At 68.1% G+C, this 57,211-nt stretch carries 50 protein-coding genes, 1 pseudogene and 1 riboswitch (1 of these 52 cut by a window edge); of the genes and pseudogenes, 17 read left to right on the forward strand and 34 right to left on the reverse strand.

The features are described 5' to 3' along the window. The 7 genes from H8R02_RS24520 to H8R02_RS24550 all read right to left on the reverse strand — a co-directional run. A partial coding sequence (locus tag H8R02_RS24520; protein WP_187084144.1) for a response regulator occupies positions 1–749 on the reverse strand: 749 nt, incomplete at its 3' end. After that, on the reverse strand, positions 746–2,254 hold the full coding sequence (locus tag H8R02_RS24525) for a sensor histidine kinase (RefSeq protein ID WP_187084145.1): 1,509 nt from the start codon (positions 2,252–2,254) through the stop codon (positions 746–748). The genes H8R02_RS24525 and H8R02_RS24520, both read right to left, overlap by 4 nt. Before the next feature lie 3 nt (positions 2,255–2,257). Next, positions 2,258–3,532, reverse strand: coding sequence for a sensor histidine kinase (locus tag H8R02_RS24530; RefSeq protein ID WP_187084146.1), 1,275 nt, complete (start codon positions 3,530–3,532; stop codon positions 2,258–2,260). After that, positions 3,529–4,854: a PAS domain-containing protein gene (locus H8R02_RS24535; RefSeq protein WP_222622627.1), complete on the reverse strand. Its 1,326-nt coding sequence runs from the start codon at positions 4,852–4,854 to the stop codon at positions 3,529–3,531. Before H8R02_RS24535 ends, H8R02_RS24530 begins: the two co-directional genes overlap by 4 nt. Before the next feature lie 91 nt (positions 4,855–4,945). After that, the gene (locus H8R02_RS24540) at positions 4,946–6,970 is read right to left on the reverse strand and encodes a PAS domain-containing hybrid sensor histidine kinase/response regulator (RefSeq protein ID WP_187084147.1); all 2,025 of its coding nucleotides are present in this window, start codon (positions 6,968–6,970) and stop codon (positions 4,946–4,948) included. After that, positions 6,967–8,082: a response regulator gene (locus tag H8R02_RS24545; protein WP_187084148.1), complete on the reverse strand. Its 1,116-nt coding sequence runs from the start codon at positions 8,080–8,082 to the stop codon at positions 6,967–6,969. The genes H8R02_RS24540 and H8R02_RS24545 overlap by 4 nt, the downstream gene beginning before the upstream one ends. 121 nt (positions 8,083–8,203) lie before the next feature. Then, on the reverse strand, positions 8,204–8,848 hold the full coding sequence (locus H8R02_RS24550; protein ID WP_187084149.1) for a response regulator: 645 nt from the start codon (positions 8,846–8,848) through the stop codon (positions 8,204–8,206). 324 nt (positions 8,849–9,172) lie between these two features. Between H8R02_RS24550 and H8R02_RS24555 the strand changes: the two genes are divergently transcribed. Genes H8R02_RS24555 through H8R02_RS24585 form a run of 7 tightly spaced genes read left to right on the forward strand, consistent with a single transcriptional unit; the run spans position 9,173 to position 19,980 of the window. Continuing rightward, complete coding sequence (locus tag H8R02_RS24555; protein ID WP_187084150.1) at positions 9,173–9,706, forward strand: spore coat protein U domain-containing protein; 534 nt, start codon at positions 9,173–9,175, stop codon at positions 9,704–9,706. Further along, positions 9,706–10,476, forward strand: coding sequence for a fimbrial biogenesis chaperone (locus tag H8R02_RS24560; RefSeq protein WP_187084151.1), 771 nt, complete (start codon positions 9,706–9,708; stop codon positions 10,474–10,476). Before H8R02_RS24555 ends, H8R02_RS24560 begins: the two co-directional genes overlap by 1 nt. A 10-nt stretch (positions 10,477–10,486) precedes the next feature. Next, the gene (locus H8R02_RS24565) at positions 10,487–13,267 is read left to right on the forward strand and encodes a fimbria/pilus outer membrane usher protein (protein WP_187084152.1); all 2,781 of its coding nucleotides are present in this window, start codon (positions 10,487–10,489) and stop codon (positions 13,265–13,267) included. Then, positions 13,264–13,770, forward strand: a complete 507-nt coding sequence (locus H8R02_RS24570; RefSeq protein ID WP_187084153.1) for a Csu type fimbrial protein — start codon at positions 13,264–13,266, stop codon at positions 13,768–13,770. The genes H8R02_RS24565 and H8R02_RS24570 overlap by 4 nt, the downstream gene beginning before the upstream one ends. Next, positions 13,767–15,557, forward strand: coding sequence for an HD domain-containing phosphohydrolase (locus tag H8R02_RS24575; protein WP_187084154.1), 1,791 nt, complete (start codon positions 13,767–13,769; stop codon positions 15,555–15,557). The genes H8R02_RS24570 and H8R02_RS24575 overlap by 4 nt, the downstream gene beginning before the upstream one ends. 6 nt (positions 15,558–15,563) lie before the next feature. Beyond that, entirely contained in the window at positions 15,564–17,624 is a 2,061-nt protein-coding gene (locus H8R02_RS24580) for a sensor domain-containing diguanylate cyclase (RefSeq protein WP_187084155.1), read from the forward strand. Positions 17,625–17,634: 10 nt separating this feature from the next. Continuing rightward, a complete protein-coding gene (locus H8R02_RS24585) occupies positions 17,635–19,980 on the forward strand; it encodes a GspE/PulE family protein (RefSeq protein WP_187084156.1) in 2,346 nt (781 codons plus the stop codon). A gap of 15 nt (positions 19,981–19,995) precedes the next feature. On the opposite strand, the gene H8R02_RS24590 is transcribed toward H8R02_RS24585, so the two are convergent. The 12 genes from H8R02_RS24590 to oxc form a co-directional block, all read right to left on the reverse strand. Further along, positions 19,996–20,532 carry a hypothetical protein gene (locus H8R02_RS24590; RefSeq protein WP_187084157.1) on the reverse strand — a complete coding sequence of 179 codons (537 nt, stop codon included), beginning with the start codon at positions 20,530–20,532 and terminating at the stop codon, positions 19,996–19,998. 166 nt (positions 20,533–20,698) lie between these two features. After that, complete coding sequence (locus H8R02_RS30550) at positions 20,699–22,825, reverse strand: PAS domain S-box protein (protein ID WP_255429541.1); 2,127 nt, start codon at positions 22,823–22,825, stop codon at positions 20,699–20,701. A 92-nt stretch (positions 22,826–22,917) separates the two neighbouring features. Continuing rightward, positions 22,918–23,580, reverse strand: a complete 663-nt coding sequence (locus H8R02_RS24600) for a response regulator transcription factor (RefSeq protein ID WP_187084158.1) — start codon at positions 23,578–23,580, stop codon at positions 22,918–22,920. 45 nt (positions 23,581–23,625) lie between these two features. Then, on the reverse strand, positions 23,626–24,015 hold the full coding sequence (locus H8R02_RS24605; RefSeq protein WP_187084159.1) for a response regulator: 390 nt from the start codon (positions 24,013–24,015) through the stop codon (positions 23,626–23,628). 88 nt (positions 24,016–24,103) lie between these two features. Next, positions 24,104–25,360: a type II toxin-antitoxin system HipA family toxin gene (locus tag H8R02_RS24610; RefSeq protein WP_187084160.1), complete on the reverse strand. Its 1,257-nt coding sequence runs from the start codon at positions 25,358–25,360 to the stop codon at positions 24,104–24,106. Further along, positions 25,357–25,674: a helix-turn-helix domain-containing protein gene (locus H8R02_RS24615; protein ID WP_187084161.1), complete on the reverse strand. Its 318-nt coding sequence runs from the start codon at positions 25,672–25,674 to the stop codon at positions 25,357–25,359. Before H8R02_RS24615 ends, H8R02_RS24610 begins: the two co-directional genes overlap by 4 nt. A gap of 113 nt (positions 25,675–25,787) precedes the next feature. Beyond that, complete coding sequence (locus H8R02_RS24620; protein ID WP_187084162.1) at positions 25,788–26,780, reverse strand: hypothetical protein; 993 nt, start codon at positions 26,778–26,780, stop codon at positions 25,788–25,790. A gap of 183 nt (positions 26,781–26,963) precedes the next feature. Then, entirely contained in the window at positions 26,964–29,792 is a 2,829-nt protein-coding gene (gene fdhF / locus H8R02_RS24625; RefSeq protein ID WP_187084163.1) for a formate dehydrogenase subunit alpha, read from the reverse strand. Beyond that, positions 29,789–31,489, reverse strand: coding sequence for an NADH-ubiquinone oxidoreductase-F iron-sulfur binding region domain-containing protein (locus H8R02_RS24630; RefSeq protein WP_187084164.1), 1,701 nt, complete (start codon positions 31,487–31,489; stop codon positions 29,789–29,791). Before H8R02_RS24630 ends, fdhF begins: the two co-directional genes overlap by 4 nt. 7 nt (positions 31,490–31,496) lie before the next feature. Then, positions 31,497–33,638, reverse strand: coding sequence for an acetate--CoA ligase family protein (locus tag H8R02_RS24635; protein WP_187084165.1), 2,142 nt, complete (start codon positions 33,636–33,638; stop codon positions 31,497–31,499). A 10-nt stretch (positions 33,639–33,648) separates the two neighbouring features. Then, positions 33,649–34,896 carry a formyl-CoA transferase gene (gene frc / locus H8R02_RS24640; RefSeq protein ID WP_187084166.1) on the reverse strand — a complete coding sequence of 416 codons (1,248 nt, stop codon included), beginning with the start codon at positions 34,894–34,896 and terminating at the stop codon, positions 33,649–33,651. A gap of 18 nt (positions 34,897–34,914) precedes the next feature. Continuing rightward, complete coding sequence (gene oxc, locus H8R02_RS24645) at positions 34,915–36,642, reverse strand: oxalyl-CoA decarboxylase (RefSeq protein WP_187084167.1); 1,728 nt, start codon at positions 36,640–36,642, stop codon at positions 34,915–34,917. 94 nt (positions 36,643–36,736) lie between these two features. On the opposite strand from oxc, the gene H8R02_RS24650 reads away from it, so the two are divergent. Further along, a complete protein-coding gene (locus tag H8R02_RS24650) occupies positions 36,737–37,345 on the forward strand; it encodes a Crp/Fnr family transcriptional regulator (protein ID WP_187084168.1) in 609 nt (202 codons plus the stop codon). Here H8R02_RS24650 and H8R02_RS24655 read toward each other — a convergent pair. From H8R02_RS24655 to H8R02_RS24675, 5 genes are all read right to left on the reverse strand, one after another. Continuing rightward, entirely contained in the window at positions 37,342–38,175 is an 834-nt protein-coding gene (locus H8R02_RS24655) for a cytidylate kinase family protein (RefSeq protein WP_187084169.1), read from the reverse strand. The two genes, H8R02_RS24650 and H8R02_RS24655, sit on opposite strands and share 4 nt — an antisense overlap. Position 38,176: 1 nt before the next feature. After that, positions 38,177–39,706, reverse strand: coding sequence for a tripartite tricarboxylate transporter permease (locus H8R02_RS24660; protein ID WP_187084170.1), 1,530 nt, complete (start codon positions 39,704–39,706; stop codon positions 38,177–38,179). 5 nt (positions 39,707–39,711) lie between these two features. Next, positions 39,712–40,224 carry a tripartite tricarboxylate transporter TctB family protein gene (locus tag H8R02_RS24665; protein ID WP_187084171.1) on the reverse strand — a complete coding sequence of 171 codons (513 nt, stop codon included), beginning with the start codon at positions 40,222–40,224 and terminating at the stop codon, positions 39,712–39,714. 4 nt (positions 40,225–40,228) lie between these two features. After that, on the reverse strand, positions 40,229–41,242 hold the full coding sequence (locus tag H8R02_RS24670) for a Bug family tripartite tricarboxylate transporter substrate binding protein (protein ID WP_187084172.1): 1,014 nt from the start codon (positions 41,240–41,242) through the stop codon (positions 40,229–40,231). A 99-nt stretch (positions 41,243–41,341) separates the two neighbouring features. Beyond that, positions 41,342–41,551, reverse strand: a complete 210-nt coding sequence (locus tag H8R02_RS24675; protein WP_187084173.1) for a hypothetical protein — start codon at positions 41,549–41,551, stop codon at positions 41,342–41,344. A gap of 99 nt (positions 41,552–41,650) precedes the next feature. Here H8R02_RS24675 and H8R02_RS24680 point away from each other — a divergent pair, with 99 nt between their 5' ends. Continuing rightward, a complete protein-coding gene (locus H8R02_RS24680) occupies positions 41,651–42,604 on the forward strand; it encodes a LysR family transcriptional regulator (RefSeq protein ID WP_187084174.1) in 954 nt (317 codons plus the stop codon). 87 nt (positions 42,605–42,691) lie between these two features. Here the strand turns inward: H8R02_RS24680 and H8R02_RS24685 are convergent, their stop codons facing one another. After that, positions 42,692–43,441: a DUF4184 family protein gene (locus H8R02_RS24685; RefSeq protein ID WP_187084175.1), complete on the reverse strand. Its 750-nt coding sequence runs from the start codon at positions 43,439–43,441 to the stop codon at positions 42,692–42,694. 18 nt (positions 43,442–43,459) lie between these two features. Further along, entirely contained in the window at positions 43,460–44,038 is a 579-nt protein-coding gene (locus tag H8R02_RS24690) for a hypothetical protein (protein ID WP_187084176.1), read from the reverse strand. A gap of 136 nt (positions 44,039–44,174) precedes the next feature. Between H8R02_RS24690 and H8R02_RS24695 the strand changes: the two are divergent. Further along, a pseudogene (locus H8R02_RS24695) lies at positions 44,175–44,354 on the forward strand (type II toxin-antitoxin system RelE/ParE family toxin); the annotation flags it as partial. A gap of 12 nt (positions 44,355–44,366) precedes the next feature. Then, the gene (locus H8R02_RS24700; RefSeq protein WP_187084178.1) at positions 44,367–44,687 is read left to right on the forward strand and encodes a HigA family addiction module antitoxin; all 321 of its coding nucleotides are present in this window, start codon (positions 44,367–44,369) and stop codon (positions 44,685–44,687) included. Here the strand turns inward: H8R02_RS24700 and H8R02_RS24705 are convergent. Next, positions 44,677–47,136 (reverse strand): hypothetical protein, encoded by a 2,460-nt coding sequence (locus H8R02_RS24705; RefSeq protein WP_187084179.1) that lies wholly within the window; start codon positions 47,134–47,136, stop codon positions 44,677–44,679. The genes H8R02_RS24700 and H8R02_RS24705 overlap by 11 nt on opposite strands. 7 nt (positions 47,137–47,143) lie before the next feature. Then, positions 47,144–48,241 carry a hypothetical protein gene (locus H8R02_RS24710; RefSeq protein WP_187084180.1) on the reverse strand — a complete coding sequence of 366 codons (1,098 nt, stop codon included), beginning with the start codon at positions 48,239–48,241 and terminating at the stop codon, positions 47,144–47,146. A gap of 186 nt (positions 48,242–48,427) precedes the next feature. On the opposite strand from H8R02_RS24710, the gene H8R02_RS24715 reads away from it, so the two are divergent. After that, entirely contained in the window at positions 48,428–48,703 is a 276-nt protein-coding gene (locus tag H8R02_RS24715; protein ID WP_187084279.1) for a type II toxin-antitoxin system RelE/ParE family toxin, read from the forward strand. 12 nt (positions 48,704–48,715) lie between these two features. Then, positions 48,716–49,027 carry a HigA family addiction module antitoxin gene (locus H8R02_RS24720; protein ID WP_187084181.1) on the forward strand — a complete coding sequence of 104 codons (312 nt, stop codon included), beginning with the start codon at positions 48,716–48,718 and terminating at the stop codon, positions 49,025–49,027. Positions 49,028–49,178: 151 nt separating this feature from the next. On the opposite strand, the gene H8R02_RS24725 is transcribed toward H8R02_RS24720, so the two are convergent. The 6 genes from H8R02_RS24725 to zapB form a co-directional block, all read right to left on the reverse strand. Continuing rightward, positions 49,179–49,550 carry a hypothetical protein gene (locus H8R02_RS24725; RefSeq protein WP_187084182.1) on the reverse strand — a complete coding sequence of 124 codons (372 nt, stop codon included), beginning with the start codon at positions 49,548–49,550 and terminating at the stop codon, positions 49,179–49,181. 117 nt (positions 49,551–49,667) lie between these two features. Further along, positions 49,668–50,594 (reverse strand): methionyl-tRNA formyltransferase, encoded by a 927-nt coding sequence (locus H8R02_RS24730; protein WP_187084183.1) that lies wholly within the window; start codon positions 50,592–50,594, stop codon positions 49,668–49,670. Further along, positions 50,591–51,394: a sulfite exporter TauE/SafE family protein gene (locus H8R02_RS24735; protein ID WP_187084184.1), complete on the reverse strand. Its 804-nt coding sequence runs from the start codon at positions 51,392–51,394 to the stop codon at positions 50,591–50,593. Before H8R02_RS24735 ends, H8R02_RS24730 begins: the two co-directional genes overlap by 4 nt. A gap of 36 nt (positions 51,395–51,430) precedes the next feature. Further along, entirely contained in the window at positions 51,431–52,465 is a 1,035-nt protein-coding gene (locus tag H8R02_RS24740; RefSeq protein ID WP_187084185.1) for an alpha/beta fold hydrolase, read from the reverse strand. 354 nt (positions 52,466–52,819) lie between these two features. Further along, the gene (locus H8R02_RS24745; RefSeq protein ID WP_187084186.1) at positions 52,820–53,158 is read right to left on the reverse strand and encodes a cell division protein ZapA; all 339 of its coding nucleotides are present in this window, start codon (positions 53,156–53,158) and stop codon (positions 52,820–52,822) included. 9 nt (positions 53,159–53,167) lie between these two features. Beyond that, positions 53,168–53,374 (reverse strand): cell division protein ZapB, encoded by a 207-nt coding sequence (zapB, locus tag H8R02_RS24750; protein ID WP_187084187.1) that lies wholly within the window; start codon positions 53,372–53,374, stop codon positions 53,168–53,170. 24 nt (positions 53,375–53,398) lie between these two features. Further along, positions 53,399–53,639, forward strand: a riboswitch (cobalamin riboswitch). A 77-nt stretch (positions 53,640–53,716) separates the two neighbouring features. On the opposite strand from zapB, the gene H8R02_RS24755 reads away from it, so the two are divergent. From H8R02_RS24755 to H8R02_RS24770, 4 genes are all read left to right on the forward strand, one after another. Further along, a complete protein-coding gene (locus tag H8R02_RS24755; RefSeq protein ID WP_187084188.1) occupies positions 53,717–55,528 on the forward strand; it encodes a TonB-dependent receptor domain-containing protein in 1,812 nt (603 codons plus the stop codon). Positions 55,529–55,618: 90 nt separating this feature from the next. Next, positions 55,619–56,431, forward strand: a complete 813-nt coding sequence (locus H8R02_RS24760) for a cobalamin-binding protein (RefSeq protein WP_187084189.1) — start codon at positions 55,619–55,621, stop codon at positions 56,429–56,431. Beyond that, entirely contained in the window at positions 56,424–56,990 is a 567-nt protein-coding gene (locus H8R02_RS24765; RefSeq protein ID WP_187084190.1) for a bifunctional adenosylcobinamide kinase/adenosylcobinamide-phosphate guanylyltransferase, read from the forward strand. The genes H8R02_RS24760 and H8R02_RS24765 overlap by 8 nt, the downstream gene beginning before the upstream one ends. Positions 56,991–57,013: 23 nt before the next feature. Then, positions 57,014–57,211, forward strand: the beginning of a protein-coding gene (locus tag H8R02_RS24770) for an ABC transporter substrate-binding protein (protein WP_187084280.1). It continues 585 nt past the right edge of the window; the window shows 198 of its 783 coding nt (coding positions 1–198); its start codon is at positions 57,014–57,016; its stop codon lies off the right edge, out of view.

Below are 57,211 nucleotides of genomic sequence, written 5' to 3' on the forward strand. Positions count from 1 at the left end.
CTCGCGCCTGGAGCCGCGTCATCTGGAGAATCTGGACCGATGGCTCCACCTACAACCCGGCCTTGCACACCTCGGCCATGATCCAAAACATTGAAGAGGGTTGACACCGGATGTCTCATGCGGTGCGCCTCGCGCATGATGGAGGCGGAGCACTGGGGTGCGCGTGGGCACTCGCCGCGGGCCGCGCCAAGCCCGGCCGCATACCCTTCGATGGCGCGCAGCGGGCTGCGCAGGTGGTGCGCCATCGCCTGCGCCACGGCTTCGAGCCCCGCCAGCGCCTCGTCCAGGTCGGCGGTGCGCTGGGCGACACGCGACTCCAGCTGCGCATTGAGGCGGGCCACTTCGGCACGCGCCTGCGCCAGCTCGCGGTCCATGCGGTGCCGCTGCAGCGCGATCTCGATGTTGACGCGCAGCTCCTGGGCGTCGAAGGGCTTGAGCATGTACCCATAGGGGGAAGCGTCCTTCGCGCGCGCGAGCGTCGCCTCGTCCGAGTACGCGCTCACGATGATCACGGGCAGCGCATGCTCGTCGCGCAGCACGCGCGCAAGCGCGATGCCGTCCATGTCGCCGTGCATGGCGATGTCGGAGATCACCAGGTCGGGGCGGCAGCTGCGGACCTCGGCGAGCGCCTCGGTGGCGTCGGCCGCGATGCCCGTGACGCGGTAGCCGAGGGCGATGAGCCGTGCCTCCAGGTCGGCGGCGACCGGCGCGATGTCTTCGACGACCAGCACGCAAGCCGCCATGCTCATGCCGCCGGCAGCGTGAAAAAGAAGGTGGCTCCCCGGCCCGGCTCGCTTTCCGCCCACAAGGTGCCGCCATGCTGCAGCACGATGCGCCGCGCGATCGCCAGCTCCAGGCCGGCGGCGGGCGGCTGGTCGCCGCCGTAGCCGCGCTGGAAGGGGTCGAACAGCCGCCGCGTCACGTCGAAGCCCCTGCCGTTGTCGCGCACGTAGAAGGTGTGCAGCGGGTCCGCGGTGGTCGCGCCCAGCTCGACCGCGGGGCGGTCGGCTTCGCAGGCGAGATTCGACGCATTGCGCACCAACGTGGCAAGCAGCCGCCGCAAGAGCGCTTCGTCGCCGCGCACGGCCGGCAGCGCCCCGACGCGGATGCTCCCGCCGGGAAGTGTGGCCCGGGCGGCTTCGAGCACACCCGCCGCCAGCGCGCGCATGTCCACCGGCGCGTCCGCCAGCGGGCGTTCGCGCGCCTCGCGCAGGAGGGTGAGGTACTCCTCCATCATGTCCGTCATCTGCTCCGCGTTCTGGCGCAGCCGTTGCAGGAAGTGCCTGCCGGCGGCGTCGAGTGCCGTGCCGTAGCGTTGCGACAAGGCCTCCGAGAAGCCGTTGATGGCACTCAGTGGCGCGCGCAGGTCGTGGCTCACGGCACCGGCAACGACCTCCAGCCGCAGGCGCTCGTCGATTTCGCGTTCGGCCTGCTGCGACAGGCAGGCAACCTGCGTCTCCAGGGCGCGCGCGCGTGCGAGCGCCTGGCCGCGTCGGCTCGCATCCACCAGCACGACGACGGCGGCCGTGACGGCGCCGTCTTCGTCGACCACGCACGACGCGCTTTCGTCAACAAGGATGCGCTCGCCGTTCCTGCGCACCAGCTCGGTGTCGTCGCCGACGCGCGTCGCGCTGCCGCTTCGCAGGGCACGCGTGGCAGGGTCTTCCACCGGCTCGCCGCCGCCATTGCGCGCGAGCCGGATCACCTCCGAACACGGGCGGCCCACCGCCTCCTGCTGCGTCCAGCCCGTGAGCGCCTGCGCCGCCTGGTTCATGAGGACGATGGCGCCCGCGCCGTCGGTGGCGACCAGCGCGTCGCCGAGGCAACCCATTGCCGCCCCGAGCCACGACGCGGCCAGCTGCGAGCGCCGCTGCAGGCGTACGCGCGCGCCGGCCGTGACGATGGCCGCGCGCACCTGGTCGTCCTGGAAGGGCTTGACGACGTAGCCCGCCGGGCCGGCCTGCGTCGCCCGGGCGAGCGTGGCCGAGTCCGAGTGCGCGGTGAGGAAGATCACCGGGATGCCGCACCGGTCCGCGATCGCTTCGGCGGCCTCGATGCCGTCGGCGTGACCGTGCAGCATGATGTCCATCAGCACCACGTCCGGCCGCGCCGAGCTGGCAAGCGCGATCGCTTCCTGCGCGTCGTCGGTGCTGCCCACGACCTCGAAGCCCATTCGTTCCAGCCGGTCCTTCAGGTCCTCGGCCACCACCAGCTCGTCCTCGACGACGAGCACCTTCTGCCTGCGCATGTCCATGGTTCACTCCTCCTTGAAGCGCATCTCGAAATAGGTCAGGCCCGGGCGGGACTGCACGTCCACCGCCGCGCGCAGCTGCCGCGCGAACATCCGCACCAGCCGCAGCCCGAGCGTGGCGACGGTGCCGAAGTCGAAGCCCGGTGCAAAGCCGACGCCGTCGTCCTGCACGCGCAGCAGGTACGCGCCCGGCGACTCGCAGCGCAGCGCGACGCGCAGCGTGCCGCTGCGCCCCTGCGGGAACGCGTACTTCAGGGCGTTCGTCACCAGCTCGTTGAGCTGCAGGCCCACCGGCACGGCGGTGTCGATGCTGACCGAGACCTGTTCGAGGTCCAGCTCGAGCGCCACGTGCGGGTTGCCGGTGTAGGTGCGCATGAGGATGTCGCCGAGGCCGCGGATGTAGTCGGTCAGGTCGATCCTCGCGAGCGTCTCGGACTGGTACAGCTTCTCGTGGATCAGCGCCATGGAGCGGATGCGGCCCTGGCTTTCCTGGAAGTGCTCCAGCAGCACCTCGTCGCGGATGTAGCCGGACTGCAGCGACAGCATGCTGGCGATGATCTGCAGGTTGTTCTTGACGCGGTGGTGGATCTCCTGCAGCAGCGCCTCCTTCTCGCGCAGCGAGCTGCGCATCTGCTGCTCGATCTCCTTGGCGCGGGTGATGTCGCGCACGGCGGCCGAAACGAGCAGCCCCTCCTCGGCCTCCATGGGGCTGAGCAGCACGTCGGCCGGGAACTCGCCGCCGTCGCGGCGGCGGCCCTGAACCTGCAGGCTCGTGCCCATCGCCGGGTAGGTCCCGGCCATGCCGCGCTCGGCGGCGACGAGCTGGGGGAGCAGCTGGTTGATCGACTCGCCGAGCAAGGCCTCGCGTTCATGGCCGAACATCTTTTCGGCCTGTGCGTTGACCAGCACCATGCGGCCGCGCGCGTCCGCGATCACGATCGCGTCGGGCGCCGTCTCCAGCAGGCCGCGGAAGCGCTTTTCGAGCCGCCCACGCTCCTGCATCTCGCCGGCCAGGTCGTCCAGGATGTTCAGCACGGCGCTTTGCACCTCCTGCAGGCGCCGCTTTTCCTCCGACGCGTCGTCCAGGATGTTGAGGACGGCTTTCTGCGTGACCTCCAGGCGCGCGCGCTCGCCGGCGGCGTCTTCCAGGATGTTGACGACCGCGCGCTGGGTCTGGCGCAGCCGCTCGCGCTCCGAGTCGGCGTCCTCCAGGATGTTGAGCACGGCGCGCACGTAGTCGGCCGGCGCGAAGTCCGGCGTGCCGCCGTGCACACCGTTCACGCGCCCGCCCCGTCGCGGGCCGTTCGTGCCGTGCCCAGCTCCTTCTTCAGGTCGCCGATCTCCTTCTTCAGCTCGATCATCTTCAGCTCGCGGCCGACGGTGAGGCGCTGGAAGCGCTCCAGTTCGGCCAGGCGCTCCAGCTCCTTGGTGCGCTGCTCGGCGACCTCGGCCTCGGCGAGCCGCTGCGCCGTCACGTCGCGGGCTGCGGCGAACACGCCCAGCACGTTGCCGCGCGTGTCCTTGTAGACCGACGCGTTGTAGAGCACGTCGGTGAGCTTGCCGTCGCGGTGGCGGATGGTCAGCGGGTAGTCCGAGACCGAACCGTTCTCGAACACCTGCTTGTAGCCTTCGCGAGCCTGCTCGGGTTCGGTGAAGTAATCGGAGAAGTCGGTGCCGATCAGCTTGCCGCGCGGCACGCCCGTGATGTCCGCGGACGCGGCGTTCACGTCGGTGATCTTGCCTTCGGCGCTGATCGTCACCAGCGGGTCGAGCGACGCCTCGATCAGGCTGCGCGCGTACTGCGACGCCTGCTTCTGCGCGGTGACGTCGCGCGCGGCGGCGAACACGCCGAGCACGCGCCCCTTGGCGTCCTTGTACACCGACGCGTTGTAGAGCACGTCGGTCAGGCGTCCGTCCTTGTGCCGGATGGTCAGCGGGTAGTCCGTGACCGAGCCCTTGGAGAACACCTGCTGGTAGCCCTCGCGCGCCTTGTCGGGCTCGGTGAAGTAGTCGGAGAAGTCGGTGCCGATCAGGTCCTCTCGCAGCACGCCCGTGACGTTGATCGAACCCTCGTTCACGTCGGTGATCTTGCCCTCGGGGCTGATGGTCACCAGCGGGTCGAGCGAGGCCTCGATCAGGCTGCGCGCGTAGAACTGCGTGGACTTCAGCTCCTCGGTCAGGCGGATCTCGTCGGAGATGTCCTTGGAGATGAGCAGGAAGCCCTCGGGCCGCCCGGCCGCGTCGCGGCGGGGCGTGAGGACCACGCGCGCCGTGAAGTGCTCACCGTTGCGGCGCACACGCGCCACGGTGCCTTCCCACTTGCCGGCCGCGAGCGCCTCCCGGCGCATCTGGGCCGGGTAGCCTGCGGCAATATCCTGCGGCTCGTGGAGCATGTCGCAGTGCGCGCGCGCCACGACGTCTTCCGGGGCGTACCCGTACAGCCGCTGGGCGCCCGCGTTCCACAAGAGGATGTTGCCGTCCAGGTCGGTCGCCACCATCGAATACTCGGTGGAGGACTCCAGGATGTTGTGCAGCAGCGCAGGCTGCTCGGTGTAGTTGCCATGCTGCGCTTGCGGCGTGGCTGGGGAGGGAACATTCGACAAGGCAACTCCAGGGCGTCCCACATCGGGGGAACGAAGGATAGGGATGCGCGGCGAATCCGCACTTGACAAGGCTCAACGCATGCGCACGCCCCTACGCATCGAGCGACGGCAGCGCTTCCTCCCGCTGCCGCCGGGTGCGCGCGGTCTCCAGCGCTTCGCGCGCAACCCGCACCAATTCGTGCGGCTCGAAAGGCTTGCCCACGAAGCCGTCCATGCCGGCCTCGGTGCACTCGCGTCGTTCCTCCTCCAGCACGTTGGCGGTCATGGCCACGACGGGCAAGTGCCGTGCGCCGGGGGCCGAGCGGATGCGCCGGGTCGTTTCGATGCCGTCCATCACGGGCATCTGCACGTCCATGAGGACGAGGTCGTAGGGGTCCTGCGCGATCATGTCGAGGGCCTGTCCACCATGCGTGGCGGTGTCCACGGACATGCCCGCGTCGGCCAGGATCTCGGCTGCGATGAGCCGGTTGATCTCGTTGTCGTCCACCACCAGCACGCGCGTGGCCTGGCGCACCGCAGGGGCGGCTTGAGCGGCCGCGCCGGAAGTGGGAATCTCCCGGGCCGGGCCCAGGCGCGCGGTGAACCAGAACGTGCTGCCCTTGCCGTGCACGCTGGATGCTCCGGCGTCGCCATGCATTGCCTGCGCGAGCTTGCGCGTGATGGCCAGGCCCAGGCCCGCGCCGCCATAAGCGCGGGTGGTGGTGCCGTCCGCCTGCGAGAAGCTCGTGAACAGCCCGTCCATGTGTTCGGGGCGGATGCCGATGCCGGTGTCGATCACCTCGAAAAGAACCAGGTAGCCGGTGCCGGCTTGTTCGCGCAGGCTCACGCGCACCAGTACCTGGCCGTGGTGCGTGAATTTCAGCGCGTTGCCCACGAGGTTCAGAAGCGCCTGCCGCAGGCGCTGCACATCGCCCGTCATCGCGGCCGGCACGTCCGCGGCGACGTCGACCACGAATCGCAGCCCTTTCGACTCGGCGGCCGGGGCGGTCATCGCGCGCACTTCGCCGAGCAGGTCCCGCAGCCGGAACGGCTGGGGGTCGATCGGCATCATGCCCGCCTCCGCCCGCGAGAAGTCGAGGATGTCGTTCACCACGCCCAGCAGGTGCCGCCCCGCCGCCTGGATCTTGCCGACGAAGTCCGACTGGCCGGCGTCCAGCGGTGTCCGCTGCAGCAGGTGCGCCAGGCCGATCACCGCGTTGAGCGGCGTGCGGATCTCGTGGCTCATGTTCGCCATGAACTGCGACTTCGCGTCGACGGTTTCCTGCGCTTCGCGCAGCGCACGCTCCTTCTCCTTCGTCTGGCGCGTGACGTCGCGCGCGATCCCCACGATGCCGATGGTGCCGCCGTCCTTCACGGCGACCGGCGTGACGACGGTGTGCAGCAGAACCTCGGTGCCATCGGCCTTGCGGACCCACAGCTGCGACTCCTGCGGCGCACCGGTGTCGAGGCATCGTCGGTCGCGTTCGTCCACGACGAGTGCCACCTCGGGCGCATGAAAGTCCGCAGCCACGAGGCCCACCATCGCCTGCGCGGTGCGTCCGAACGTCGCCGCGAAGGCCGGGTTGCACAGCACGACACGGCCCTTGCGGTCCTTGAAGAAGACGAGGTCGGACGCGCTGTTGATCAGTGCTTCGAGCGCGGCGCCCCGGCGGTCGCGTTCGGCTTCCGCGGTGTGCTGCGCTGTCATGTCGCGCAGGTTGACGACGAACACGCGCCGGCCGCCCTGGCGCGTGAGGAAGACCGTGAACTCCACGTCGACCGGCCGCGCCGCACCGGTGCCGATGCGGCTCTCGAAGCAGGCCGCATTGCCTTCCTCGAGCAGCCGCGCCTGCAGTTCGGCGTGCAGCTGCGACGAGCATGCGCCATCGATGTCGTCCATGGTCATCCGCAGCAGCTCGTCCCGCGGGCGGCCCAAAAACGAGCAGGCCGCCCGGTTGGCGTAACGGATGGCGCAGCTTTCGCCATCCACCCACAGCATGGGCGGGGCGTTGTCGATCACGCGCTGGGCGAATTCCAGTGCTTGCGTCGGGCCGCATTGCGCAGCCGCCGCACCCACTGCCAGGGGGCAGCCGCAGGGGTTCTCCGCGGCCTCGTTGTTGGTCTGTGACATGTTCATGGTTGCGCGTGGAGGTTGGGGTTGGCTGGGATGTGCAGGCGCACCGACGTGCCGGTGCCGGGGCGGCTGGCGATCTCGAGGTCGGCGCGCAGGAGCGCCGCGCGCTCGCGCAAGCCGACCAGGCCGAGCGACTCGCGGCGGCGTGGCGCGCCGGGGTCGAACCCGCACCCATCGTCGTTGACGGTGATCGCCAGCTCGCCGCCGGCGGCCACCGCATGGACGTGCGCATGGCCCGCCCGCGAATGCCGTTGCACGTTCGCGAGCGACTCCTGCACGATGCGGAACACGGTGCTGGCCTGCGGTTCGCCAAGGTCGATCTCGCGCGGAGCGACGAGCGTGCAGGGGATCTGGCAGCGGCGCGTGAAGTCCTGCACGAGCCAGCGCAGCCCGGCGGCCAGGCCCAGCTCGTCGAGCACGGCGGGGCGCAGCGCGCAGGCGATCCGGCGTGTCTCGTCGATGCTGCCGTCGATGCGCGACAGCAGCGAGTCGAAGCGCGCCGAGAGCGCGTGCGGCGGCGGTGCAAGCTCGTCGCGCAGCAGCAGCACGTCGAGCTTCAGCGCGGCGAGCGGCTGCGCCAGCGCGTCGTGCAGGTCGCGCGCCACGCGGGCCCGCTCCTGCTCGCGCGCGCCGTTGGCATCGGCCGCGTAGCGCGCGAGCTCCTCCGTGCGTTCGCGCACGCGCCGCTCGAGGCAGAGGTTGAGTTCGAGCACCCTGCGGTTGGCCAGTTCCAGCTCGCGATCGGTGGCGTGGCGCGCCAGCGCCACCTCGATGGCGGTGCCCAGCTCGCGCGGGTTGAATGGCTTGAGGAGGTAACCGTAGGACTGGGCGGCCTTGGCGCGCTCCACGGTCGCGGGGTCGCTGTGCGAGCTGAGGAACAGCACCGGGATCTGCAGCTCGGCGCGCACGCGCGCGGCCGCGCCCACGCCGTCGGTCGCGCCGCGCAGTCGGATGTCCATCAGCACCAGGTCGGGCCGGTGGGTGCGCGCCGCATCGACCGCTTCGTCGCCCTCGATGACGCTGGCGCAGACGCCGTAGCCGAGCTTCGCCAGTGCGTTCTCCAGGTCGGCCGCGATGACCGCTTCGTCTTCGACGACCAGGACGCGGGCTTTCATGGCGGGAAGTATCGAAGGCGGCTTGCGCGGGCGCCATCGGAATCGGCCGAAAGCGGCATGGGCGCATGCCGCTGCCGGACACCGGCGCCGGCCGATCCGCGCTCGGGATTTTCCGGGTGCATCACACGTCCAGCGGTTCGGCCAGCCCGTGCTTCAGCGCGTACCGCACGAGGTCGGTCTGCGTGGAGACGCCGACTTTCTGCATCACGTTCGACTTGTGCGAGCTCACTGTCTTGGGCGACAGGTGCAGCTCGCGGCCCGCTTCGTTGACCGACCAGCCGGCCACGAGGAGCGTGAAGATCTGCCACTCGCGCTCGGTCAGGGATTCGTGCGGAAACTGCTCCCCGCCCATCGCGCTCAAGGCAAGCTGCTCGGCGACTTCGCTGCTGATGCTGGCGCCGCCCGCCATGACCTTGTGGATCGCCTGCACCAGCTGGTCGCCCGCGCTTTCCTTGGTGAGGTAACCACTGGCGCCGGCCTTGATCGCGCGCACGGCGTACTCGGTCTCGGCGTGCATGCTCAGGACGAGCACCTTGGCCTGCGGCTTGTCCGCGCGCACGGCCTTGATCACCTCCATGCCGCCCTTGCCCGGCATCGACAGGTCGGTCACCAGCAGGTCGAAGTCCAGGCGGCGCGCAAGTTCGACCGCCTGCACGCCGTCGCACGCTTCGCCCACGATTTCCAGGCCGGGAGCGCGGCCGATGATGCGCTGCACGCCCTCGCGAAAGATGGCGTGGTCGTCGGCGACGAGGATCCGGATCGGCATGTCTATCTCTCTGGCTGCGATGCAGCGTGCGGGATTGAAGCACGGCGGATTTGCCGCGCAGATGATCGAGCGCAAGCTTCGTCCGATCCGGCGGGTCTTTTGCTGAATCTCGCGGCAGCGCCGGCCCAGGCCGGCTCGGGAAATTCCGGGTTTTCATTGGGAAACACGCCCTGCGGCATGCGATGTGGCGAATTCGTGGCCCGACATGCGCAGCACCGCGACCTTGAGCCGTCTCAACATCGATTCCGCAGCTCGCGGCTCTACTTGACTTGCCGGATGAAGAAACCAGAGCGAACACGGCAAAACCCATGAAAGGAAATTGAAATGAGAGCGAAGACATCCAAACTTGCCGCGCTGGTCGTGGCACTTGCGGCAGCCGGCTCGGTGCTGGCGGCCAACGACGACGCGACCTTCGCCGTGACGGCGAACATCGCGAGCCAGTGCGTGGTGGGTAACACCACCGCCATGGCGTTCGGCGACCTGGCCATGCTCAACCTGGCCAGCGGCGGCCTGTCCACCGCGAAGAACAACGCCACGGCCACGTTCGACACGACCTGCACCAACGGCACCGGCGCGCCCACGCTGAAGTTCGCTTCGGCCAATGGCGGCGGCACGGCGTTCAAGATGCGCGGCGGCAGCGGCAGCGACACGATCACCTACACGCTCTACGAGGGCGCCACCGACGCGGGCACCTCCATCGCGCACGACACGTTGGCGGCCTACACCGGTTTCGCCGCGGACGGCACGGTCAAATCGCTGTCGGTCACGGGCCAGGTGGCCGCCGCCGACAAGAACGGCAAGCCGATCGGCGCGTACAGCGACACGGTCACGATCACCGTCGGCTTCACGCCCGACTGATGATGCGGCGCGCCGCAGGCCTGCTGCTCGCATTCGCCGCCACGGCGCAGGGGCAGGTGCTGATCCAGCCCGTGGTGGTGCAGTTCGCCGCCAAGCAGAAGGTGGTGGCGGTCAGCCTCGCGATGAGCGAGCGGGCCGCCGCGCCGATGCAGTTGCAGGCGCAGGTGCTGCGCTGGACCCAGGACAGCGAGGGCGGCGCCGTGACGCAGCCGGCCGACGATGTCCTCGTGTCCCCCGCCATCACCCAGCTGCACCCCGGCCAGCGCCAGGTGTTCCGGCTCGCCCTTCGCAACCCGCAGCCCGCGGGCGTGGAGAAGGCGTACCGGCTCGTGCTGGAGGATGTAGCACAGGTCCCCGCGGACGCCTCGGGCAGCCCGCAGGCCGGGCTGCACATCCGCATGCGCTACGACCTTCCCGTGCTGGTGCCGCCGCAGGGGCCGCCGCTGCAGGCGCTGCAGTGGGCGCAGTGCCCCACGCTGGGGCCGCAAGGCGCGCGCGTCGCGAGCGGGCCCGCCGCGGACGCGTATGCGCTGGCGTGCGTGCGGCTGCTCAATGCGGGCAATCGCCGCGTCCGGCTTCACGCCGTGCGCGTGACCGGCGAAGGCTGGCAGGAAGACCTGCCCCTGAAGCAGGATGCGCCCGCGATCCTGGCCGGTGCGCAGCGCGAATTCCGTTTCCAGCTGCCGCCATCGAGCGGCGGCGCCATCCGCGGCGTGCAGGCGCAGACCACCCGCGGCGAGGTGCTGCGGGCGGAACCCGCTACCTTCTGAGGCAGCGGCCATGAACCGCGTCGCAGCCTTCACCGCCGCAACCCTCGCCGTCGCCGGCCTGCCTGCGCATGCGGCCGCGCCGGCCATCCAGGTGGTGGAAATGCGCGACGGCGGTAACGCGGTGCGGGTGCGTATTCCCGGCGTCGCCGGTGTCGAGCCCGAACTGGCATGGACCGGCTCGGCCGGCGGTGTGCGCAAGCTCTCGTTGACCTGGCGCGGTGCGCGCCCGTCGCAGCCGCTGCCGCAACACCTGCAGGAAGACGGCAGCGGCCCGGTTGCCTCGGTGGGGCTGCGCAGCGAGCCGGATGAAACGCGCGTCGAACTGGTCATGCTGCGGTCCGTCGCGCCGTACCTGCGGCGCGACGGCGACGCGTGGCTGCTCAGGTTGCTGCCGGACGAGCGTGAACCCGCTCGCGAGGTGATCGTGGCAGCAGCACTGCCGGCGGCGCCGCCACCGGCATTGCCGCCGGCACCGGCACCGGCATCGATCATGGGCGCGCCCCCACTGGCCGCGCCAGCCGCACCCGCTGCGCGCGAACTGCTGCTGGTGGACCTGGCCGTGAATGGCCAGCGCCAGGCGGAGATCGTGCGCGCCGAACAACTCCCCGATGCGAAAGTGCTGCTGGCCGCCGCGGCATGGACCGACGCGCGGCTCGCGGCCGTGGGCCAGCCCGCGACCCTCAGCGACGGCACGCCGGCCTACATGCTCGACGCCGTGGCGGGGCTCACCTACCGCATCGATCGCTCCACCATGCGCCTGGAGGTCAATGCACCGGCCACCGCATTCGTGGGCTCGAAAGTAGGGCCGCAACCGACCGAGGCGCCGGCCCTGCAGCCGCCCGACCCCGGCGTGCTCCTCAACTACGACGTCTCGGTGGCGCGCGCGGGCCGCGGCAGCGGCACGTCCGCCGGCGCGCAGGTGGAGGCCGCTGTCTTCGGCAGCCTCGGCACCTTCGCGACATCGGCACTGCTCGTGCACGACGGCGCCCAGCGCTCGCTGTCGCGGCTGGACACCTACTGGCGCCTCGACATGCCCGAGCGCATGGAAACCCTCGTGGTGGGCGACACGGTTGGCACCGGCGGTGCGTGGAGCCGGCCCGTGCGCTACGCGGGCGTTCGCTGGGGCCGCGACTTCGGCATGCGGCCCGGGTTCGTGACGATGCCGCTGCCGGCGCTGTCGGGGCAGGCCGCGCTGCCGTCCACCGTGGACGTGCTGGTGAACAACGCACGCACGATCAGCCAGCAGGTGGCGCCCGGCCCGTTCGACATCACGCAGGTGCCCGTCGTCTCGGGTGCGGGCGAAGTGAACCTGGTGGTGCGCGACATGCTGGGCCGCGAGACCATGCTGCGACAGAGCTACTACGCGTCGCCGCGCCTGCTGGCGCCGGGCCTGACGGACTACTCGTTCGAAGCGGGCCTGCTGCGCACGGGCTACGGCCGCAACGACCGCTATGGCGACGCCTTCGTCGCCGGGACGCTGCGCGCGGGCCTTGTCGCCGGCTTCACCGGCGAAGTGCGGGCCGAGCTGCAGCGCGACCGGCGCGCGGCCGGCGGCGAGGTGGCCGCCGTGCTGGGCGACTGGGCCGTGGGGCGCGTGGCGGTTGCCGTCTCGGACAGCAAGATGCATGGCAACGCCGAGCGCGGCGCACTGCTGCAAGCCGGCATCGAGCGGCAGACGCCGACGGGTGGCTGGTCGGTGCAGCACCAGTCGGCCAGCCGCGGCTTCGACCCGTTCGGCGAGACCACGGGGGCGCTGCCGGCGCGACGCACGCGCAGCCAATGGTTCGCCAGCGCCGGCGGCGCACTGGGCGGCGGCTTCAGTGGCGGCGTCAGCCTGGCAAGGCAGACGCGGTGGGACGGCGAGACCGCGACGGTCGTGGGCGCGTCCTTCGGAATGGCACTTCCGCACAGCGCGACGCTGGGGCTCAGTGCCACCCGGCGCATCGGCAGCGCGCATGGCTGGAGCGTCGGCGTCAACATCACGATCCCGCTGGACGACGGAACGTATGCGTCGACCCGCGTCGACCGCGGCGCCGACGGGCGCCTGGTTGCGAATGCGGGAGCCGTGCACAACGCGCCGTCCGGCACCGGCCTCGGCTGGCGGGTGGAAGGCTCCACCCAGGCGGCGCAGCGGGCGAGGGCGGGCTTGCAGTACAACGCTGAGCATGCGGAGTTTGCGGCGGACCTCGCCGCGACCGCTTCCACGGGCCTTGCCATGCGTGCAGGCGCTCGCGGCTCCATCGGCATGCTCGGGGGCATCCCCTTCGCGTCGCGCCCCGTCGGGCAGGGCAGCTTCGCCATCGTCGAGACCAACGGCATGCAGGGCGTGCCGGTGCTGCGCAGCCACCAGGTGGTCGCCACCACCGACGCGAACGGCCGCGCGTTCATCCCCGGCCTGCTGCCGTGGCAGAAGAACGCGATCGAACTCGATGTCGATGCGGTGCCGATGGACGTCGAATCGCAGGACCTTGCGCAGGACGTCACGCCTCATGCGCGCAGCGGACGCGTCGTGCGCTTCGCCCTGCGCCACTCGCGCCAGGCGCTCGCCGTGTTCGAGCAGCCCGGCGGCGAACCCGTGCCGGTGGGCACGCAAGTGCGGCTTGGCGAGGGCGGCGAGCCGTTCATCGCAGGGCGCCGCGGCGAGGTGTGGCTGACCGGGCTGGCCGCGCACAAGCAGTGGGTGCAGGTGCGCTGGCCCGGCGGCGGCTGCGAGCTGGAACTGGACGTCCCCGCGATGGAGGACGGCCTGCCCGGGCGGATCGGGCCCGTGACATGCGGGAGTGCGAAATGAAGAACGTGATGGTGTGGGTCCCCGCGTTGCGGACGGCCGCGCTCGCAGCCGCCCTGTCGATGGCCGGCAGCGCGTTCGCCGGCGCTTGCAGCGTGAGCTCCACCGGCCTCGCGTTCGGCGCCTACCAGCCGCTGACGCTGCCAGGCAAGGTGGTGTCCGCGGCAGCCACGAGCAATGCCACCGTGCAGGTCACCTGTACCGGGATCACGACGGGCGGCAGCTATTCGATCGCGCTGGGCCCGTCCACGGGCGGCACCATCGTCCCGCGCTACCTGGACAACGCCGCGGGCGGGCCGGCGATGTCGTTCAACCTGTATGTCGATCCCTCCTACTCCACGGTGTGGGGGGACGGCTCGACGGGCACCGCGCTGACCGGTTCGATCCCGACCGGCTCCAGCAGCCAGGCCCATGCCATCTACGGCCGCATCCCGGCCGGGCAGGGCACCGTACGCGTGGGGTCGTTCACCGGCTCGATGACGATGACACTCACCTACAACCCATGATGCGAACCGCTTCACGGCCCGGCGAGCGCGAGCAGGCGTTGCGCATGATGATCGAGGCGTCGCCGGAGGCCATCGTGCTCATGGGCGAGGAGGGCCGCGTGGAGTCGTGGAATCCCGCTGCCGAGCGCATCTTCGGCTACCCCGCCGCGGAGATCGTCGGCAAGGACCTGCACGCGATGCTCGCGCCGCCGCGGCACGAGGCTGCCTTCCGCGCGGCGCACGAGGCTTTCCGGGCGCACGGCGAAGGCGCCGCGTTCGACGGCGCGCTCGAGCTTTCCGCGAAGCGTCGCGACGGCTCCGAGTTCCCGATCGAGCTGGCACTCGCACGGCTGCAGATCGATGGGAGGTGGTGCGCCGTCGGCTTCGTGCGCGACATCTCGCGCCGCAGGGAGCGCGAGCTGGCGCTTGCGCGAACGGACCGCGCGTTGCGCACGCTCAGTGCCTGCAACGCTTGCCTGGTGCGCGAGCGCAGCGAGGGCGAGCTGCTGCTGCAGGTCGTGCGCGCCATCCACGAGACGGGCGGCTACCCGCTGGCGTTCGTGGACTGCGGCCCCGCCGGCGGCGGCCTGCGCGCGGCCGCGGGGCGCGGACTGGCGCGCTCCGGCGAGGCGGCGCTGCGCAACGCCATGCAGGGCGCCGTCGCCGGCGCCGCCGTGCAGGTGTGCCGCTCGAATGCGGGTGAAGCGGTCGCCGTCCTGCCGCTGGGCGCGGACGGCCGCGAGCCGGCGCCCGGGGTGCTGGTCGTCCTGGGCGAGGGGCCGGCCTTCGACGAGCCGGAGCTGCGGCTGCTGGCGGAGCTGGCCGAACAGGTCGGCTATGGCATCGCGAACCTGCGCGCACGCGAGCAGCAGGCGGCGCTGGACGAGCGCGTGCGCGTGCTCGCCCGGCTACCCGAAGAGGACCCCGGCGCCGTCATGCGCGTGGCGGCCGCGGGGACGGTGCTGTACGCCAACCCGGCGGCCCAGGCGTTCCTGCGCGCGTGCGGCTGCGAAGTGGGCGCGCCCGCGCCGGCAGGGTGCCACGCGATGGCGCAGGAGGCGCTCGCGGCGGGCGCGGTACGTGTGGAGGAGTTGGCGCTCGCGGGCTGCCTCTACCAGGTGACCTTCGCTCCCGTGCCCGACGCCGGCTACGTGAACGTCTACGCGCGCGACGTGACGGCGCAGCGCGACGCCGAGCGCGAGCTGGAGCGTTCGCGCAGGCGCCTCATGGACAGCCTGGTGCAGACCATCGATACCGTGGCGCGGGCCGTCGAGAAGCGCGACCCGTACACGGCCGGCCACCAGCACCGCGTCGCGCAGATCGCGGTGGCGATCGCGCGCGAGATGGGCCTGCCGCCGGCGCGCGTGGAGGGCGTGCGGCTCGGGGCGATGGTGCACGACATCGGCAAGATCTACGTCCCGGCCGAAATCCTCTCGCGGCCGGGCAAGCTGCTGCCGGCCGAGTACGAGCTGATCCGCTCGCACGCGCAGGTGGGCTACGACATCATGGCCGGCATCGACTTTCCCTGGCCCGTGGCCGAGATGATCGTGCAGCACCACGAGCGCCTGGACGGCTCGGGCTACCCCGCGGGGCTCAAGGGCGACGAGATCGTGCTCGAAGCGCGCATCCTTGCGGTGGCCGACGTCGTCGAAGCGATGGCGGCATTCCGCCCGTACCGGCCCGCGCTGGGCATCGACGCCGCGCTGCAGGAGGTCGAGTCGCGGCGCGGCCAGTGGTTCGACGCCCAGGTCGTGGATGCCTGCGTGCGCATCTTCCGCGAGCGGAACTTCCGCCTGCCCGCGCAGTAAGGCCACATGCACGCGACCGACCTCCTTTCACGCTGGCGCGCGGCGCTTCCCGCCCTGGTGCTGGTCGCCGGCATCGCGCTGTCGTTCGGCATCGCGAGGCTGTTCGAGCAGGAGTCGGTCGAAGAGGCGCGCGCTGTGTTCGAGGCCAGGTCGGCGATGAATGTCGCGCAGGTCGAAGACCGGCTGCGTGCGTACCAGGACCTGCTGCACGCGATGCGCGGCTTCTTCGATGCGAGCCGGGCGCCGGGGCGGGACGAGTACCGCGCTTTCACGGGCGCGCTCGAAGCGGGTTCGCGCTACCCGGAGCTGTCGGCTCTGGAATACGCCGAACACGTCACCGCCGCAGCGCACGACGCGTTCGCACTGCGTACCGCGGCCTCGCCGATCCATCCGCCGGGAGAGCGTCGCGACTACCTGGTCGCCACGCTGGCCGAGCAGGTGCCGGCGGGCGAAGACAGGCTGGGGCTCGACTGGCGCTCGGTCGCCCAGCTGGGCGGCGCTGCGGAGCGGGCGCGCAGTTCGGGGACGGTGGCGGGCACGACGCGTTTTTCGACGCCGGAGACTGCCGCGCAGCCCGGCCGCGATGCGAGCGCCACGCTGATGCTGGCCGTGTACGAGGGCGGCGGCGTTCCGGCCGATGCGCGGGGGCGCTGGCTGCAGCTGCGCGGCGTCGCCGCCGTGCACCTGCGCATCGAGGCGCTCGTGGCCGCCGCGCTCGGCGCGGAGGCACTGCAGAAAGTGCGCGTGCGGATCGTCGAGCGCGGTGCGGGCGACCCGCTTTCGCAAGGGGCCAGGCGCGTGCTGTTCGACAGCATGCCCGGCATGCCGCCCGAGAAAGTGCGCCTCAACAGCATCTACACCACCACGCATTTCATCGCGCTGGGTGACGAGCACTGGGCCTGCGACCTCATGCCGCTGGACGACCCCATGGATGCCTTCGACGTGGTCAAGCAGGCCGCGATCCTCGCAGCGATGCTTGTGGCCAGCTGCCTCGCGGCGTGGCTCGTGCACGCCCATGGCACGCTGCGCCGCAGCCGCGAGCAGCTCCTGCAGGCCAACACGACGTCCACGCGGCTGCTGGCGCTCGGCGAGGGCCTGCAGGCGTGCGGCAGCCTCGGCGACGCGTTCGACGTCCTGGCCAGCGAGATCCCGATGCTGCTGCCGGCAACGAGCGGCGCCGTGCTGCTGCGCGAGGGTGGCGAATATGTGGAACACGCTTCGTGGGGGCTGCCGGCGACCACTGCGGTGTTCGGCACGGCACACTGCCAGGCCCTGCGGCGCGGCCACCTCTACGCCAATGAAGGCACGGCCGTGCGCTGCGCCCACCTCGGCGGCGGCCAGGTCGAGTTCGCGCGTTACGCATGCGTGCCGCTCGTTGCGCAGGGCGAACCGGTCGGGTTGATGCACGTGCAGCTCGAGACGCTCGACCCGCTGGCCTCGCCGACGCTGGCCGAAACTTCGGCGCTCGCCGCCGCGGTCGCGCAGGAAGTGGCGCTGACCCTCGCCAACCTCCGGCTGCGCGGCCAGCTCGAATCGCAGGCGATGCACGACCAGCTCACGGGGCTCTACAACCGCCACTACATGGAGTCGTGGCTGGAGCAGGAAACCCGGCGCACGCTGCGCAGCGGCAAGCCGCTGGCCGCGCTGATGATCGACATTGACCACTTCAAGCGCATCAACGACACGTGGGGGCACGAGGCGGGCGACAGGGTCCTGCGCGAGGTTGCGCTCGCGCTCAAGGACCTGGCGCGGGGCTCCGACGTCGTCTGCCGCTACGGCGGCGAGGAATTCCTCGTGCTGCTGCCCGAGGCCGCCCTCGAGCCTGCCCTGCGCCGCGCCGAGCAGTTGCGCGAAGCGGTCGCGCGCCTGGCGATCGAGCTGGGCGCACGCGGCGCCGAACGCGTGACCGTCTCGGTCGGGGTCGCCGCCTTCCCGGGGCAGGCCGCCTCGGCCGAAGCGCTCGTCGCGGCCGCCGATGCCGCGCTGTACGACGCGAAGGCAGGCGGACGCAACCGCGTCTGCGCCGCCGCACCCATCCGACCTGCCGCCGAGGCGGCGCCCGCCTGAAAGCCCGCCGATGTCCGCCCTTGCCATGCCCCAGCCTGCCGACGCTTCCCGTTCGCAATGGCCGAGCCCGCACCACATGCGGCTTGTCGACACCGGCACGCCGGGCGAAGGTGAGCGCGGGATGGCCACGCTCATGGGCGGCGAGAAGATGATGGGCCGCGTGGCGGAGATCGACTTCGACGCGCAGCTGCTCGCCTTCCAGGGCGAAGCGGGGCCGCGCCGCATGATCCCCTTCGACACGCTGCGCTCGCTCTTCCTGGCCCGCACGGTCGAACTGGAGGGCATCCCGCTGGCGGTGCCGCCGGGTGCCCTCGCGGCGAAGGCGCGGCCGCGCAAGCAGCGCTGCATCGTGCGCACCCGCGACGGCGGCAGCGTCGAGGCCGACGTGGCCGCCGTGCTGCCGCGGCCGAGCGGCCTGTTCCTCTTCGTGATCGGCTACGGCTCGTCGATCCTGCGCTGGTTCGTGCCGGCGCAGGCCATCGAGAACTACGAGCTCGCCGATGCGGACGCGCCGCCCCGTGCGGCCGCGACGCAGGGCGGTGCAGCCTTCACCCCGGGCGCCACGCAGGAGACCCCCGCGCAGGTGCAGACGGCGCTGGAGCGACAGAAGTCGCTGCCGCGCCGCCGCCTCGGCGACCTGCTGGTGGAGGACAAGCTGATCACGCCGGCGCAGCGCGACGAGGCGGCCGAGCGGCAGAAGCGCGACCGCCACAAGCTGTTCGGCGAGATCCTCGTGGACATGGGGGCCGTCGGCCCCGAGGCGGTGCGGCGCGTGCTGGTCACGCAACTGGGCGTGCCCTGCGTGAACCTCTCCCGGTTCCAGTACGACCCGAACGGGCTGCGCGCGCTGTCAGCGGAACTTGCGCGCAAGCACCTGGCCGTGCCGCTGTACCGCAGCGCCAAGCGCATCGCCATCGCCATCGAGAACCCGCTGTCGTGGCAGGCGCTTCACGAGATCGAGTTCTTCTGCGGGCTGAAGGTCGATCCGGTCTTCGCGGCGCACGACGAACTCGAGGCCGCGGTGGACCAGCTCTACGGGCCCGCCGCGGGCGAGAAGATCTCGCAGCTCGTGGACCGCCTCGACGCCGAACGCGAGGCCGACGACGCCGCGCCCGACCTCGTCGCCGAATCGGACAACACGCTCGTGCGCCTGGTCAACAAGATGATCATGGACGCGTGGCAGCAGGGCGCGTCCGACATCCACATCGAGTCGCGCGGCGACGACAAGGCGAGCCGCATCCGCCTGCGCACGGACGGGGTGATGAGCACGTACATCGAGGTGCCGCGCGGCTACCGCGCGGCGCTCGTTTCGCGCATCAAGATCATGGCGGGCCTGGACATCTCCGAGCGGCGGCGGCCGCAGGACGGCAAGATCCGCTTCCAGGACTTCGGCCCGCGCCGCATGGAGCTGCGCGTGCTCACGATGCCCACGGTCAACGGCCTGGAGGACGTCGTGATGCGCATCCTGGCCGCGCCGCGAGCGCTCACCATGGACCAGCTCGGCCTGTCGCCGCGCGACCTCGCGCAGCTGCGCACGATGGGCGCCCGCTCGTACGGGCTGCTGTTCGTGTGCGGCCCGACCGGTTCCGGCAAGACGACGACGCTGCACTCGGTGCTGGCGTCGATCAACACGCCCGACCGCAAGATCTGGACGGTGGAGGACCCGGTGGAGATCACGCAGGAGGGGCTGTGCCAGGTGCAGGTGAACATGCAGACCGGCCTGACTTTCGCGGCGGCGCTGCGCAGCTTCCTGCGCGCGGACCCCGACGTGACCATGGTCGGCGAGACGCGCGACGAGGAAACCGCGCGGACGGTCATCGCGGCCTCGCTGACCGGGCACCTCGTGCTGTCGACCATGCATACGAACAGCGCCGTGGAGAGCATCACGCGGCTCATCGACTTCGGCGTGGACCCGTTCAGCTTCTCGGATGCGCTGCTCGGCGTGATGGGTCAGCGGCTCGTGCGCCGGCTGTGCAGCTGCAAGGAGTCCTATGAGCCCGGCGTCGAGGAGTTGCAGGCGCTTGCGCGCGAGTGGACGCTCGGTTCCGAAGAGCAGCCCCAGAACCTCGTGGAGCGGTGGAAGGCACGCTACAGCGGCCCCGATGGCACGCTGCGCCTCTTTCGCCCCGCAGGGTGCGACGCCTGCGAACACACGGGCTACCGGGGACGCGTGGGAGTCTACGAGCTGCTGGTGGGTACCCCGAAGATGAAGGCGGCCATCGTCGCGAAGGCCGCGACCGCCGAGCTCGTGGCGCTGGCCTGCGCGGAGGGGATGGCCACCCTCGTGCAGGACGGCATCGAGAAGATTCTGCAAGGCCACGCCGACCTCGTGCAGGTGCTCGCGAGCTGCCGCTGACGCGGCAGCCGGCCGTCAACGCAGCTCCAGCCTGGCAACGGTGGAGGAGGCCCACGCGCGGCCCATGTCCGGGGGGGCCTGGGGGCGCAACGTGGTCGAAATCACCTTCGCGATGCTGTGCAATGCATCCTTCTCGCGCTGACGCTCGATGGCATCGGAGCTGTCCTCCATCGCACAGCACAGCGTGCCGAGCGTCGACTCCTCGTCGGCGACGACGGGCTCCGTGATGCAGGCGTCCGGATCGATGTGCTCGTGCGCGAGCGCCTCGTGCCTGCAATCGGCGACGTGCTGCGCGAAGAGCTCCTCGAGCGGATCGCACGGCACGCCGTCTTCGACGCGGTTCAGGTGCCGCCGCATCGGCACGCCGTCCACGAACTGCGAGACGAACACCACGTCCATCGACAGCTTCTGGCGGATGCGCTTGAGCAGGTCCGAGATCGGCTGGTACAGCGGATGGTCGGCGCCGTCGGCCGTGACGGTGACGAATTCGCCTTCGAGCACGACGGTGGCGCCGGCGTTCGTGCCGGATTCGAGGTCGGTGCGGTCATCCATGTGGGTTCTCCTGTTTTTCGCCCAACGACCGGGCTTGTTCCAAGTAGAACCGGCCGCGCGACGCGCGCAGGCGTGAAATGGCTGCACCGGATGCAGTGAAATGCCTAAGCCGCGACCAGCCCTTCGCGCAGGGCGCAGCGAATCGGCGTCGCTTGATTGCGTCAGGTCAAGCGCAGCGGTCCGTCAATCCGCCGCTTCTTCGTCCGGCAGCGGGATCCGCGCGACGATGCGCGTGCCCTGGCCCGGGGCGCTGTCCAGGGTGACACTGCCATTGAGCAGGTAGGCCCGCTCGCGCAGGCCGACGAGCCCGATCGACAGCGGCTTGCGCGGGTCGGCCGTGTTGAAGCCGACCCCGTCGTCGTCGATCCGCAGGACGAGCTGGCCGCCGTTGCGCCACGTCGACCCGCACCGCGCGCGCCTTGGCGTGCTTGGCGATGTTCTGCAGCGACTCCTGCACGATGCGGAACACGGCCGTGGCATACGGTTCGGGAAGCTCGACGTCTTCTCCCAGCGTGAGCTCACAGGCAATGCCGGTGCGCCGGGAGAAGTTGTTGGCAAGCCATTCGATGCCCGCTTCCAGCCCCAGGTCGTCCAGCACCATGGGGCGCAGGTCCGCGGCGATGCGCCGCGTCGCGGCGACGCTCGCGTCCAGCATGGCGGTCATTTCGTCCAGCTTGGCGGCCGCCCCCGCGTCGGCGGCGGATCGTTCCGCGAGCCAGCGCACGTCGAGCTTCATCGCCGTGAGGCTCTGCGCCAGCTCGTCGTGCAGCTCGCGCGCGATGCGCGCCTTTTCCTGCTCGCGCGCGGTGCTTGCCTCCGTGGCGAAGAGCGCCAGTTCGCGCTGCGCCTGTTCGCGCTCGGTGACGTCGCGCACGATGACGGTGTAGAGCTTGCCCTCGGGCGTGTCGATCTGCGAGATCGAGGCGTCGATGGGAAACTCCTCGCCGGACTCGCGCAGGCCGCGAATGACCATGCCGCCGCCCATGCGCCGCGACGTGACGCCCGTGCGGCCGAATTCCCGCACGAAGTCGGCGTGCCCGTGCCGGAAGCGGGCCGGCAAGAGCATTTCCAGGGGCTGTCCGACCACCTGCTCGCCCGGCCAGCCGAAAATCTGCTCGGCGGCCCGGTTGTAGATCACGATGCGCTGCGACTCGTCGATGGACAGGATGCCGTCCATGGCGGAGTCGAGCACGGCACTCCACCGCGCCTCGTTGCGCGCCACATGATCGTGCTGTTCGCGCTGGCGACGGCCGGCCTCCGCGAGCGCGGCGCCCAGCTGGTCCGCTTCGCGAAAGCCAAGGGAAGGCAACTGGACGGGCTCGCCGCGCCCGAGCATCGCGGAGCCGTCCACCAGGCGCGCGAGCGCGCCGGCCACCTGGCGCCCCTGAACCCATGCAACCAGGGCGCTCAGCGCCAAGACCAGCAGGGTGCCGGCCGCGACCCACAGCAATGCCGTGGTGAGCTCGCGCGCCAGCTCGCTCTTGGGGATCCCGATGCCCACGCCCCAGCCCGTGGCGGAAGCCTTGCTGTAGACCGTGGTGACCTCGATGCCTTCGAGGGTGCGTCCGTCGAGCGCCCCCGCGGTGGAACCGGCCAGGGCGTTGCGCAGCACCGGAGCGGCCGGTTGGCCGACGAAGCGCTCCGGCTGGGCGGTGCGGGCGACGATGATGCCATTGCCGTCCACCACCGCGCCGATCCAGCCGGCCGGCAGGCGCTGCTGCGCGATCAGCGCGGCGAAACGGTCGAACGACAGCCCCGCCGACAGCGCGTATCGCAAGGTCCCGTCGATGCGCACGGGCACGGCGACCACGGCGATCGGCTTGCCGGAGAACCCGGCGGGTACGACCCTGAACATGGGGCGGCCCTCGCGCACCACGGCCAGGGCGGGCGCCTTGTCACCGAGGACCGGCAATGCCGTGCCCCAGGGCCGGGATGTGTTGACCACCTGGCGGCCCTCGGCGTCCAGCAGGACGACGTTGGTGATGCCGAGCGAGGCGTGCATGCGCGCCGCGCGTTCGTGGAACAAGGCCAGGTCTCCGCGCGCGAGCGATGCCGAGCCCGCCAGAACCTCCAGGCCGGTCTCGAGTTCCTTCAGTTGGTGATCCACGGCCACCGAGAGCGCGCGCGCCGTGGCGAGGGCGGCGCCGCGCGCATCCGCCACGTTCTGGAAGTATTGCGCGACCACCAGCGCGAGCACGAGCAGCACCGCCGGGACCAGCGGCAACAGCACGATACGCAGCAGGCGCGCGCCGATCGTGGGCGTCTGCGGCCCAGCGCCAACCCTCGACTCCATCTGCACCCCTCCGCGCCGCAGGACCGGCGCCCACGGGGCCACTTTACAGTGTCTGTTCCGGGGCGCCGGGCCGGTCGCGTGCAGTGAAATGCCTAAGCGGCGATCAGGCCCTCGCGCAGGGCGAAGCGCGTGAGGCCGGCAACGTCGTGGATGCCCAGTGCCTCCATGATCCTGGCGCGGTGCGCGTCGACGGTCTTGGGGCTCAGCCCCAGCGCCCACGCGATCTCCTTGCTGGCCTTGCCGGTGGCGACCAGCACGAGCACCTCGCGCTGGCGCGGCGACAGCGTGACGGCCGCGCTTGCCTGGCGCTGAACCAGCAGGTGCGCCGCGGCGGGCGTGAAGTGGTCGCCCCGCGAAAGCACGCCGCGGATCGTGTCCTCCAGGTCGCGCGGCGGCCCATACTTGAGCACGAAGCCGCGTGCGCCGGCTGCGACGGCCCGGTACACAGCGGCCGGCGAGTCGTCCATGGAGAGTGCGATCACGGGCAGCCGGGGCCGCGTTTCGCGCAGCTTCGCGATGGCTTCGAAGCCGCTCACGCCAGGCATCATGAGGTCGGTCAGGACAAGGTCGGGGCGCAGGCCTTCGACGAGGCCAAGCAGCTCGGCACCGTTGCCGGCCTGTGCGACCACGGCCATGCCCGGCATGCCATCGAGCAGCGCCACGATGCCCGCACGGACCATCTGGTGGTCGTCCGCGATCACGATCCGGGTCACGCCGGGCGAGGTGCGGGCGTCGGGGGTCTCTGTGGGCGTCACTGGCGCGATTCTCGGGCACCAGTCCCGAGGCACCATTGCGCCGCGTCAACCCGCAGCGAAGCGCTCGCCGCACACCTTTTCGATCACGCCCACCACGACGCTCGTTTCAGCGCCCTTGGAGAAAGCCGGGTGGCCGCTGATCACGCCGCCGAGGTCGTCCACTTCGTCGGGTGTGGCCAGTTCCGTCATGAACACGACCGGGACGGCGGAAGTCGCGGGGTCGGCCGCGATGGCTGCCGCGAGTTCGCCGCCACCCATCCCGGGCATGTCGATGTCGCACAGCACGGCGTGGGGCTGGTGCTCTTGCAGCAGCCCCTTGACCTTGCGGGGGTCGCCCGTGGCGAGCACGTCGTAGAACGGCGCAAGGCGCCTTGCCATCAACCGGAGGACAGTTTCGTCGTCATCCACGATGACGACCCGGGGTCGCAGCGTCATGGAGTTCATCCCTGTGTCATGCCTGGCGTGCAGTTTGGACCGAACCCGCGCGCCGTTCAATGCGCTGCAAGCGAATCGCGGTTGCGTCCTACACCTTGCGGCCGCTTGTCCGCCGCAGGCGACCGGCTGTTTTCCAGGCGCGCGCGGCGCACCGCTTCACGCACTGCGAAACCGCGGCGACGACCTTCTCACGCGTGGCCTTGCGCACGCCCGCATCGGCGAGCAAGGGCCCGAGTTGCGCCGCCTGCTCGCACGCCTGCTCGATGCATTGCGCGGCAAACGCGCGCGGCAGGCCCGAGTCCGCCGCGAGCTTGTCGAGGTCCGTGCGCGAGGGCGCGCGTGCCTCGCCCATCACGCTGGTCTGGTGCCAGCCGGCCGGGCCGCTGCTGAACGTGAGGTCGTAGGCGGGCGAGAGCTTCCACTCGAAGCGCCGGTCCATGCGGAAGGCGAAGTTCTTCGCGTGGTCGTCGCGGTTGTGGAAGACGACGTTGAACACGCAGCGCGCGAAGGCCTTGCGCACCTCCTGCTCGTCGCGCGTGAAGAAGCGCGTGGCGCGCAGCAGGGCCTGGTAGTCGAGCGAGGGCAGGCGGAAGTCCGCGTGCAGCGCGCCGGCGGCGGAGAGGACCGGCACGCGCATGCCGTCCACGCGGTCGAAGCGGGCAACGCCGAAGGCGGCGAGGTCGCAGCCGAGGTCGAAGTGGCGGCTGTCGGGCATGTCGATGCCGCAAAGACGCGCGAGTTGCGCGTACGCGGCCTCGATCGCGCAGACCTCCTTGTGCTCGCCGCGGGCGGGGAATTTCACCAGCCACGGCTGGCCCGGTGCTTCCGGGTGTGTGCTGATGCGCCCGGTGGCGGGCTCGAGCTGCACGAGCGCCTTGGGGCGTGCGCCGTGGGGGGAGCCGCCGATGATGGCGAGTGTCTTGAGCGTGTCGAGGTCGCCGTCTTCGAACACCTCCGCGGCTGCGCGGCCGAGTTCGAGCAAGCTGTAGTCGCGCGCATCGAGTTCCAGCAGGGCGGCGGGGCGGAAGGCGAGGGCGCCCATTGCGCGCTCGCCGATGAAACTCAGGCGGTCGAGCGGCGAAAGCGTCTCCGGCTGCAGCCCGTGCTTGCGGAACACGCGGTCCATGAGCAGCATGCCCCAGCCGTCGGGCAGGGCGTCTTCGACAAGGCCGGGCAGGCCGACATGGGCCTGCGTTCCAAGCGGCAGCCGCAGCGGCGAGAGCTCGATTCCGCGGCGAACAGCCTCGGCGGAGTACTCGAAGATCGGCCCCTGCCCGATGTCCGCGAGCGTGCCGAGGTGCCACTGCTGCCCCCAGCCGCGGAACTCGACCTCGATCTTCTTCACGTGGCGCGCCGCCGTGGCGCGCGGCGACGCTTCGCGCGCTCGGCCCGTTCCATGTCCGCGATGCTGGTTGCCTGCTTGAGCGAGAACAACGAGTCCAACTCGCCGGCCAGCCCCAGGGCCATGGCGACACGCACCAGGCTCAGGACATGGCCCTGGCCGTCCTTTTCCAGCTTCTTGATCGCACCGCCCGACACCCCGGCACGCTGCGCCAGTTCCTCCTGCGTGAGCAGAAGTGCGAGACGCTGCTCGCGCAGCCGCGTGCCGAGCTCCCGGCAGAGTTCGTCGGCGGTTGCGAGGCGTGCATCCGATGGCATATGGACATCATTATATCTGTTAACCGGCCAATTGCTAGTTAACGGACACAATAATGTCCATATACCGACGCGCGGCCGGCCGGTCCTGACCCGCCCGGCCGCCGTTCACGGCATCAGCGAACCTGAACCGAGCCGTTGGCCTGCGCCGACGTCGACGAACGCGTGCTCGTCGACGCCGAGGGTTCGCCGCCCGTCGAAGCCTCGGTGCGCTCCTCCGTACGGGACGACGCGCTCACGTTGCCGTTGCCGGACACGCGGCGCGACCCGTTCGTCGCGACCGTGGCGCGGCGTTCCGCCTTCGTCTCGGTGCTGGTGCCCCCGGCGTGCACGGCCGGCCGCAGCGTGGGCTGCGAGCCGGACTGCGCTGCGGCCGCCGCCTGCACCGCGGACCGCGCTTGTGCCTGCGAGGAGGACCGTGCCGAGGCCGCAACACGCTCCACAGCGCGCGCGTTCGGCTCCACACGGCTCTTCGCCTTGGCGGTGCCGGTCGCGGCCACGCGGGTGGCGGTCGATTGGGTAGCCGCGCCCGCCGTGGTTGCCTTTGCGGACGTGTCTGTTGCCGTCGTCGTTGCGGTTGTGGCCGCGGTCCTGGTTGCCGTCGCAAGGCCTGCATCGGCGCGGTGGCGTGCCTCGCCGTAGACGATGTTGCCGTTGCCCGAGATCGTGACGAGGTCGCCGCGGGCCTGCGTTGCAGCCGAGTTGGCCGCGCCGGTCGTGAACGAAGGCGCCGTGGCCAGCGTCGCGGTTCCTGCATTGAGCGTCGACGTTCCCACGTTCGACGTGCCGCGCGCGGTGCCCGCGACGTTTCCGGCGGCGCTGCCCGCCGCATTGCCGAAAGTACCGGCGACGGGCGGCACGGGCACGGCCGCGCGGGTCGCGGCAGCGGCGTTGGCCGTTGCAGCAGCCGCCGCGTTGGCGCCGAAGTTCGCGCCCGCGGTGGGCGCCGGGAAGGCGGGGACCGCGGGGCGTGCAACCGCGCCCGCAGCCGCGCCCACCGCGCCTTGCCCCGTGGCTGTCGCGCTCCCCACGACGTTCAGGGGCGCCACCTGCGCGCTCGCGGCGGCAGCGAAGAACCCGGTCAGCATGATGCCGAGCAGTCTGGACATGAATGAACTCCTGTTTTCTTTCCCGACACGACGTCGGAGACGCGTGTTTAACCGCTCAGGAGAGGCCGGGGTAAGCAGGCGTTGCACGGGAGCGGCGCCCGCAACATGCGCTCCCGTTTTGTTGCATCCGCAATGGGTTCGATGTGACCGCGGTCACGATACCTTGCGGTACCTTCGGGCCGCTCAGGCCGTGCCGAGCGCCGCCAGCGCCTGCCCGCCGCCGAAACTCACCTGCTTCGGCGCCTCACCGCCCGCCGTCACCCGCACCGCGCAGTACTTCAGCTCCGGGATCTTCGCCACCGGGTCGAACTTGTCGTTGGTCACGCGGTTGATCGCCGCCTCGTAGTAGCAGAAGGGCACGAACACCGCGCCGCGCGGCGAGCTGTCGTCGGCGCGGCCGTACAGCGTGATCTTGCCGCGGCGCGACTCGATCGTGAGCAAGCCGCCAGGCTGCACGCCGAGCGCGTCGAGGTCCAGCGGATGCACGAGTGCCACCGGGTCGGGCTCGATCGCATCGAGCACGCCCGCACGCCGCGTCATGCTGCCGGTGTGCCAGTGTTCGAGCTGCCGGCCGGTGATCAGCACCATCGGGTACTCGGCATCGGGCCGCTCGGCAGCGGGGATGATGTCCGCGGGCACGAAGCGCGCCACGCCGCCTTCGCGCGGGAAGTCGTGGTCGAACACGACGGACGTGCCGGGGTCGCCTTCCTTGACGCACGGGTAGGTCACTGCGTGCTGCCGCTCCAGCCGGTCCCACGTGATGCCGCCGATGCTGGGCATGGTGTGCCGCATCTCGTCGAACACTTCGCTCACGTGCTCGTAATTCCAGTCGAGCCCGATGCGCCGCGCCATCTCCTGGATGATCCACAGGTCCTGCTTCGCATCGCCGGGGGGCTGCAGCGCCTGGCGGCCCAGTTGCACGAGCCGGTCGGTGTTGGTGAAAGTGCCGGTCTTCTCCGGGAAGGCACTGGCGGGCAGCACCACGTCGGCGAGGCAGGCCGTCTCGGTGAGGAAGATGTCCTGCACGACGAGGTGGTCCAGCTTGGCCAGCGCCTCGCGCGCATGGTTCGCGTCGGGGTCGGACATCGCGGGGTTCTCGCCCATGATGTACAGGCCCTTGACCTTGCCTTCGGCGGCGGCGTGCATCACTTCCACCACCGTCAGGCCCGGCTTGTCGTCGAGCGTGCCCGGCTTCAGTTTCCACATCTGCTCGAACTTCGCACGCACCTGCGGCTCGATTACCTTCTGGTAATCGGGGAACATCATCGGGATCAGGCCCGCGTCCGATGCACCCTGCACGTTGTTCTGGCCGCGCAGCGGGTGCAGCCCGGTGCCGGGGCGGCCGATCTGGCCCGTCATCAGCGCGAGCGCAATCAGGCAGCGCGCGTTGTCCGTGCCGTGCACGTGCTGCGACACGCCCATGCCCCAGAGGATCATCGAGCCCTTCGACGTGGCGTACGTGCGCGCCACTTCGCGCAGGGTTTCGGCGGGGATGCCGCAGATCGGCGCCATCGCCTCGGGGCTGTAGCCCTCGACGTTCTTCTTCAGCTCGTCGTAGCCGATGGTGCGGCTCTTGATGAAGTCCTCGTTGACCAGGCCCTCGTGCACGATGACGTGCATCATCGCGTTGAGCATGGCCACGTCGGTGTCGGGCTTGAACTGCAGGAAGCGCCACGCCAGCCGCGACAGGTCCGACTTGCGCGGGTCCATCACGATCAGCTTCTTGCCGTTCTTCGCGGCGTTCTTCATCCACGTCGCCGCGACGGGGTGGTTCACCGTGGGGTTGGCGCCGATGACGATGATCACGTCGGCCTGCGTCACGTCCATCACGGGGTTGGACACGGCGCCGGAGCCGATGCCTTCCAGCAGCGCGGCCACCGACGACGCGTGGCACAGGCGCGTGCAGTGGTCGACGTTGTTGCTGCCGAAGCCGGTGCGCACGAGCTTCTGGAACAGGTAGGCCTCTTCGTTGCTGCCCTTGGCGGAGCCGAAGCCGACGAGGGCCTTGGGGCCATGCGTGTCGCGGATCTTCTTCAGGCTGTTGCCGGCGAGGTCGAGCGCTTCTTCCCAGCTCGCTTCGCGGAAGTACTCGTGCACGCGTGCGGGGTCGATCGTTTCGCCGGGGACCTTGGGCACGCCCGCCTTGCGGATCAGCGGCTTCGTGAGGCGCTGCGGGTGGCTCGCGTAGTCGAAGCCATAGCGGCCTTTCACGCACAGGCGCCCGTGGTTCGCGGGGCCGTCGCGGCCTTCCACGTAGAGGATCTTGTTGTCCTTGATGTTGTACGTCAGCTGGCAGCCGACGCCGCAATACGGGCACACCGACTCCACCTTCTTGTCCGGCACCTGCAGGCCGACGCCGCGCGCGGGCATCAGCGCGCCGGTGGGGCAGGCCTGCACGCACTCGCCGCAAGCGACGCAGGTGGACACACCCATCGGGTCGTCCATGTCGAAGACGATCTTCGAATGTTCGCCGCGGAAGGCCAGGCCGATCACGTCGTTGACCTGCTCGTCGCGGCAGGCGCGCAGGCATCGCGTGCACTGGATGCAGGCGTCGAGGTTCACCGCGATGGCGGGGTGCGAGACGTCCTGCGGAACCTGCACGCGCGAGGGGAAGCGCGGCTTGCCGACGCCGAGCTTCGCTGACCACAGGTCCACTTCGTTGCGGCGCGTGTACTCCGCCTCGGGCATGTCGGCCTGCAGCAGCTCCAGCACCATCTTCTGCGACTTGACGGCCCGGTCGCTGTCGGTGGTCACCTCCATGCCGTTGGCCGGGTTGCGGCAGCAGCTCGGGGCGAGGACGCGCTCGCCCTTGATCTCCACCATGCACGCGCGGCAGTTGCCGTCGGGGTCGAGGCCGGGCTTGTAGCACAGGCGCGGCACTTCCACGCCTTCGCGGTCGGCGACCTGGATGATGGTTTCGCTTGCCTTCGCCGTGACTTCCTTGCCGTTGAGCTTGAAGGTGACGGTGGGCGCGTCGAGTTGCGCGAGTTCGGCTCGGGTGACGGCGTTCATGACAGCTCGTGCGGGAAGTATTTGATGACGCAGTCGACCGGGTTCGGCGCTGCCTGTCCCAACCCGCAGATCGACGCATCGCGCATCACCTGCGAGAGATCGGCCAGCGTTGGCAGGTCCCACTTCGGCTGGTCCATCAACGCCACCGCCTTCGCGGTCCCGGCCCGGCAAGGCGTGCACTGCCCGCACGACTCCTCGCGGAAGAACCGCATCGTGTTCTTCGCGGCCATCGTGGCGCTGTCCTTGTCCGAAAGCACGACCACAGCCGCGGACCCGATGAAGCAGCCGTACGGCTGCAGTGTGTCGAAATCCAGCGGGATGTTGTTCATGCTGGCCGGCAGGATGCCGCCCGACGCGCCACCGGGCAGGTAGCCGTAGAACTTGTGGCCGTCGAGCATGCCGCCGCAGTGCTCCTCGATCAGCTCCTGGATCGTCACCCCCGCGGGTGCGAGCTTCACGCCGGGGTTCTTGACACGTCCGGAGACCGAGAACGAGCGCAAGCCCTTGCGCCCGTTCGCGCCCTGCGACGAGAACCAGTCCGCGCCGCGCTCCAGCAGCTCGCGCACCCAGTACAGCGTCTCGAAGTTGTGTTCGAGGGTGGGGCGGTTGAACAGGCCCACTTGCGCAACATAGGGCGGGCGCAGCCGCGGCATGCCGCGCTTGCCCTCGATCGATTCGATCATCGCGGACTCTTCGCCGCAGATGTATGCACCCGCGCCGCGCCGCAACTCGATTTTCGGCAAGCCTGCGCTCGGCGGGTCGGCTTGCAGGCGGTCCAGCTCCTGCTGCAGCAGCGCGCGGCAGCCGTGGTATTCGTCGCGCAGGTAGATGTAGATCGCGTCGATGCCGACCGCCCACGCGGCGATCAGCATGCCTTCGAGGAAGCGATGCGGATCGCGCTCGAGGTAAACGCGGTCCTTGAAGGTGCCGGGCTCGCCCTCGTCGATGTTCACCGCCATCAGGCGCGGCGCCGGCTCGGCGCGCACGATCTTCCACTTGCGCCCTGCGGGGAAGCCCGCGCCGCCCAGGCCGCGCAGGCCCGACGATTCGAGCGTGCCGATCACGTCGTCGACTTTGCGCTTGCCGGCGAGGCACTCTTCCAGCAGCTTGTACCCGCCCGAGGCGCGGTACTGCGACAGGCCGATGTAGCCTTCGGGCTCGTGCTTCGTCGCGCCGGTCTTCACCGCGTCGACCACCTTCTCGGAGGTTGCGCACGGCACCGGGTTCTGTCCAACCACAGCCGCAGGCGCCTGCTCGCATCGCCCGATGCAAGGCGCAGCCACAACGCGCACGTCAGGGCCGAGCAGCGCAGGCAGCTTCGCCAGCAGCTTCTGTGCCCCCGCCATCTCACAGGACAACCCATCACACACGCGCACCGTCAACGCAGGCGGCGCCGTGTCGGCTTCCTTCACGATGTCGAAGTGGTGGTAGAACGAAGCGACTTCGTACACCTCCGCCTGCGGCAGGCGCATCTCGTCCGCCAATGCGGCAAGGTGCGGGGCAGAAAGACAACCGAAACGGTCCTGCAGCTTGTGCAGGTGCTCGATCAGCAGGTCGCGGCGCAGCGGGGCGTCGCCGAGTGTTTCGCGCACTTCGGCAACGGCCACCGCGTCGGGGCGCCGGCCCTTCGGCCCCTTGCGCTTGCGCTCGCGCAAGTCCTCGCCACCGGCGACGATAGGGATGACTCGCGCTTGCATTGCTTCCTTAGGACTTCGGGATCAGTCCGGCCGCACGGGCCCACTGGTACTTGGCGCCGAGGATCTCGACGGGAATCTCCGTCGAGTACGCATACGCCGGGATGCCGTTCTCGTACAGGTACTGCGCGGCTTCCTCGACTTCGACGTCGCCCGCGAGCGAAGCGACCACGGGCTTGATCTTGCCCTTCTCCTTCATCTCGTTGACCACCGTCACCATGTTCTTCGCGAACACCATGGGCGGCGTCACGATGGTGTGCCAGTAGCCCAGGATCAGCGCATGGATGCGGTCGTCCTCCAGGCCCAGCTTCACGGTGTTCATGTAGGTGATGGGCGGCTCGCCGCCGGTGATGTCCACCGGGTTGCCGGCCGCGCCGAACGGCGGGATGAACTTGCGGAAGGCTGCGTCCAGGTCCGCGGGCATCGGCTTGAGCAGCTTCAGGCCGTTGTCCACGCACGCGTCGGACAGCAGCACGCCCGAGCCGCCCGCGCCGGTGATGATCACGACGTTCTCGCCCTTGGGCGTGGGCAGGATCGGCACGCCGCGCGCGAAGTCCAGCATCTGGCGCAGGCTGCGCGCGCGGATCACGCCGCTCTGGCGCAGCACGTCCTCGTAGATCTTGTCGGTGCCGGCGACGGCGCCGGTGTGCGAAGCAGCGGCGGCAGCGCCCATTGCCGTGCGGCCGGCCTTGAGCATGATCACCGGCTTCTTCTTCGAGACGCGCTTGGCGACTTCCGCGAAAGCGCGGCCGTCCTTCAGGTCTTCCGCGTGCTGCGCGATCACCTTCGTGTTGTCGTCCTGCTCGAAGAACAGCAGCAGGTCGTCCTCGTCGATGTCGCTCTTGTTGCCCAGGCCGACGATGGCCGACACGCCCATCTTCGCGCTGCGCGAGTAGCCGATGATCGCCATGCCGATGCCGCCGGACTGCGACGAGAGAGCCGTGGAGCCCTTGTAGTCGTAGGCCGTGCAGAACGTGGCGCACAGGTTCGAAGGCGTGTAGTAGAAGCCGTAGATGTTCGGCCCCATCAGGCGGATGTTGTACTCGCGCCCGATCTTCTGCAGCTCCTCCTGCCCCTCGATGTTGCCGGTCTCGCCGAAGCCGGACGGGATGAGGATCGCGCCCGCGATCTTCTTCTCACCGCACTCCTTCAGCGCACCGGCCACCAGCGGCGCGGGAATCGCGAAGACGGCCGTGTCGATCTCCTCCGGCACGTCCTTGACGCTCTTGTACGCCGTGAGGCCCATGATCTCGCCGCCCTTGGGCGTGATCGGGAAGATCTTGCCCTTGTAGCCGCCGTTGATGAGGTTCTTCATCACCGAGTTGCCGATCTTGCCGGCCTGGTCCGATGCGCCGATCACCGCCACGGCCTTGGGCTTCATGATGCGGTTCATCGACGCGACCACGTCCTTCTCGTCGGGGCGATAACGCGGCGCCTTCGGCGCGAAGTTCACGACGATGCGCACGTCGGCGGCGATCGCGCCTTCCTCGCTGGCGAAGATGGGGTTGAGGTCCATCTCGGCGATCTCGGGGAAGTCCGTCACCAGCTGCGACACGCGCACGATCACGTCCTGCAACGCCTCGCGGTTGACCGGCTTGCCGCCGCGCACGCCGCGCAGCATCTCGGCCGCCTGGATGCCGTCGAGCATCGATGCCGCATCGTCCTTTGTCGCGGGCGCGAGGCGGAAGGTCACGTCCTTCAGCACTTCCACCAGCACGCCGCCCATGCCGAAGGCCACGAGCTTGCCGAAGCTGTTGTCGGTCATCGCGCCGACGATCACTTCCTGCCCGCCCTTGATCATCTGCTGCACCTGCACGCCCAGGATCTTCGCGTCGGCCTTGTACTTCTTCGCGTTCGCAACGATCTGCTCGTAAGCGGTGACGGCGTCGTCGGCGTTCTTCACGCCCACCACCACGCCGCCGGCTTCGGTCTTGTGCAGGATGTCGGGCGAAACGATCTTCATCACGACCGGGAAGCCCATCCCCGAAGCGAGCTTCGATGCTTCCGCAGCACTGGATGCCACGCCTTCGCCGGGCACCTTGATGCCGTAGGCATCGCACAACAGCTTGCCTTCGGGCGCCGTGAGCGAGTCACGACCCGACTTCTTGACCTCGTCGAGGACCTGACGGACTTTGGCCTTGTCGTAGCTCATGGTTCGCTCCTTAGATGACTTTGGACTCTTTGAGGTCGGCAATCTGGGCCTGCGTGTAGCCCAGTTGCTCGAGCACTTCGACGGTGTGCTCGCCCAGCAGGGGCGAGCGCGTCACTTCGGTCGGGCTGTCGGACAGCTTGATCGGGTTGCCCACCGACAGGTACTTGCCGCGCTTGGGGTGATCGACTTCCACGATCGTGCCCGTCTCGCGCAGCGACGGTTCCTCGGCCAGCTCCTTCATCGACAGGATCGGCCCGCAGGGGATGTCGTACTTGTTGAGGATCTCCATCGCCTCGAACTTCGTCTTGGTCTTGGTCCACTCCTCGATGCGCGAGAAGATGGTCTTCAGGTGCGGCAGCCGCGCCTTGGGCGTGCTGTAGCTCGGGTCGGTGATCCACGTTTCCTCGCCGATCACCTTGCAGATCGACTCCCACACCGGCGCCTGCGTGATGAAGTAGATGTAGGCGTTGGGGTCGTGCTGCCAGCCCTTGCACTTGAGGATCCAGCCCGGCTGGCCGCCGCCCGATGCGTTGCCCGCGCGCGGCACGGCTTCGCCGAACTCGCCTTCGGGGTACTGCGGGTACTCCTCGAGCACGTGCTTGCGGTCCAGGCGCTGCTGGTCGCGCAGCTTCACGCGGCAGAGGTTGAGCACGGCGTCCTGCATGGCGGCGAGCACGCGCTGGCCGCGGCCGGTTTTCTCGCGCTGGAACAGCGCCGTGACGATGCCCAGGCACAGGTGCAGGCCGGTGCCGCTGTCGCCGATCTGCGCACCGGTCACCAGCGGCGGGCCGTCGTCGAAGCCGGTGGTGCTGGCGGCGCCGCCCGCGCATTGCGCGACGTTCTCGTAGACCTTGCAGTCCTCGTACGGGCCGGGGCCGAAGCCCTTGACCGACGCCATGATCATGCGCGGGTTGATCTTCTGGATGTTCTCCCAGCCGAAACCCATGCGGTCCAGCGCGCCGGGGGCGAAGTTCTCCACCAGCACGTCGCACTCCTTGATCAGGCGCGTGAGGATCTCCTTGCCCTTGGGGTCCTTCGTGTTGACGGTGATGGACCGCTTGTTGTGGTTCAGCATCGTGAAGTAGAGGCTGTCCACGCCGTCGATGTCGCGCAGCTGCCCGCGCGTGGCGTCGCCTTCGCCCGCCTTCTCCACCTTGATGACGTCCGCGCCGAACCAGCCGAGCAGCTGCGTGCAGGTGGGGCCCGACTGCACGTGCGTGAAGTCGAGGATCTTGATGCCGTCGAGTGCCTTGCCCATGTGCTCTTTCTCCAAAAGTTATTTCTTCCTGGCCATGGCCGGGTTCAGGCTGGTGATGCGCCCGCTTTCCGTGCCCGCCGTCTCGTCGATGATCGCGTTGATGAGGGTCGGTTTGCCCGAAGAAACCGCCTCATCGATCGCCGCACGCAGCTCCGCACGCGACGCGGCGCGCACGCCCACGCCGCCGAAGGCCTGCATCATCAGCTCGTATTTCGCGTCCTTGACGAACACCGTGGGCGCCACTTCCGTGCCGCGCGGGTTGGTGTCCGTGCCCTTGTAGATGCCGTTGTTGTTGAACACCACCACGCACACGGGCAGGTTGTAGCGGCACACCGTCTCCACTTCCATGCCGGAGAAGCCGAAGGCGCTGTCGCCGCACACGGCGATGACGGGCTTGCCGGTCGCGACCGCGGCCGCAACGGAGTAGCCCATCCCGATGCCCATGATGCCCCACGTGCCCACGTCGATGCGCTTGCGCGGCTCGTACATGTCGACGATGGAGCGGCAGAAGTCCAGCGTGTTCGCGCCCTCGTTGACGAGGATGGCGTCGGGCCGCTCCTTGATCTTGTCCTTGATGACCGACAGCGCCGTCTGGAAGGTCATCGGGTTCGTGTCCTTGGCCATGTTCTCGGCCATCTTGGACAGGTTCTTGTCCTTCCTGTCCGCGATGGCGCCGGTCCAGTCGGACGGCGGCTTCTGCCAGCTGCTGCCGATGGCCGCGTTCATCGCGCAGATGCACGAGCCGATGTCGCCGATCACGGGCGCGGCCGTGGCGACGTTGCTGTCCGCCTCGGTCGGCGAGATGTCGACCTGGATGAACTTCGCCTTCGACGTTTCCTTGGACGACGCGGCGCCCCAGGTCTTGCCCTTGGCGTGCGACAGCAGCCAGTTCAGGCGCGCGCCGACCAGCATCACGACGTCGGCTTCGGCCAGCACGTACGACCGCGCAGCGGACGCGCACTGCGGGTGCGTGTCGGGCAGCAGGCCCTTGGCCATCGACATCGGCAGGTAGGGCACGCCGGTGGTTTCGATGAACTTCCTGATCTCGGCGTCGGCACGCGCATAGGCGGCGCCCTTGCCGAGGATCACCAGCGGCTTCTTCGCGGACTTGAGCAGGTCGATGGCGCGGGACACCGCGTCCGGCGCGGGGATCTGCTTCGGCGCCGGGTCGACGACTTCGATCAGCGACTTCCTGCCTACGTCCTTCGGCAGCGTCTGCGCGAACAGCTTGGCCGGCAGGTCGAGGTACACGCCGCCGGGGCGGCCGGACACGGCGGAGCGGATGGCGCGCGCGATGCCCACGCCGATGTCCTCGGCATGCAGCACGCGGAAAGCCGCCTTGCACAGCGGCTTGGCGATGGCCAGCTGGTCCATCTCCTCGTAGTCGCCCTGCTGCAGGTCGACGATCTCGCGCTCGCTGGAGCCGGAGACCAGGATCATCGGGAAGCAGTTGGTGTTGGCGTTGGCCAGCGCCGTCAGGCCGTTCAGGAAACCGGGCGCCGACACCGTGAAGCAGATGCCGGGCTTGCCGGTGAGGAAGCCGTGCGCGGCGGCGGCGTTGCCCGCGTGCTGCTCATGGCGGAACGAGATCACCTTCATGCCTTCGGCCTGCGCCATGCGCAGGAAGTCCGTGATGGGGATGCCGGGGAGGGCGTAGATGGTGTCGATGCCGTTCAACTTCAGCGCTTCGATCACCAGGTGGAAGCCATCGGTGGTTTCGGCGGCGGCTTGGACTTCGTTCGTCATGTCAAGGGTTCTCCGAGGGTCGGGGCTATGATAGGAATCGCCCTTTCGGAAAGCTCTTGACCGCAGTCAATTTTTGAAAATTTCCCTTTAAGCCGTGTCCTCCATCGAACAGCATCCCGAGCGCAACGTCATCCGCGTGCAACTGGCGCACAACGTGGTGCTCAAGGGCATGACCGCGGCCCAAATGGCAGAGCTGGAGCCGCTCCTCGTCGTGGTGGATTGCCAGAAAGGGGAGGGGTTGCTGCAGCAGGGCGTGCACGAGATGGAGCAGTACTTCATCCTCGACGGCATCTTGAAGCGCGTGGTTTCCAACCAGGAGGCCAAGGAGATGATCCTGCGCTTTGCCCACGAAGGCGAGATGGAAACCAGCTATGCGGCGTGGCGGCTGGGCACGCCGGCGCCCTACAGCATCGTCTGCGTCACCAAGGCGCGAGTGGCCAAATTACCGCTGCGCGACTGGGTGGCATTCATCGAACGGCACCCGGGGCTGAAACAAACTTTCGAGTACGAGGTGATGCACCACATGAGCGAGATCATGGGGCACACGATCACGCTGCACCTCCTCGATGCGCCGGGGCGGTTCAAGCGCTTCATGCGCAAGCACGCCGAGCTGTTCGAACGCATCCCTAAAAAGGAACTGGCAACTTACCTCAACCTTTCCGCCGAAACGCTTTCGCGGCTGAAGCAGCGCGGGAAGATCTAGGTTTTGCTGTAGGTGAACCGGCGCGAGATCGACATCACTCGCAGCTGGTTGTCCACATTCCCCGTCCCGGCCACGACGCCCGCCACGCGGGCGACCTCGGCCAGTTCCTGGTCGTTCACCACCATGCCCGAAAGCGTCACCTTGCCGCCTTCGGAATCGATGTCGACATTGGTGCTGGCCGTCGATTCGTTGGCCTTCAGCGCGGCGCGCACGCGCGCGTTCAGTGCCAGCGCCTCCAGGCGCGCACGCGAGGCGTCCGTCTCCTGGAACTCGGGCCGCGCCGCCAGCGCAAGGATCTGCGCCACCGCGCTGTCCACCGTGATGCGATCCATGTTGATGACCAGGTCGTAGAGCACCGGGTCGCCCCAGTTCACGCCGAACTGCGCGCGCATGCGGCTGGCGTGCGCCTCGTCGCTTCGGCGCACTTCCGCTTCCGCCGCCGCACGGTCTTCGGTGCCGAGGTTCTCCATCAGCCACGCCACGCGGTTGGCGAAGGAGCGCGTGATGCGCACGCTCACCACATGCGACACCGGCCGCAGCAGGAGTGTCGCACCCCAGCCGCGCAGCACCACGTTGCCGCGCTGCGCCTGCGAGAACACTTCCTCGGCCGTGTAGACGGCCACGCTCTTCGCGTCGGTGGAGAGGCGCTCCACGAGGCCGGCCTTGCCGCCACGCAGGCGGTTGATCAGGCTCGTGGGCACCTGCATGCGCTCGGCCACGTTCTCGACGACTTCGTGTCGCGTCACCGCGAGGCCGGCGGTCTCCCCCAGCCGTACGGCCACGTCCTTGGCCAGCGAGCCCATTTCCTGGGTGAGGGCGATGACCGGCATGTCAGTCCACCGGTTGCTCTTGCGCGAATTCCACCGGCTTGGGCTTGCGCAGCTTCTGCACCAGCTTCGACAGCAGCGGCCAGAACAGCAGCACCAGCGCCAGCGTGGTGATGGAGCCCACCAGCATGTTGGACCACATGATGCCCAGGTCGCCCTGCGACACGAGCATGGCCTGGCGGAACGAGTCCTCGGCCTTGTCGCCCAGCACCAGCGCCAGCACCAGCGGCGCCAGCGGGTAATCGAGCTTCTTGAAGATGTAGCCGATGACGCCGAAGCCGAGCATGAACCACACGTCGAGCATCGCGTTGTGCACGGTGTATGCGCCGATCACGCAGATGACGATGATCACCGGCGCGATGATCGCGAAGGGCACGCGCAGGATCGCGGCGAAGAGCGGCACGGTCGTCAGCACCACCAGCAGGCCGGCGATGTTGCCCAGGTACATGGAGGCGATGAGGCCCCACACGAAGTCCTTCTGCTCCACGAAGAGCAGCGGGCCGGGCTGCAGGCCCCAGATCAGCAGGCCACCCAGCAGCACGGCCGCCGTGGGCGAGCCGGGGATGCCCAGGGCCAGCATGGGCAGCAGCGCGCTCGTGCCGGCCGCGTGGGCCGCCGTCTCGGGCGCGACCACGCCCTCGATCTGGCCAGTGCCGAACTTCGCGCCGTCGCGGGACATTTTCTTCGCCAGGCCGTACGACATGAACGACGCAGGCGTCGCGCCACCGGGCGTGATGCCCATCCAGATGCCGACCAGCGAGCTGCGCAGGGACGTCACCCAGTAGCGCGGCAACTCCTTCCAGGTCTCCCACACCACCTTCGTGTTCAGCTTGGCGCTCTTGCCGCTGAAGGCCAGGCCTTCCTCCATCGACAGCAGGATCTCGCCGATGCCGAAAAGGCCGATGACCGCGATCAGGAAATCGAAGCCGCGCATCAAATCCGGGATGCCGAAGGTGAGGCGCAATTGGCCGGTCACGGTGTCCATGCCCACGGCCGCCAGCGCGAAGCCTATGGCCATCGAAGCGAGGATCTTGAACGGCGACCCCTTGCCCATGCCCACGAAACTGCAGAAGGTGAGCAGGTAGACCGCGAAGAACTCCGGCGGCCCGAACTTCAGCGCGAACTTCGCGACCAGCGGCGCGAGGAAGGTGATCATCACCACCGCGACGAAGGCGCCGACGAAAGACGACGTGAACGCCGCCGTGAGCGCGCGGCCCGCCTGCCCCTGCTGTGCCATCGGGTAGCCGTCGAACGTGGTCGCCACCGACCAGGGCTCGCCCGGTATGTTGAACAGGATCGACGTGATCGCCCCGCCGAACAGCGCGCCCCAGTAGATGCACGACAGCATGATGATCGCCGACGTGGGCGACATGCTGAAGGTCAGCGGCAGCAGGATGGCCACGCCGTTGGCGCCGCCGAGCCCCGGCAATACGCCGATGAGTACGCCGAGCACGATGCCCACCAGCATCAGGCCGATGTTGGTGGGCGACAGGACGACCTGGAAGCCGTGGAACAGTGCGTTGAGTTCTTCCATGGCCCTCAATACCCCGTGAACGAGAGCAGGTTGACCGCGCCCTTGAAGAGCGGCACCTTGAACCAGACCTCGAACATCATGAAGAACAGGCCCATGATGATCACCGCCGCGACGATGCTCTTGGGCCACGCGAACTTGCCGAGCACCGCCATGAAGACCGCGATGTACACGGCCGACGCGATGTAGACGCCGAACACCTGCACCGCGCCGATGTACAGCGCCGCGGGCACCAGCACCGTCAGCACCTGCTTGAGCTGCTCGTTGTCGACGAAGACGTCGGTGCGGCGCCTGCGCAGCGCCTGCAGGAAGATGCCCGCGCCCGAGACGGTGAGGATCAGCCCGATGTAGAACGGGAAGTAGCCCGGCCCGGGCCCGTCGCTGGTCCACTTTGAGCCGAGGTTCCAGCTGCCGATGAGCACCGTCAGGCCGAAGGCCGCCACCAGGGCGGCCACGACGAGCTCGACGGTGTGGGTGCCGATGCCGCGCGGCTCCTCGCCGCCTTGTTGCGTCGCGTCCATCTGCTTACTTCGCCAGGAAGCCGGCGTCCTTCATCAGCTCGCGGTGCATCTGCTCCGCCTTGCCCAGCCACTGGAAGTACGCGTCGCCGTCCATGTAGGTCTGGTTGAACGCGCCTTTCTCCATGTAGTCCTTCCACTCCGGCGTGGCGCGGACTTTCTTGAGCAGGTCCACGTAGAACTGCGTCTGCTCCTTCGTGACGCCCGGCGCCATGAAGATGCCCCGCAGCATGGTGTAGGTCGTCGGCACGCCCGACTCCTTGCAGGTGGGCACGTCCTGCCATGACTGCGTGTCGGTGATCTTGGCGGGGTAGGGCATGCGCTTGTCGTCGAACACGCACAGCGCCTTGAGCTGCTTGGCGCGCCACTGCGCCACCGCTTCGATCGGGTTGTTGACCGTGGAGTCCACGTGCTTGCCCACCAGCTGCACGGCCACCTCGCCGCCGCCCTTGAACGGGATGTAGATGAACTTGGTGCCGGTGGCCTTCTCGATGCCGACGGTGAGGATCTGGTCTTCCTGCTTGGAGCCGGTGCCGCCCATCTTCATCTTGTTGGGGCCGGCCGCTTTCACGGCGTCGAGGTATTCCTTCGCGGTCTTGTACGGCGTGTCCGCGTTGACCCACAGCACGAAGTTGTCCAGGGCCATCATCGACACGGGCGTCATGTCCCGCCAGTTGAAAGGCACGCCGGTTGCCAGCGGCGTCGTGAACAGGTTGGACAGCGTGACGACGATCTTGTGCGGGTCGCCCTTGGCGCCCTTGATGTCGAGGAAGCCTTCCGCGCCCGCGCCGCCCGACTTGTTGACGACGACCATGGGCTGCTTCATCAGGTTGTGCTTCACCACCACGCCCTGGATCAGCCGCGCCATCTGGTCGGCGCCGCCGCCGGTGCCCGCGGGCACGACGAATTCGACGGGCTTGGTGGGCTCCCACGCCGCCTGCGCGAGCGGCGCGAAGAGGCCTGAAACGGCAAGGGCGAGCGCGGTCGCCAGGCGGGGGAAACGTGAACTACGAGGATGCATCGCTTTTGTCTCCTGCTGTTGTGTTCGTGCCGGCCCTGTGCCCGGGCCTGTGCACATGCGATGCTCACTCCAACGCGCCGCGCGCGCTCTTGACTGCGGTCAAGAACGCGGGTTTGTACCGAGGGGAGGAATCTGTGTCGAAACGAAACGCGTGCCCAGCGTTTCGATCGCCTTCACCAGGAAATCGGCGTCGTAGGCACGCAGCAGGTGCGGATGTTCACGTTCGATGTATTGCCGGACGGGCTCACTTGCATCCCAGTGCCAGTCGAGGCCGAGTTCTTCCAGCGCGAGCTGTTGAGTAGCGGTCATGGTGGGGCTCCTTTTGCGCAGACTCTAGGTCGCCTGGACGATCAATGACAGTGAAAGTATTTGATCGTTTCCATCCATGAACGCTTATAGTCACTTTGCATGAGGAACGCGACGCTCCGGCAGCTGAAGGTGTTCGAGGCCGTGGCGCGGCACCTGAGCTTCTCGCGCGCGGCCGAGGAGCTGCACCTCACGCAGCCCGCGGTGAGCACGCAGGTGCGCAAGCTGCAGGAGCACGTGGGGTTGCCCCTGTACGAGCAGCTGGGCAAGAAGGTGCACCTCACGCCGGCGGGCGCGCAGATGCTCGTGTCCAGCCGCGAGATCATCCAGAAGTTCAAGGAGGCCGAGGAGGCGCTCGCGGCGTACAAGGGCGTGTCGGGCGGGCGGCTGAACGTGGCGGTGATCAGTGCCGGCGACTACTTCTTCCCGAGCCTGCTGGTGGAGTTCGCGCAGCGGCATGAAGGTGTCACGCTCAACTTCGGCGTGTGCAACCGCGAGGAACTGCTCGCGCAGCTGGCCGGCAACCTCACCGACCTCGGGATCATGGTGCGGCCGCCCGATGCCGATTCGACCGACACTGTCGCCGAACCATTCGCGCCGCACCCTTATGTGATCGTCGCCCCACCGTCGCATCCGCTCGCGTCGCGCAAGCGCATCCCCGTCGCGCGCATCGCGAAGGAGCCCTTCATCGTGCGCGAGAAGGGGTCCGACACGTGGCATTCGATGGTGGAGGCGTTCGGCGAGCGCATCGACGACGTCAACATCGCGATGGAGATCAAGAGCACCGAGACGATCAAGCAGGCCGTTGCCGCGGGCATGGGCGTCGGCTTCCTCTCCGCGCACACGATCAGCCGCGAGCTGAAGTCACGCAGCCTCGTGGTGCTGGACGTGCTGGGTTTTCCGCTGATGCTGAACTGGTACGTGGTGCACCGGCGCACCAAGCGGCTGCCGCCGGTGGCGCAGGCGTTCAAGCTGTTCCTGGTGGAGGAGGGTGCGTCACAAATCGAACGCGCGCTTTCGGCGGCGCCGCGGCCCGCTAGACGCCATTCCGGCTAGCGGGGCCCAACTTTGCCGGTGATGGACATTCGAAATTTCATCATCGGTGTCGAAGCACACGCGCAAATAGTTTCTTGCATCGGTTCGTTAGAACCGATCCCGATGCATCCAGTAAATGACAAGTGCAGCGTAGGCAATCGCGAACCCGGCCGTGGCGGCGAAGATGCTCTGCACGAACATTGCGGAAAAAGAGGCTCCTCCACGTGCGAAGGTGAACGCCACGCCAAACGCCATCGCGGCTAGTGCGGACGTCCACAGCAGCGCCCATCGCAGGCGCTCTCGCTCGCCGACGGGAAACTGTTTCCGGCGAATCCATCCCCGATAGCCCAGCACCACAGCCAACAACCCAGCGACGCTGCTGAGATGTTGGAGAACGCCGTACAAGTAAATCGTCCTGCCTCGAATCTGTCCCAGTTCAAGCCGGAGCACCGGAAGCGCCTTCACGGCTTCACCGGAAGCATGCGTAAACGAATCCCACGCCACATGGGTGAGCGCCCCGATAAAAATGGCCGCCGCCAACGCGAAGAGGCCACGGACGGAATTCAATTCCGGCACTCGCAGCGCCTGCACTGCGCGACGGTGGGGTTGTGGCAGAGGCGACGCGAGTTGGACGTGCCACCTGCACAAGATAGAGGCAAGCAGTGTGCAAATCGGGACGCAAATCAGCAAAGAACCGAGGGTCGAGTGCGCTGCCGTCGCGATGTCAAACCGTCCAACGTAGTACGCAAAATCAGGAGAAAAGCTTCCGAGAACCAAGCCCAGGAATGGAAGCCCTTGGCGTGCCGCTGCCTGGCGGATTGGCATGACAGCCGCGGCATGCGAGAGGGTGAGCGGCATAGGAGAGCCTGCCGAAGATCAGGCGCCGAATCCTTCATTGATACAGGTCAAGCCATGGGTCGGATACGGTTCGAACTTGTGGGTTTGAACGTTCACGAACCACGCCCGATGGATCTTGCGCAACCGCGCCTTCTGTTCTCCCTTCACGACTGCAATGACTTCAGGGGCCTCAACACCTCCCCTTTCGCACAAGCCGGCCATCGCAACAACATGGCCCCTCGGTATGTCCGGCTCCGGCATGACGGCCACGACCTCCCAACTGGGTTTTCCCGCCCGGTCGCGCGAGATCAGCTTCTGCAACCACCACATGCGTCCTCTTGGCGAGCTCACCTCGGCAATAGCATATTCGCTGTCGGCCTGGATCCTTAGCATGGAACCGCCAAGGTCTTCGTGATCTGCAGGTATGGGCGGGACCCGAAGCCCGACATATGGAGAAGATTCGCCGGGGATACTCGATGCGCAAAACAATGCAGTTGAGGCGACCAGTGTGATGAGACCCCAGCGCACGAACGGCGAACGGGCTGGCACGCAGCGCGCAAACGGAGCAGGAACGTGGGTGATCGCGTCCAATTGCAAGCTGGGTTCGGGCAGGCTCATGCAGCGGATCATATGGGCGCACCGACAAAAATCCTTGAAGCGAGACCTTTGTCGCGGCACGACGTAGAAGTCCCGAGCAGCGTAACGCGACGCTATACAATTTGGGGTATGATCAAGTCGTCGTCTTGGCGCGCAGCTCGGGCGCCTGAACATGGCTCGCGCACCGCTGCACATGAACGTGCCGGGGTGGAAGCTGCACCCGCTCACGGGCGGGCTTGCAGGCCATTGGGCCGTGTGGGTCAGCGGAAGCTGGCGCATGACTTTCGCGTTCGAAAATGGCGACGCCGTTCTCGTGGAATATCAGGACTATCACTGAAGGAGTACCGTGATGGCACGCATGCATAACCCCCCACATCCCGGCCTGACGCTGCGCGACGATGTCCTGCCGGCGCTCGGCCTGAGCGTCACTGAAGCGGCGGCGCAACTCGGAGTGACCCGCGTGGCTCTGTCGCGGGTGTTGAACGGACGTGCCGCAATCTCGCCCGAGATGGCGCTGCGGCTGGAAGCGTGGCTCGGCGAGGAAAACGGAGGAGCCGCGCACCTGTGGCTGGCGGAGCAGTCCGCCTATGACGAGTGGCAGGCGCGCAAGGCGCTCAAGGCAAAGCCGCTGCGCGTGAAGCGGGTCGAAATGCCGAGCACTACTTCCTGAGTTCCTCGATCTCTTTGGCGAGATCGGCGGCCGGGAGCTCGGCGAACGCGCGCAGAAGCTCGATGATTTCGTCGCAGCGGCCAAGGGAGGGGTTCTCGCGAACCTGAGAAACCATCTCCTGGACATCGGCTGTATTCTGGCGTTTCGCGTACTCAATGAATGGTGAGTGCTGCACCAGCATCATCAGCTCCGGGTGAGCCTGCCGAAGTCTGCCAACCGCAGCTTCCACTTGTTCCGCCTGCCCTGGAGCGATGCGTTTGCACATGTCGATGGCACCGTCTGTAATCCGGTAATAGCTGTAGACAGAGTGCCTCTTCTTTTGCTCAATATCGAAACGCTTCAGCGCTTCAGGAGCTTCGGCTATCACGGCTTCGAGAATGTCTCGTGACCCCTGGACGTTGGCTCGCGTCTGCTCCTGCTGCGTCCTGCAGGTCTCCTGCCATAGTCTCTTTGCCTGGTCCGCAGAGGTTCTTGCCCCTGCCTGTTCAAGCAGCCTCCTGGTTCTCAGATAAGGACTCTCCGGCGGGCCAAGGTAGTAGTACTGGGCGGCAAGCAATTGCTTTCGAGCCGCGGCCTCGTTCAACACCGCCGGCCTGCAAACCCACATGGCTTGCCATGAAGCCGTGTTTGCGTACAGCCAAGCCGTCATGCCCTGCGGATTGATCTCATCGATTGACTCGCGCACTCCTGGCGACTTCAGCAACTCCTCGACAAGCCCGGAGAAGCCCATGAACGCCGCTGCCATCAACGGCGTCTGTCCCATGCTGTTCCTTTCCACGAGCCCCGCCCGGTCGCCATTGCTGGCGTAGTCCCCAATCTCGTCGGCGGCCATCTTTCCCGCGGCAATGAAAGCCAGGATCTGGCGTTCACGAACGCGGCTGGCGCCGATTGAAATCATCCGCAGGCGAAGCTCCGTAATGATCTGGTGGGGCTTCTTCCACCCGTCTGCTGCCGGACCCGGCAAATAGGGCGTGGTAACGCGTAGCAAGGGGTCAGGGATCCACCCGAAGACGCTCTGCCGAAGAAGCGCGTACTTCAATGAAGAGTCCACTTTGCTGGTCAGCCTGCAGAAGGCGCGCTCAATGTTCTGAACGCACGCAATAGCGTGTTGCACTGGAAACAGCGCCGCGAGTGCGGTGAGGTACGTCGCCTCCTCGCTGCTCGTGGAGGCCGTGTATTCACAACCTGCCTCGCAACCGAGGTCGTTCCATTTCGCGTCGGGTTGCTTTCCCATTCCTTCCAGGATCCATTTGCCGCTCGATCTGGACAAATGGATCTTGCCAAGCTCATCGTTGGCGTCGGCAAGCGCGTAGGTGCCAATGTCGTAGTCGGTCAGTTCGCCCTCAGGGCGCTGCTTCGCGTCAACCTGGCGGGGTGGTTCGACGCCCTCCACGGACGTGCAGGGTCTTGCTGCGATCCTTGTGTCGCACACCATGGTGCTGCGCAGGTACTGCGTCCATCGAGCGACCTGCCTTGCGTCCGGCTTGAACCTGAAAGTCTTTTGAACGACGTAGAGCCCGTCATTTCCCTTGACCGCCTTGATCCATTTGTATTCCGGTTTTCCGGCCGCCTCGCTTCGCGCGCAGGACAGCATCCACATGGCGAAGGGGTAACCGTTGTCCTCACCTTCCATGATGGACGCGGACTCGGCCTTCTCGCAGGCGGCCAGCCACTGCCGCTGCATGTCGGAACGGAAACCTTCAAGGGTCGGGGGATTCGGTCCGAGGAAGTATTGTGTGCTGACCTTCCGGGACCAGCTATCGATGCTCTCGGCGACCGGAATCACCTCCCCGGTCACGACATGGTCGTTTCTCGCTCGATAACCGACCTTGTAGCCGGCTGGCAATTTCTGAAGAAGGTTTTCGTTCCTGAGCGCGCTCATCTCGCGTTGGGCGCAAGCTCGAGCACTTCCCACGACAAGCTCACTCGCAGACTTCTCCCACTCCGCCCGCGCCACAGGCATGATCCGGTTGAGGGCCTCGGCGGTCGGTGTCTTCAAGAAGTCAAGCAGCGCTTTGAGGTCCGCAGCAGCGAGCGAGTCCGCTGCCTTGCAACCTGACGGGGCGCCGGGCAAACCGCATGCGCGGACGGCCAGATTGAACTTCGATCCGCTCGGGCTCTCCAGGAAGTCCGCGACAGCGCCGGCATCGATTGATTTCAAATGCTGCTCATGAATACGGATCCAATCGCGGAGCATCGAAGCCTCCAGGTTCTTCTCCGTAAAGCAGTCGAGCGTACGTGCGACCAGCAGGGGCTTGTGCCGCATCGTGTCGGCGAGCGCCCTTTCGACGAGCTTGTCTATTTGTTCCTGTACGCGCAGCACTTTGGCGAGGCGGCCCATCGGCTCATCGGGCCGTATGGCCTCCGTGGCACAGGCCGAGTGCGCGAGCGTGGCCAAGAGCGCATAGGTTCCCCTGCGCGCAATCGTGGTGATCAGGCTCGGTGCCATAGCGCTCCTACCGTAGGGCATCAAGGCTCGACGCACTCTTCGCAGGCGGCGTGAGCCGGCGCAGGGACTGCGCGATGGGCTCGCCCGTCGCGAGGCGAACAAGTGCATACCCCACCTTCGTCGGGTCGTCCTTCTTATTGAGCCTGCAGAACGCCTGTCCCGCATTCTGGATGCACGCAATTTCGAATAGCAGTGGAATGTCGCCCGGAAACGAATGGACCAGTTCGAGCAGCTCCTTGTTGCTCGAGGTCCTGAAGTCGGTCGCGCCTTTGTCGTTTTCGACCATGACCCACTTACCATCCGTCCTGTGAAGAGTGACTTCGATGCCGCCAGGTCCCCCTTTCTTGTCGACTATCGTGTAGCTGCCGATGTCGGACTCCGTGATTCCGGCCGCCTTGATGCGTGAGTGCTGCTCCGCGATGTAGCGGGTCAGCGATTCGGCGCCCTCGGCCAGGACCGCGTCGAGTGTGTCCCGAGCCCCCTGGATCCTGGCGCGCGCGAGGCCGTCGTGAACGATGCAGAGGTCGTGCCAGATTTGCCTTGCCCGGTCCGGGTCGGGTCTTGCGCCGGCCTGCTCCAGCAGGAGCCTGGATTTGCGATACGGGTTCTCGACGGACAGGCGGTAGTAATACTGCGTTGCAAGCAGCGGCACGAGGCTGGATGGGGACTCGACCAACTTCGGGTTGCAAACCCACATCGCCTGCCGCGGCGCCATGCTCGTGTACAACCAGGCGGTCAAGCCTCGCGGACCGGCGTCGTCGATCGACTTGCGAACTTCAGCGGACTTCAGCAACTCGTCGATGACCCGCGAATAGCCCATGAATGCCGCTGCCATCAAAGGGGTCTGCCCCTCGCGGTTCTTTTCGACGAGGCGCGCCGCGCCGCCGGCGTTGATCGTGTCCCGAATGGCGCGACCCGCCTGTTGTTCGGCCTGGACGAACTCCTCGAGGCTGCCGGTGGTGTCACCTATCAAATACATTTGCTGCCGAAGGTCGGCAATGACCTGGTGGGGCGTCCTCGGCTCCCCGGCAAATGCGAACGAAGCCGGCCCGCTCAGCGCAGAACAGGCGAGAAGAAGGAGAAAGTGGCGGAGAGCTGCGCGCATGAGGAGTGGCCGTTGAAAAGCGCAAAGCCTATCGGCCGCTGCGGGCGATCGCACCAGACCTTAGTCTCGCGAAGCGCCCTTAATTCGCCTGCGTCCCTCACTTGATCCCGCTTCCTGACCCCTGGATCTCTCTGGCAGCCTGATGGTTGAGAAGCGTAACTCGACGCTATACAATTCGCGCTATGGATCAGGGCGTTCCGGCACAAGGGCTTGCAGGCGTTTTTCGAAACGGGGTCCAAGGCCGGCATTCAGGCCGCGCACGCGGCGCGCCTTGGTGGCCAACTCAGGCGCCTTAATGTCGCCCGTGTGGCCCAGGACATGAATCTGCCCGGGTGGAAGCTGCATCCGCTGAAGGGTAGTCTTGCTGGCCACTGGGCGGTGTGGGTCAGCGAGAACTGGCGCATGACCTTCGCGTTCGAGGATGGCGACGCCGTTCTCGTGGATTACCAGGACTATCACTGAAGGAGTACCGTGATGGCACGCATGCACAACCCCCCACATCCCGGCCTGACGTTGCGTGACGATGTCCTGCCGGCGCTGGGCCTGAGTGTCACCGAAGCGGCGGCGCAACTTGGCGTGACTCGCGTGGCGCTGTCTCGGGTGCTGAATGGGCGTGCCGCGATCTCCCCGGAGATGGCGCTGCGGCTGGAGGCTTGGCTTGGCGAGGAGAACGGTGGCGCCGCCCACCTGTGGTTGGCGGAGCAGTCTGCCTATGACGAGTGGCAGGCGCGCAAGGCCGTGAAGGCCAAGCCGCTTCGCGTGAAGCGGGCTGCACTGCCGGCTTGAATGAATAGCGGCTCGGCGCCTACTTCAGTACGTCGAGTCCTTTTTGCGCCGCCCACTCCCCGGCATCTTCTTCCCGCTCGCCACCCGCAGCCGCTGCACCTCGATCTGCCCGCCATGCGCGTTGAAGAAGATCGCGTGCGGCGTGAGGGGATCACAGGCAGTTGCCGTAGTAGCAGGCGACCAGCAATGCCATGCAAATCCATGTGGGCCACAGCAGCACGAGCGCGACTACCGAGAAGCCCGCGACTCGAATGCGGTCAAAGTCACGTTTCCGAAGGCTGGTCGCCAAGCTGATGGCGTAGGTGAAAACTCCAACGAGCAGGGATGGCCAGTCCGGTCCCCGCGATATCAGCGCAACGGCTGTGGACGTGAAGACTGCGAGTCCCCATCCAAGGCACACGACTCGCAGGTTTGCGCTACTTGACCCTGGTCGACTGCCGTACCAGCCCCAGGCTGATACGGTGAGTACAGGAACAAGGGTGACGCCGGCGACGAGCAGGAAGTCGAGAATCGATGCATGCATGGTTTGGACTCAAGTTCGACATGGGTCCAGTTTGGCCGGCGCCGGAAAACAAACACGTTGGAAAACGTGGAGGAGACAGGTACGCACCAGCCGGTATCGCAAGCCGATACGGGCTGCTCACGACGCGCTGACTACCAGCCCTTTCGCCGCCGCCCACTCCCCCGCATTCATCTTCTTCCCGCTCGCCGCCCGCAGCCGCTGCACCTCGATCTGCCCGCCATGCGCGTTGAAGAAGATCGCATGCGGCGTGATCGCGCTGATCTCACCGGGCTTGCCGCGCACGGCGCCGAAGGTGCCGACGGCGTGCTTGTGGCAGTCGAACAGGTACACCTTCTCGCCCGCAATCTCGGTCCACGCGCCCGGCGCGGGGTTGCAGCCGCGGATGAGGTTGTAGATGTGGTCCACGTGCTGGTGCCAGTGGATGCGCGACTCCTCCTCGTGCATCCAGCCCTCGTACGTGGCGAGCGATTCGTTCTGGTGGTGCTGCTCGTGCGTGCCGGCGATCACCTGGTCGGCGGCTTCGAGCAGTGCCGCGACGCCGAGGGGGAAGAGCTTGTTGAAGTACAGCTCGCCGAGCGTCTCGTCCGGCTCGATCGCGCAGCGCTTCTGCAAAATCACCGGGCCTTCGTCCAGGCCGTCGGTAGGCCGGAAGATGGTGATACCCGTCTCCGGTTCGCCCAGCACGATGGGCCAGCTGATGGAAGACGGCCCGCGATGGCGCGGCAGCAGCGAGGGGTGATACTGGATCGTGCCCAGGCGCGGAATGGTCACGAGCGAATGCGGCGCGAACTGCGTCACGTACGCCATCACGCCGAGGTCGGGCGCGAGTTCGCGCATCTTCGCGTCGGCCTCGCTGCTGCGCAGGCTGGCGAACTGGAACACCGGCACGCCCTTGTCCTGCGCGGCCTGCCGCAGCGCGTCGGGCTTGGTGCCCGGCGCCTCCGGCTTGCAGAAAACCCCCACCACTTCGTCGCCGCGCGCGAGGAAAGCCTCGAGGACGGCCTTGCCGAAGTCCTGTTGTCCGAGCAATGCGATCTTGGTCATCTGAAAAGGAAGTATGCCGCCAGAGCGTACAGCACGAACGCGAACACCTTTTTCAGCGGCCGGATGTCCATGGCGTGCGCCGTGCGCGCCCCCAGCGGGGCGAGCGTCATGCTGGCGATGGAAATGACCGCGAGCCCCGGCAGGTACAGGTAGCCGATCGAGCCCGGCGGCATCTGCGGCAGGTCGCGGCCGGCCCAGATGTAGCTGAGCGTGCCCGCGAAGGCCAGCGGGAAGCCGAGCGCGGAGGAAGTGCCCACGGCCTCATGGATCTTCACGTTGCACCACGTCATGAACGGCACCGAGACGAACGCGCCGCCCGCGCCCACGAGCGCCGACAGGCCGCCGATGAGGTTGCCCATCAGGAACATCGGCACGGTGCCGGGCAGCGTGCGCGTGGGCTTGGGCTTGCGGTCCAGGAACATCTGCGTCGCCGAGAACGCCACGAAGATCGCGAAGAGGATGCCGAGCGCCTTGGCCGGGATGGCCACCGCCAGCTGCGCCCCGATCATCGAGCCCACGAGGATTCCCGGCGCAAGCCGCACGACCACCGGCCACAGCACCGCGCCGCGGCGCGAATGCGCGCGCACCGAAGAGATCGAGGTGAAGCAGATCGTGGCGAGCGACGTCGCCACCGCCATCTTCACCGTGTATTCCGCGGGGTAGCCCTTGGCGGTGAGGATGATGGTGAGGAAGGGCACCATCAGCATGCCGCCGCCGATGCCGAGAAGCCCGGCGAGGAAACCGGTGCAAACGCCGAGGGCGAGGAGCTCGAGGACCAACTGCAATGTCACGGCGCGCATTGTCGCAGCACGCCGGGAGCCACTTCTCGCGCGGCGCTAGGACGTGCGCCAGTACTGCGGAAGTTTCGCGGCCAGCCAGCGCGCCAGGTTGGCGTTGACCAGCTCCGGCCGCTCCTGCGCCATCCAGTGGCCGGTGGGCAGCGTGGCCTCGGTCAGGTCCCGGCAAGCTTCGCGCATCGGCGCGACCAGCAGCGGCGCGTCGGTCGTGTCGCAGGTGTAGTCGCGGCTGGCATGCAGGAACAGGACCGGCATGTCGAGGCGGCCTTCGTTGCGGGCGCGGCGCGCGTAGGCGGCGTTGGCGTCGCCGTTCATGTACCACGCGCCCGGCCCGAAGAAGCCGTTGCGCGCGAGCGAACTCGCGTAGCGGTGCAGGTCCTCGTCGGTGAGCAGGTCGCGGTCGACAGGCACGTCCGGCGCCTCGGCTGCCCCGCCGAACCAGCCACCGTCGCGCCGGACCGTCGCCGTGCGCGCGGGCGTGTTGCGCAGGTCCGGGTTGCCCTTGCGGAAGAGTGCCTTGGCCGTGTTCAGGGGGTTGGCTTCGAACGTGGCGCGCGCCTTGTCGAAGTTCTCCCGGTAGAACAGCTGGTAGTCCCACTGCCCCGCCGGGTACTCGTCCAGGGGATAGCGCTCGCGATTCACCGTCGGGATCAGGTTGTCGACCGTGAAGCCGCGGGGTTGGTAAGGCACGCACAGGCTGGCCACCGCCAACGCACGTTCAGGGTGGTGCTGCGCGAGGCTCCACACCGCCGGGGCGCCCCAGTCGTGCCCCACCCACACCGCCTGCTCGCGCCCGAGCGCGCGCAGCAGCGCGAGAAGGTCCCCCACGATCGGCTCCATGGCGTAGTCCTCGAGCCGCAGGTGCACCGTAGAGCCGCCGTAGCCGCGCATGTCCGGCGCGACTGCGCGGAAACCGAGATCCGCGAAGCACCGCAACTGATGCCGCCAGCTGATGGACAGCTCCGGCCACCCGTGCACGAAGACGATCAGCGGCGCCGAAGGCGCGCCGCAGGCGAGGTACCAGGTGGTGTGGCCGTCCGACTTGACGACGTGTTCGGTGACCGGAAACCGCATGGGGTGCCCCTCGAAGCTCGACGGGAAACTATGCAGCACGCACGCCTTGCGTTCAAGCAAAAGAAAAGGCCGGAACGAGTCCGGCCTTTTGCCTGTGGGTTCCGAGCCGGCATCCTGAACCGGGGTTCAGGTGGGCGAGGTCAACATGGTATTGGGTTCGTCTGACGCGAGACGATCACGCCTACCATGCGATGTTCCAAGCCCGCGCTCAAAGAGCATTGGTTCAAGGAAATATAAAGCCCGAAATGCACCGCAGACGGATTGCATTCTAGATGCATGCGGCGCTCGCGGGTGCGCACCGCGTGTCGTTTCCGCATTGACGAAAGGGGTTGACAACGCCGAAGCGAAGCTCAACTACAGCAGGCGTCCGTCGTCGCCGAGGGCGCGATCGAGCCGCACGACGAGCGATGCAAGCCGCACGTTGTCGGCCGCGTCGAGCCCTGCGGCGGTGGTCTCACCCGCGATGGCCGCACCCTGGATAGGAGGCTGCGCCGCCTTGTCGGCCACATCGAACGCGAGGTTGAGCGCCGCCAGCACCGCGATGCGGTCACGCGCCTTCACCTTGCCTGCGTCGCGGATCTTGCACATGGCCGTGTCCACCTTCTCCACGGCTTCGAGCAGGCGCTGCTCGCCGCCCTCGGGGCAGCCGAGCAGGTAGCTCTGGCCCATGATCTGGACTTCCAGCTGTTTCATTGATGCAGGTCAGTTCTGGAGGTCGGGGAGGCGTTCGAGCAATGCGTCGACGCGCGAGCGTGCGGCCGAGAGGCGCGACTTGAGCGAGTCGCGCTCCTGCGTGAGCAGCTCCACCTGCTCGGCCAGCAGCGCGTTGGTGCGCTGCAGCTCCTCGTAGCGCACGAGCAGCCGCTCGACACGTTCGACGAGGGGGTCGATGGGGTTGGCGCTGGCCATGCGGCTCATTGTAAGGTTGGGCATCGTAAAATCCAGCTCGTTGGTGCTCGCGGTGTGGTTCGCATGCCGCAGTTCAACGGGAAGCAGGGCGCCGCACGCGGCCAACCTGCGCTGCCCCCGCAACGGTAAGCGGAGGAACGTCGCCCGACACGGCGGCCGTTCCGCACCCATCGACAACAGCCACTGGCCAGCGCTTGCGCGCAGCTGGGAAGGTGATGGGAACGATTCCGCCAGCCCGGATACCGGCCAACACGGTGGCCGCGCCTGCTGTCAGGGCGCGGCCGTGATGCCCATACGCCGGCGGGGAAGCCGGCCCGGGTGACGTGACTTCTCTCTCTTCAAATGACGATTGTGCTCCGCATGCGCCGCGCCGCCTTGCCGCTCGCGCTGGCTGCCGCTTTTACCCCTTCCGCTTTCGCCCAGGTGGCGACCCTCGCCGAAACCGTGGTCACCGCCACGCGCGTGGCGACGCGCGCCGACCAGCTGGTGAGCGACGTGACCGTGATCGACCGCGCAGCGATCGAGGCCGGCACCGCGCGCACGCTCACCGAGCTGCTGGCGCGCACGCCCGGCCTGCAGATGACCGGCAACGGCGGGCGCGGCAAGCAATCCGGCGTGTTCATCCGCGGCGCCGAGCCGCGCCACACGCTGCTGCTGGTGGACGGCGTGCGCGTGGGCTCCGCCACCGCCGGCATCCCCAACTGGGAGACGATCCCGCTGGAGATGATCGAGCGCATCGAGATCCTCAAGGGCCCGGCTTCCGCGCTGTACGGCAGCGATGGCGTGGGCGGTGTGGTGCAGGTGTTCACGCGCAAGGGTGTTGAAGGCTTCCACCCGTACGCCGCCATCACGGCTGGCAGCACCAGCCACTGGGATGCATCCGGCGGCGTGTCGGGCGGGCGCGGCGGCTGGACCTACTCGTTCGGCGCGCAGCGCACGCAGGAAAAGGGCTTCAACGCGACGCAGCCCTACGTGCCCTTCGGCAACTTCAATGCGGACCGCGACGGCTTTCGCCAGACCGCCGTGAACGGCTCGCTCGGCTACAGGTTCAACGAGAACTGGCGCGCCGATGCGACCGTGCTCGCTTCCGACGGCCGCAGCAATTACGACGACGGCGCAGGCGTCGATTCGCTGGCCGCGATCCGCTCGCTGGCCGCGCAGGTGGGCGTGAAGGGCCGCATCCTGCCGGGGTGGCAGAGCGAGCTCAGCGTCGCGCAGGGCAACGACACCAACAACTCCATCCGCGCGAGCTTCCCCGGCAACTTCCGCACCGAGCAGACGCAGTGGACCTGGCAGAACAACATCGACACGCCGGTGGGTGTGGCGGTGGCGGGGCTGGAGCATCGCGTGCAGGACGTGAGCGCGACGACGGCGTACACGGTGACGAGCCGCACGATCAACTCCGCTTTCCTCGGCCTGAACGGCAATGCCGGCGGGCACGCGTGGCAGCTCAATGCGCGGCAGGACCGCAACTCGCAGTTCGGCGACGCCAACACGTGGTTTGCGGGCTACGGCTACCGCTTCACGCCCAGCTGGCGCGTGCATGCGTCGTATGGCACGTCGTTCGTCGCGCCCTCGTTCAACCAGCTGTACTTCCCCGGCTTCGGCAACCCGGCGCTGCAGCCCGAGCGCGGGCGCAACCGCGACTTCGGCGTGACGTACACGCAGGGCGCGCACGAAGTGAAGCTGGTGCGCTTCGACAACCGCATCCGCGGGTTCATGACGAACACCACGCTGCCGGTGAACATCCCGCGCGTGCGCATCGAGGGCTGGTCGCTGGCGTACACGGGCAAGGTGGACGCGCTCAACCTGAGCGCGTCGGCGGACTCGCTCGACCCGCGCAACCAGGTAAGCGGTGCGCGCCTGCCGCGGCGCGCGAAGGAGCAGTACACGGTGGCGGCGGACTACCGCCTCGGTGCGTGGAGCTTCGGTGGCTCGCTGCTGCACGTCGGCAGCCGCTATGACGACGTGGCCAACCGCATCGCCATGGGGTCCTACACGACGGCCGATGCGTTTGCCACGTGGCAGTTCGCGAAGGACCTGAGCGTGCAGCTGAAGCTGAACAACCTCGCGGACAAGCGCTACGAAACCGCTTACGGCTACAACCAGCCCGGTCGCGAGTTCTATGCAACGCTGCGCTGGCAGCCCAAGTAACATGGCCCCCACGCTCCCCGCTTCGCGAGGATCGCTGCCCCCCGAGGGGGCTGTCGCTCCTTGGGGCGGCCCGGCGGAGCGACGTCGCTCATGACCTTCACCATCCCGCAGGGCCCGCGCCGCATCGTCTGCCTGACCGAGGAGACGACGGAGTGGCTGTACCTGCTGGGCGAGGAGGCGCGCATCGTCGGCATCTCCGGCTACACCGTGCGGCCGCGCCGCGCGCGCGAGGAGAAGCCCAAGGTGAGCGCCTTCCTCTCGGCGAAGATCGACCGCATCCTGGAGCTCGAGCCCGACTGCGTGTTCGGTTTCTCCGACCTGCAGGCCGACATCGCGAGCGAGCTCGTGAAGAAGGGCGTGCAGGTCACCATCTTCAACCAGCGCAGCGTGGAGGAGATCTTTTCCATGCTGTACCAGGTGGCGGCGATGGTGGGGGCGGCGGATCGGGGGTTGGTGCTGCTCGAGAAGATGCGGTCGCGTTTGACGGAGATCGAGGCCGCGGGGCGCGCGTTGCCGCGCCGGCCGCGGGTGTTCTTCGAGGAATGGGACGATCCGCTGATCAGCGGCATCCGCTGGGTGAGCGAACTGGTGGGGGTCGCCGGTGGGGACGACGTGTTCCCGGAGCTGGCCGTGCAGGCGCTGGGCAAGGACCGCATCCTTGCGGACGCTTCCGAAGTGGTGCGCCGCAACCCGGACATCGTGTTCGGCTCGTGGTGCGGCAAGAAGTTTCGTGCGGAGCGGGTTGCGGCGCGTGGGGGCTGGCAAGCCGTGAACGCCGTGCGCGATGCGCAGTTGTTCGAGATCAAGTCGGCGGACATCCTGCAGCCGGGGCCGGCGGCGTTGACCGATGGCGTGGAGCAGTTGCATCGCGCCATTGTGCAATGGAGCCGAAACCATGCCTGAGCTGCGCGTGGTGAAAAGCGAGCTGGTGCTCGGGGGCCAGAAGAGCGGCAAGACCGCGCGCGCCGAGCGCCTCGCGGCTGCGTGGCTGGATGTGTCCGAGGTGCACCGCGCCGTGTACATCGCCACCGCGCAGGCCTGGGACGAGGAGATGCGCGAGCGCATCGAGCGGCACCGGCGCGACCGCGCGGAGCGCGTGCCGCGCATGTCCACGGTGGAGGAGCCGTTCGAGCTGGCGCGCGCGATCGGGGAGCACAGCCGCGCCGACACGCTGATCGTGGTGGACTGCCTCACGTTGTGGCTGACCGGGCTGCTGATGCCCGCGGTCGACAAGCCGATGACGCAGGCGACGCCGCTGCACCTGGCGCACACCATCGCCTCGTGCGCGGGGCCGCTGGTGCTGATCAGCAACGAGATCGGGCTGGGCGTGGTGCCGATGGGGCGGGACGTGCGGCACTTCGTGGATTCGCTCGGCACGCTGAACCAGGCGGCGGCTTCGGCCTGCGAGCGCGTGACGCTGATGTCGGCGGGGCTGGCGATGGTGTTGAAGGGGGAGCCGTGATCCGCTTCCTGCTTTGGATTTGTATGTGGTTCGGCGTCGCGCATGCGGCCGAGCCGCCGAAGCGCATCGTGACGATGCTGCCTTCGCTGACGGAAGTGGTCTGCGAGCTCGGCGCGTGCGAGCGGCTGGTCGGCGTCGACAATTTCTCCAACTGGCCCCAGCCGGTGCGCAATCTGCCGCACCTCGGCGGGCTGGAGGACGCCAACATCGAAGGCATCGTC

The organism is Ramlibacter albus, from assembly GCF_014297445.1.
In the GTDB taxonomy this organism is placed as follows: Bacteria; Pseudomonadota; Gammaproteobacteria; order Burkholderiales; family Burkholderiaceae_C; genus Ramlibacter; species Ramlibacter albus.

Bases quoted from the DNA above. Each gene is read 5' to 3' on its own strand.
- H8R02_RS24575 (WP_187084154.1), top strand. From the start codon at position 13,767: ATGATGCGAACCGCTTCACGGCCCGGCGAGCGCGAGCAGGCGTTGCGC.
- H8R02_RS24590 (WP_187084157.1), bottom strand. From the start codon at position 20,532: ATGGATGACCGCACCGACCTCGAATCCGGCACGAACGCCGGCGCCACC.
- H8R02_RS24680 (WP_187084174.1), top strand. From the start codon at position 41,651: ATGAGGAACGCGACGCTCCGGCAGCTGAAGGTGTTCGAGGCCGTGGCG.
- H8R02_RS24740 (WP_187084185.1), bottom strand. From the start codon at position 52,465: ATGCGGTTTCCGGTCACCGAACACGTCGTCAAGTCGGACGGCCACACC.
- H8R02_RS24585 (WP_187084156.1), top strand. From the start codon at position 17,635: ATGTCCGCCCTTGCCATGCCCCAGCCTGCCGACGCTTCCCGTTCGCAA.
- H8R02_RS24730 (WP_187084183.1), bottom strand. From the start codon at position 50,594: ATGACCAAGATCGCATTGCTCGGACAACAGGACTTCGGCAAGGCCGTC.
- H8R02_RS24765 (WP_187084190.1), top strand. From the start codon at position 56,424: ATGCCTGAGCTGCGCGTGGTGAAAAGCGAGCTGGTGCTCGGGGGCCAG.
- H8R02_RS24685 (WP_187084175.1), bottom strand. From the start codon at position 43,441: ATGCCGCTCACCCTCTCGCATGCCGCGGCTGTCATGCCAATCCGCCAG.
- H8R02_RS24665 (WP_187084171.1), bottom strand. From the start codon at position 40,224: ATGGACGCGACGCAACAAGGCGGCGAGGAGCCGCGCGGCATCGGCACC.
- H8R02_RS24545 (WP_187084148.1), bottom strand. From the start codon at position 8,082: ATGAAAGCCCGCGTCCTGGTCGTCGAAGACGAAGCGGTCATCGCGGCC.
- H8R02_RS24580 (WP_187084155.1), top strand. From the start codon at position 15,564: ATGCACGCGACCGACCTCCTTTCACGCTGGCGCGCGGCGCTTCCCGCC.
- H8R02_RS24710 (WP_187084180.1), bottom strand. From the start codon at position 48,241: ATGCGCGCAGCTCTCCGCCACTTTCTCCTTCTTCTCGCCTGTTCTGCG.
- H8R02_RS24615 (WP_187084161.1), bottom strand. From the start codon at position 25,674: ATGCCATCGGATGCACGCCTCGCAACCGCCGACGAACTCTGCCGGGAG.
- H8R02_RS24550 (WP_187084149.1), bottom strand. From the start codon at position 8,848: ATGCCGATCCGGATCCTCGTCGCCGACGACCACGCCATCTTTCGCGAG.
- H8R02_RS24620 (WP_187084162.1), bottom strand. From the start codon at position 26,780: ATGTCCAGACTGCTCGGCATCATGCTGACCGGGTTCTTCGCTGCCGCC.
- H8R02_RS24630 (WP_187084164.1), bottom strand. From the start codon at position 31,489: ATGCAAGCGCGAGTCATCCCTATCGTCGCCGGTGGCGAGGACTTGCGC.
- H8R02_RS24555 (WP_187084150.1), top strand. From the start codon at position 9,173: ATGAGAGCGAAGACATCCAAACTTGCCGCGCTGGTCGTGGCACTTGCG.
- frc (WP_187084166.1), bottom strand. From the start codon at position 34,896: ATGGGCAAGGCACTCGACGGCATCAAGATCCTCGACTTCACGCACGTG.
- H8R02_RS24655 (WP_187084169.1), bottom strand. From the start codon at position 38,175: ATGCCGGTCATCGCCCTCACCCAGGAAATGGGCTCGCTGGCCAAGGAC.
- H8R02_RS24725 (WP_187084182.1), bottom strand. From the start codon at position 49,550: ATGCATGCATCGATTCTCGACTTCCTGCTCGTCGCCGGCGTCACCCTT.
- zapB (WP_187084187.1), bottom strand. From the start codon at position 53,374: ATGGCCAGCGCCAACCCCATCGACCCCCTCGTCGAACGTGTCGAGCGG.
- H8R02_RS24755 (WP_187084188.1), top strand. From the start codon at position 53,717: ATGACGATTGTGCTCCGCATGCGCCGCGCCGCCTTGCCGCTCGCGCTG.
- H8R02_RS24525 (WP_187084145.1), bottom strand. From the start codon at position 2,254: ATGGACATGCGCAGGCAGAAGGTGCTCGTCGTCGAGGACGAGCTGGTG.
- H8R02_RS24660 (WP_187084170.1), bottom strand. From the start codon at position 39,706: ATGGAAGAACTCAACGCACTGTTCCACGGCTTCCAGGTCGTCCTGTCG.
- H8R02_RS24760 (WP_187084189.1), top strand. From the start codon at position 55,619: ATGACCTTCACCATCCCGCAGGGCCCGCGCCGCATCGTCTGCCTGACC.
- H8R02_RS24700 (WP_187084178.1), top strand. From the start codon at position 44,367: ATGGCACGCATGCATAACCCCCCACATCCCGGCCTGACGCTGCGCGAC.
- H8R02_RS24690 (WP_187084176.1), bottom strand. From the start codon at position 44,038: ATGAGCCTGCCCGAACCCAGCTTGCAATTGGACGCGATCACCCACGTT.
- H8R02_RS24635 (WP_187084165.1), bottom strand. From the start codon at position 33,638: ATGAGCTACGACAAGGCCAAAGTCCGTCAGGTCCTCGACGAGGTCAAG.
- H8R02_RS24565 (WP_187084152.1), top strand. From the start codon at position 10,487: ATGAACCGCGTCGCAGCCTTCACCGCCGCAACCCTCGCCGTCGCCGGC.
- H8R02_RS24735 (WP_187084184.1), bottom strand. From the start codon at position 51,394: ATGCGCGCCGTGACATTGCAGTTGGTCCTCGAGCTCCTCGCCCTCGGC.
- H8R02_RS30550 (WP_255429541.1), bottom strand. From the start codon at position 22,825: ATGGAGTCGAGGGTTGGCGCTGGGCCGCAGACGCCCACGATCGGCGCG.
- H8R02_RS24705 (WP_187084179.1), bottom strand. From the start codon at position 47,136: ATGGCACCGAGCCTGATCACCACGATTGCGCGCAGGGGAACCTATGCG.
- H8R02_RS24540 (WP_187084147.1), bottom strand. From the start codon at position 6,970: ATGAACATGTCACAGACCAACAACGAGGCCGCGGAGAACCCCTGCGGC.
- H8R02_RS24605 (WP_187084159.1), bottom strand. From the start codon at position 24,015: ATGACGCTGCGACCCCGGGTCGTCATCGTGGATGACGACGAAACTGTC.
- H8R02_RS24560 (WP_187084151.1), top strand. From the start codon at position 9,706: ATGATGCGGCGCGCCGCAGGCCTGCTGCTCGCATTCGCCGCCACGGCG.
- H8R02_RS24745 (WP_187084186.1), bottom strand. From the start codon at position 53,158: ATGAAACAGCTGGAAGTCCAGATCATGGGCCAGAGCTACCTGCTCGGC.
- fdhF (WP_187084163.1), bottom strand. From the start codon at position 29,792: ATGAACGCCGTCACCCGAGCCGAACTCGCGCAACTCGACGCGCCCACC.
- H8R02_RS24720 (WP_187084181.1), top strand. From the start codon at position 48,716: ATGGCACGCATGCACAACCCCCCACATCCCGGCCTGACGTTGCGTGAC.
- oxc (WP_187084167.1), bottom strand. From the start codon at position 36,642: ATGACGAACGAAGTCCAAGCCGCCGCCGAAACCACCGATGGCTTCCAC.
- H8R02_RS24570 (WP_187084153.1), top strand. From the start codon at position 13,264: ATGAAGAACGTGATGGTGTGGGTCCCCGCGTTGCGGACGGCCGCGCTC.
- H8R02_RS24675 (WP_187084173.1), bottom strand. From the start codon at position 41,551: ATGACCGCTACTCAACAGCTCGCGCTGGAAGAACTCGGCCTCGACTGG.
- H8R02_RS24670 (WP_187084172.1), bottom strand. From the start codon at position 41,242: ATGCATCCTCGTAGTTCACGTTTCCCCCGCCTGGCGACCGCGCTCGCC.